The sequence below is a fragment of the Actinoallomurus sp. NPDC050550 genome (assembly GCF_040655075.1).
In the GTDB taxonomy this organism is placed as follows: Bacteria; Actinomycetota; Actinomycetes; order Streptosporangiales; family Streptosporangiaceae; genus Actinoallomurus.
On sequence record NZ_JBFAJC010000005.1, the window covers coordinates 227,249 to 283,806 of the forward strand.

The 56,558-nt window shown below is 71.4% G+C and carries 55 protein-coding genes (2 of these 55 running past the window's edge); 11 read left to right on the forward strand and 44 right to left on the reverse strand.

Going from position 1 to position 56,558, the window contains the following annotated elements:
* From AB0I04_RS09420 to AB0I04_RS09475, 12 genes are all read right to left on the reverse strand, one after another.
* A protein-coding gene (locus tag AB0I04_RS09420) for an ABC transporter ATP-binding protein (protein ID WP_360881445.1) crosses the window boundary here: on the reverse strand, positions 1-540 show its 5' portion. Its footprint begins 270 nt before the window's first position; 540 of the gene's 810 nt are visible here — the first part of the coding sequence; it begins with the start codon at positions 538-540; its stop codon lies beyond the left edge, outside the window.
* Entirely contained in the window at positions 540-1,580 is a 1,041-nt protein-coding gene (locus AB0I04_RS09425) for a branched-chain amino acid ABC transporter permease (protein WP_360881447.1), read from the reverse strand. Before AB0I04_RS09425 ends, AB0I04_RS09420 begins: the two co-directional genes overlap by 1 nt.
* Positions 1,577-2,470: a branched-chain amino acid ABC transporter permease gene (locus AB0I04_RS09430; RefSeq protein ID WP_345430649.1), complete on the reverse strand. Its 894-nt coding sequence runs from the start codon at positions 2,468-2,470 to the stop codon at positions 1,577-1,579. The genes AB0I04_RS09425 and AB0I04_RS09430 overlap by 4 nt, the downstream gene beginning before the upstream one ends.
* Positions 2,471-2,480: 10 nt before the next feature.
* Positions 2,481-3,632, reverse strand: a complete 1,152-nt coding sequence (locus AB0I04_RS09435; protein ID WP_360881450.1) for a branched-chain amino acid ABC transporter substrate-binding protein — start codon at positions 3,630-3,632, stop codon at positions 2,481-2,483.
* Positions 3,633-3,725: 93 nt separating this feature from the next.
* Positions 3,726-4,730 (reverse strand): 4-hydroxyproline epimerase, encoded by a 1,005-nt coding sequence (locus AB0I04_RS09440; RefSeq protein ID WP_360881452.1) that lies wholly within the window; start codon positions 4,728-4,730, stop codon positions 3,726-3,728.
* Positions 4,723-5,619 carry a dihydrodipicolinate synthase family protein gene (locus tag AB0I04_RS09445; RefSeq protein WP_360881454.1) on the reverse strand — a complete coding sequence of 299 codons (897 nt, stop codon included), beginning with the start codon at positions 5,617-5,619 and terminating at the stop codon, positions 4,723-4,725. Before AB0I04_RS09445 ends, AB0I04_RS09440 begins: the two co-directional genes overlap by 8 nt.
* A gap of 130 nt (positions 5,620-5,749) precedes the next feature.
* Positions 5,750-7,243 (reverse strand): FAD-dependent oxidoreductase, encoded by a 1,494-nt coding sequence (locus AB0I04_RS09450; protein WP_360881456.1) that lies wholly within the window; start codon positions 7,241-7,243, stop codon positions 5,750-5,752.
* Positions 7,236-7,487, reverse strand: coding sequence for a (2Fe-2S)-binding protein (locus AB0I04_RS09455; RefSeq protein WP_360881458.1), 252 nt, complete (start codon positions 7,485-7,487; stop codon positions 7,236-7,238). The genes AB0I04_RS09450 and AB0I04_RS09455 overlap by 8 nt, the downstream gene beginning before the upstream one ends.
* Positions 7,488-7,659: 172 nt before the next feature.
* Positions 7,660-8,859, reverse strand: coding sequence for an FAD-binding oxidoreductase (locus AB0I04_RS09460; RefSeq protein ID WP_360881460.1), 1,200 nt, complete (start codon positions 8,857-8,859; stop codon positions 7,660-7,662).
* 24 nt (positions 8,860-8,883) lie between these two features.
* Positions 8,884-9,213, reverse strand: coding sequence for an L-rhamnose mutarotase (locus AB0I04_RS09465; RefSeq protein ID WP_360881462.1), 330 nt, complete (start codon positions 9,211-9,213; stop codon positions 8,884-8,886).
* Between the two features lie 123 nt (positions 9,214-9,336).
* A complete protein-coding gene (locus AB0I04_RS09470) occupies positions 9,337-10,038 on the reverse strand; it encodes a hypothetical protein (protein WP_360881464.1) in 702 nt (233 codons plus the stop codon).
* Positions 10,039-10,154: 116 nt separating this feature from the next.
* Entirely contained in the window at positions 10,155-11,018 is an 864-nt protein-coding gene (locus AB0I04_RS09475) for a hypothetical protein (RefSeq protein WP_360881466.1), read from the reverse strand.
* A gap of 381 nt (positions 11,019-11,399) precedes the next feature.
* On the opposite strand from AB0I04_RS09475, the gene AB0I04_RS09480 reads away from it, so the two are divergent.
* On the forward strand, positions 11,400-12,653 hold the full coding sequence (locus AB0I04_RS09480) for a hypothetical protein (RefSeq protein WP_360881468.1): 1,254 nt from the start codon (positions 11,400-11,402) through the stop codon (positions 12,651-12,653).
* 8 nt (positions 12,654-12,661) lie between these two features.
* Here the strand turns inward: AB0I04_RS09480 and AB0I04_RS09485 are convergent, their stop codons facing one another.
* From AB0I04_RS09485 to AB0I04_RS09495, 3 genes are all read right to left on the reverse strand, one after another.
* The gene (locus AB0I04_RS09485) at positions 12,662-13,360 is read right to left on the reverse strand and encodes a dienelactone hydrolase family protein (RefSeq protein WP_360881470.1); all 699 of its coding nucleotides are present in this window, start codon (positions 13,358-13,360) and stop codon (positions 12,662-12,664) included.
* Between the two features lie 76 nt (positions 13,361-13,436).
* Positions 13,437-14,009, reverse strand: coding sequence for a winged helix-turn-helix domain-containing protein (locus tag AB0I04_RS09490; RefSeq protein WP_360881472.1), 573 nt, complete (start codon positions 14,007-14,009; stop codon positions 13,437-13,439).
* Between the two features lie 35 nt (positions 14,010-14,044).
* Positions 14,045-14,137, reverse strand: coding sequence for a putative leader peptide (locus tag AB0I04_RS09495; RefSeq protein WP_360881474.1), 93 nt, complete (start codon positions 14,135-14,137; stop codon positions 14,045-14,047).
* Positions 14,138-14,866: 729 nt separating this feature from the next.
* Here AB0I04_RS09495 and AB0I04_RS09500 point away from each other — a divergent pair.
* The gene (locus AB0I04_RS09500) at positions 14,867-15,256 is read left to right on the forward strand and encodes an STAS domain-containing protein (RefSeq protein WP_360881476.1); all 390 of its coding nucleotides are present in this window, start codon (positions 14,867-14,869) and stop codon (positions 15,254-15,256) included.
* 27 nt (positions 15,257-15,283) lie between these two features.
* On the opposite strand, the gene AB0I04_RS09505 is transcribed toward AB0I04_RS09500, so the two are convergent.
* Positions 15,284-16,015: a fibronectin type III domain-containing protein gene (locus AB0I04_RS09505; protein ID WP_360881478.1), complete on the reverse strand. Its 732-nt coding sequence runs from the start codon at positions 16,013-16,015 to the stop codon at positions 15,284-15,286.
* 9 nt (positions 16,016-16,024) lie between these two features.
* Positions 16,025-16,636 carry a hypothetical protein gene (locus tag AB0I04_RS09510; protein ID WP_360881480.1) on the reverse strand — a complete coding sequence of 204 codons (612 nt, stop codon included), beginning with the start codon at positions 16,634-16,636 and terminating at the stop codon, positions 16,025-16,027.
* 454 nt (positions 16,637-17,090) lie between these two features.
* Here AB0I04_RS09510 and crcB (AB0I04_RS09515) point away from each other — a divergent pair, with 454 nt between their 5' ends.
* From crcB (AB0I04_RS09515) to crcB (AB0I04_RS09525), 3 genes are read left to right on the forward strand one after another with little or no spacing between them, the layout of a single operon-like run.
* The gene (crcB, locus tag AB0I04_RS09515; RefSeq protein ID WP_360881482.1) at positions 17,091-17,645 is read left to right on the forward strand and encodes a fluoride efflux transporter CrcB; all 555 of its coding nucleotides are present in this window, start codon (positions 17,091-17,093) and stop codon (positions 17,643-17,645) included.
* Positions 17,642-17,995, forward strand: coding sequence for a DUF190 domain-containing protein (locus AB0I04_RS09520; protein ID WP_360881484.1), 354 nt, complete (start codon positions 17,642-17,644; stop codon positions 17,993-17,995). The genes crcB (AB0I04_RS09515) and AB0I04_RS09520 overlap by 4 nt, the downstream gene beginning before the upstream one ends.
* The gene (crcB, locus tag AB0I04_RS09525) at positions 17,992-18,354 is read left to right on the forward strand and encodes a fluoride efflux transporter CrcB (RefSeq protein ID WP_360881486.1); all 363 of its coding nucleotides are present in this window, start codon (positions 17,992-17,994) and stop codon (positions 18,352-18,354) included. Before AB0I04_RS09520 ends, crcB (AB0I04_RS09525) begins: the two co-directional genes overlap by 4 nt.
* An 87-nt stretch (positions 18,355-18,441) precedes the next feature.
* Here crcB (AB0I04_RS09525) and AB0I04_RS09530 read toward each other — a convergent pair whose 3' ends face one another.
* The 14 genes from AB0I04_RS09530 to AB0I04_RS09595 all read right to left on the reverse strand — a co-directional run bounded on the left by AB0I04_RS09530 (position 18,442) and on the right by AB0I04_RS09595 (position 36,539).
* The gene (locus tag AB0I04_RS09530) at positions 18,442-20,838 is read right to left on the reverse strand and encodes a glycoside hydrolase N-terminal domain-containing protein (RefSeq protein WP_360881488.1); all 2,397 of its coding nucleotides are present in this window, start codon (positions 20,836-20,838) and stop codon (positions 18,442-18,444) included.
* A gap of 87 nt (positions 20,839-20,925) precedes the next feature.
* Complete coding sequence (locus AB0I04_RS09535; RefSeq protein WP_360881490.1) at positions 20,926-22,023, reverse strand: aldose 1-epimerase family protein; 1,098 nt, start codon at positions 22,021-22,023, stop codon at positions 20,926-20,928.
* Between the two features lie 189 nt (positions 22,024-22,212).
* Positions 22,213-22,950, reverse strand: a complete 738-nt coding sequence (locus tag AB0I04_RS09540; RefSeq protein WP_360881492.1) for an SDR family oxidoreductase — start codon at positions 22,948-22,950, stop codon at positions 22,213-22,215.
* Positions 22,947-24,095 carry a hypothetical protein gene (locus tag AB0I04_RS09545; protein ID WP_360881494.1) on the reverse strand — a complete coding sequence of 383 codons (1,149 nt, stop codon included), beginning with the start codon at positions 24,093-24,095 and terminating at the stop codon, positions 22,947-22,949. The genes AB0I04_RS09540 and AB0I04_RS09545 overlap by 4 nt, the downstream gene beginning before the upstream one ends.
* Complete coding sequence (locus AB0I04_RS09550) at positions 24,092-25,399, reverse strand: CoA transferase (RefSeq protein WP_360881496.1); 1,308 nt, start codon at positions 25,397-25,399, stop codon at positions 24,092-24,094. The genes AB0I04_RS09545 and AB0I04_RS09550 overlap by 4 nt, the downstream gene beginning before the upstream one ends.
* A gap of 1 nt (position 25,400) precedes the next feature.
* Entirely contained in the window at positions 25,401-26,177 is a 777-nt protein-coding gene (locus AB0I04_RS09555; RefSeq protein WP_360881498.1) for an enoyl-CoA hydratase-related protein, read from the reverse strand.
* 8 nt (positions 26,178-26,185) lie between these two features.
* Entirely contained in the window at positions 26,186-27,478 is a 1,293-nt protein-coding gene (locus AB0I04_RS09560; protein WP_360881500.1) for a hypothetical protein, read from the reverse strand.
* A gap of 63 nt (positions 27,479-27,541) precedes the next feature.
* Positions 27,542-28,762: an SGNH/GDSL hydrolase family protein gene (locus AB0I04_RS09565; RefSeq protein WP_360881502.1), complete on the reverse strand. Its 1,221-nt coding sequence runs from the start codon at positions 28,760-28,762 to the stop codon at positions 27,542-27,544.
* A 3-nt stretch (positions 28,763-28,765) separates the two neighbouring features.
* Positions 28,766-30,640 carry a hypothetical protein gene (locus AB0I04_RS09570; RefSeq protein ID WP_360881504.1) on the reverse strand — a complete coding sequence of 625 codons (1,875 nt, stop codon included), beginning with the start codon at positions 30,638-30,640 and terminating at the stop codon, positions 28,766-28,768.
* Between the two features lie 62 nt (positions 30,641-30,702).
* Positions 30,703-31,494, reverse strand: a complete 792-nt coding sequence (locus AB0I04_RS09575) for a hypothetical protein (RefSeq protein ID WP_360881506.1) — start codon at positions 31,492-31,494, stop codon at positions 30,703-30,705.
* 11 nt (positions 31,495-31,505) lie between these two features.
* Complete coding sequence (locus tag AB0I04_RS09580) at positions 31,506-33,455, reverse strand: hypothetical protein (protein WP_360881508.1); 1,950 nt, start codon at positions 33,453-33,455, stop codon at positions 31,506-31,508.
* Positions 33,456-33,457: 2 nt separating this feature from the next.
* On the reverse strand, positions 33,458-34,375 hold the full coding sequence (locus AB0I04_RS09585; RefSeq protein ID WP_360881510.1) for a carbohydrate ABC transporter permease: 918 nt from the start codon (positions 34,373-34,375) through the stop codon (positions 33,458-33,460).
* Complete coding sequence (locus AB0I04_RS09590; protein WP_360881512.1) at positions 34,372-35,262, reverse strand: sugar ABC transporter permease; 891 nt, start codon at positions 35,260-35,262, stop codon at positions 34,372-34,374. The genes AB0I04_RS09585 and AB0I04_RS09590 overlap by 4 nt, the downstream gene beginning before the upstream one ends.
* A gap of 8 nt (positions 35,263-35,270) precedes the next feature.
* Entirely contained in the window at positions 35,271-36,539 is a 1,269-nt protein-coding gene (locus AB0I04_RS09595; RefSeq protein WP_360881514.1) for an extracellular solute-binding protein, read from the reverse strand.
* 187 nt (positions 36,540-36,726) lie between these two features.
* On the opposite strand from AB0I04_RS09595, the gene AB0I04_RS09600 reads away from it, so the two are divergent.
* Positions 36,727-37,818, forward strand: coding sequence for an FCD domain-containing protein (locus tag AB0I04_RS09600; RefSeq protein ID WP_360881516.1), 1,092 nt, complete (start codon positions 36,727-36,729; stop codon positions 37,816-37,818).
* 6 nt (positions 37,819-37,824) lie between these two features.
* Here AB0I04_RS09600 and AB0I04_RS09605 read toward each other — a convergent pair whose 3' ends face one another.
* The 10 genes from AB0I04_RS09605 to AB0I04_RS09650 form a co-directional block, all read right to left on the reverse strand.
* A complete protein-coding gene (locus tag AB0I04_RS09605) occupies positions 37,825-38,307 on the reverse strand; it encodes a S26 family signal peptidase (protein ID WP_360881518.1) in 483 nt (160 codons plus the stop codon).
* Positions 38,304-40,136: an ABC transporter ATP-binding protein gene (locus AB0I04_RS09610; RefSeq protein WP_360881520.1), complete on the reverse strand. Its 1,833-nt coding sequence runs from the start codon at positions 40,134-40,136 to the stop codon at positions 38,304-38,306. Before AB0I04_RS09610 ends, AB0I04_RS09605 begins: the two co-directional genes overlap by 4 nt.
* A 3-nt stretch (positions 40,137-40,139) precedes the next feature.
* Positions 40,140-40,661 carry a hypothetical protein gene (locus tag AB0I04_RS09615; protein ID WP_360881522.1) on the reverse strand — a complete coding sequence of 174 codons (522 nt, stop codon included), beginning with the start codon at positions 40,659-40,661 and terminating at the stop codon, positions 40,140-40,142.
* Positions 40,661-41,167 (reverse strand): MauE/DoxX family redox-associated membrane protein, encoded by a 507-nt coding sequence (locus AB0I04_RS09620; RefSeq protein WP_360881524.1) that lies wholly within the window; start codon positions 41,165-41,167, stop codon positions 40,661-40,663. The genes AB0I04_RS09615 and AB0I04_RS09620 overlap by 1 nt, the downstream gene beginning before the upstream one ends.
* A 73-nt stretch (positions 41,168-41,240) precedes the next feature.
* The gene (locus tag AB0I04_RS09625; protein ID WP_360881526.1) at positions 41,241-41,408 is read right to left on the reverse strand and encodes a hypothetical protein; all 168 of its coding nucleotides are present in this window, start codon (positions 41,406-41,408) and stop codon (positions 41,241-41,243) included.
* Between the two features lie 249 nt (positions 41,409-41,657).
* On the reverse strand, positions 41,658-42,281 hold the full coding sequence (locus tag AB0I04_RS09630; protein ID WP_360881527.1) for a carboxymuconolactone decarboxylase family protein: 624 nt from the start codon (positions 42,279-42,281) through the stop codon (positions 41,658-41,660).
* 56 nt (positions 42,282-42,337) lie between these two features.
* Positions 42,338-42,631, reverse strand: a complete 294-nt coding sequence (locus AB0I04_RS09635; protein ID WP_360881529.1) for a hypothetical protein — start codon at positions 42,629-42,631, stop codon at positions 42,338-42,340.
* Positions 42,632-42,872: 241 nt separating this feature from the next.
* Positions 42,873-43,742 carry an SDR family NAD(P)-dependent oxidoreductase gene (locus AB0I04_RS09640; RefSeq protein ID WP_360881531.1) on the reverse strand — a complete coding sequence of 290 codons (870 nt, stop codon included), beginning with the start codon at positions 43,740-43,742 and terminating at the stop codon, positions 42,873-42,875.
* 123 nt (positions 43,743-43,865) lie between these two features.
* The gene (locus AB0I04_RS09645; RefSeq protein WP_360881533.1) at positions 43,866-44,858 is read right to left on the reverse strand and encodes a potassium channel protein; all 993 of its coding nucleotides are present in this window, start codon (positions 44,856-44,858) and stop codon (positions 43,866-43,868) included.
* Between the two features lie 182 nt (positions 44,859-45,040).
* Complete coding sequence (locus tag AB0I04_RS09650) at positions 45,041-46,267, reverse strand: MFS transporter (RefSeq protein WP_360881535.1); 1,227 nt, start codon at positions 46,265-46,267, stop codon at positions 45,041-45,043.
* 244 nt (positions 46,268-46,511) lie between these two features.
* Between AB0I04_RS09650 and AB0I04_RS09655 the strand changes: the two genes are divergently transcribed.
* Complete coding sequence (locus AB0I04_RS09655; protein WP_360881537.1) at positions 46,512-47,381, forward strand: polysaccharide deacetylase family protein; 870 nt, start codon at positions 46,512-46,514, stop codon at positions 47,379-47,381.
* 32 nt (positions 47,382-47,413) lie between these two features.
* Here AB0I04_RS09655 and AB0I04_RS09660 read toward each other — a convergent pair whose 3' ends face one another.
* Both AB0I04_RS09660 and AB0I04_RS09665 read right to left on the reverse strand, forming a co-directional pair.
* Positions 47,414-48,193 (reverse strand): 3-hydroxybutyrate dehydrogenase, encoded by a 780-nt coding sequence (locus AB0I04_RS09660; RefSeq protein WP_360881539.1) that lies wholly within the window; start codon positions 48,191-48,193, stop codon positions 47,414-47,416.
* A 189-nt stretch (positions 48,194-48,382) separates the two neighbouring features.
* A complete protein-coding gene (locus tag AB0I04_RS09665; protein ID WP_360881541.1) occupies positions 48,383-50,362 on the reverse strand; it encodes a sialidase family protein in 1,980 nt (659 codons plus the stop codon).
* 156 nt (positions 50,363-50,518) lie between these two features.
* Here AB0I04_RS09665 and AB0I04_RS09670 point away from each other — a divergent pair, with 156 nt between their 5' ends.
* Positions 50,519-51,739, forward strand: coding sequence for a sialidase family protein (locus tag AB0I04_RS09670; protein WP_360881543.1), 1,221 nt, complete (start codon positions 50,519-50,521; stop codon positions 51,737-51,739).
* Between the two features lie 140 nt (positions 51,740-51,879).
* Here AB0I04_RS09670 and AB0I04_RS09675 read toward each other — a convergent pair whose 3' ends face one another.
* Entirely contained in the window at positions 51,880-52,659 is a 780-nt protein-coding gene (locus tag AB0I04_RS09675; RefSeq protein ID WP_360881762.1) for an FCD domain-containing protein, read from the reverse strand.
* A 143-nt stretch (positions 52,660-52,802) separates the two neighbouring features.
* Here AB0I04_RS09675 and AB0I04_RS09680 point away from each other — a divergent pair, with 143 nt between their 5' ends.
* The 3 genes from AB0I04_RS09680 to AB0I04_RS09690 all read left to right on the forward strand — a co-directional run.
* Positions 52,803-54,413 (forward strand): ABC transporter substrate-binding protein, encoded by a 1,611-nt coding sequence (locus AB0I04_RS09680; RefSeq protein WP_360881545.1) that lies wholly within the window; start codon positions 52,803-52,805, stop codon positions 54,411-54,413.
* 84 nt (positions 54,414-54,497) lie between these two features.
* Positions 54,498-55,457, forward strand: coding sequence for an ABC transporter permease (locus AB0I04_RS09685; RefSeq protein ID WP_360881547.1), 960 nt, complete (start codon positions 54,498-54,500; stop codon positions 55,455-55,457).
* Positions 55,457-56,558, forward strand: the 5' portion of a protein-coding gene (locus AB0I04_RS09690; protein WP_360881549.1) for a dipeptide/oligopeptide/nickel ABC transporter permease/ATP-binding protein. 893 nt of this gene lie beyond the right edge of the window; 1,102 of the gene's 1,995 nt are visible here — the first part of the coding sequence; it begins with the start codon at positions 55,457-55,459; the stop codon falls past the right edge of the window. Before AB0I04_RS09685 ends, AB0I04_RS09690 begins: the two co-directional genes overlap by 1 nt.

The window sequence follows — 56,558 nt, forward strand, 5'->3', positions numbered from 1 at the left end:
CAGGCCGGCGGCGGGCTCGTCGAGCAGCAGCAGCTTCGGGCGCCGGGCCAGCGCGCGGGCGATCTCGACCCGGCGCTGCTCACCGTACGGCAGGTTCCGGACGAGGCCGGCCCGGTCGCCGCGCAGCGAAACGAAGTCGAGCCACTTGTTCGCCTCCTCGGTGCCCTCCCGCTCGCTCCGGCGGTACCGGGGCGTGTGCAGCAGCGCGTCCACGACCCGCTGCCGCAGCCACAGGTGTGTGCCGGCGCGTACGTTGTCCAGCACGGACATCTCGCCGAACACCCGCAGGTTCTGGAACGTCCGCGAGACGCCCTTTCCGGCGATCAGCGACGGCCGCCGCCCGGTGACGTCCGCGCCGTCGATCCGGATGCGGCCCGCCGTGGGCTTGTAGAACCCGGTGACGCAGTTGAACGCCGACGTCTTGCCCGCGCCGTTCGGGCCGATCACCGAGACGATCTCGCCCGCGCCGACCTGGAAACTGAGCCCGTCCACGGCGAGCACGCCGCCGAAGGACAGCCGCAGGTCCTCGACTTCCAGCATCACCGCTCCCTCGATCGATGGGGCCACAGGCCCTGCGGCCGGGCGATCATAACGATGATCAGCAGGACGCCGAAGGCGAAGAACCGGTAGTCGGCCAGGCCGCGCAGCACCTCCGGCAGGATGCTGATCACGACCGCGCCGAGTACCACGCCGGGCGTCGAGCCCATGCCGCCGAGCACGACCGCCATCAGCACGAGCGCCGACTGCAGGAACGTGAAGCTCGCCGGGGAGATCGCCGACAGCTGCGCGGCGAACAGGACGCCGGCCAGGCCGCCCCAGACCGCGCCCGCGATGTAGGCGGCGAGCTTCACCTTGTAGGTGTTGATGCCCATCGCCTCGGCGGCGTCCTCGTCCTCGCGGACGAACCGCCAGGCCCGGCCGATGCGGGACCGGCCGAGCCGAGCGGCGAGCAGCACCGCCACGGCGACGATGACCAGCACGGCATAGTAGAAGACCACCGGGTCGGACGTCGCGTCGCCGAACAGGCCGGGGATGCCGTAGATGCCGGACGGGCCGCCGGTGATGCTCAGGTTGTTGGCGGTGATCCGGATGATCTCCCCGAAGCCGAGCGTCACGATCGCCAGGTAGTCGCTGCGCAGCCGCAGCGTAGGCCCGCCGATGATGACGCCCGCGAGCACCGTCACGACGATCACCGCCGGGACGGTCGCCAGCAGCGGCAGCTTCAGCTCGGTGGACAGCACACCGCTGGTGTAGGCGCCGACCGCGAAGAACGCGGCGTACCCGAGGTCCAGCAGGCCGCAGTAGCCGACGACGATGTTCAGCCCGACCGCGAGCATGACGAACACGACCGCGCTGGTCATCACGTCCATCGCGTACGGCGTGGCGATGATGAACGGCGCGAGCAGCCCGAGCGCCAGGCCCGCCCAGCCGAGGTGGCGGCTCTCCAGGAACCGCGTGACGAACGTCGGACCCCGGCCCTTCACCGGCTTGACCGGCGGGTCCTGCACGGTGGCGCCGTTACCCGCGCCCACACCGGCTCCGTTGCCCGCGCTCACACCCGTTCCCTCGCCCGCGCTCATACGCGCTCCGTCACGCGTTCGCCGAGCAGGCCGGTGGGCCGCACGGTCAGGAACAGGATCAGGAAGCCGAACGCGAAGACGTCGCGCCACTGCCCGCCGACGAAGTGGGTGCCGAACGACTCCAGCAGGCCGAGCAGGAGGCCGCCGAGCATCGTGCCCGGGATGTTGCCGATGCCGCCGATGACGGCCGCGGTGAACGCCTTGAGCCCGATGATGAAGCCCATCAGGAAGTCGATCTTGCCGTAGTAGCCGCCGGCCATGACGCCCGCCGCCCCGGCGAGCGCCGAGCCGATGAAGAACGTCCGCGAGATGACCTTGTCGACGTCGATGCCCATGAGCAGGCACGCCTTCGGGTCGAGGGCGATCGCCCGCATGGCGCGGCCCTGGCGGGTCCGGGTGATCAGGACGTTCAGCGCGACCATGAGGACGACGGAGACCGCCATCAGTGCGATCTGCTGCCAGGTGACACGCGCGCCCAGGACGTTCAGCGAGGTGCCGTCCAGCCGGACCGGATAGACCTTGGGGTTCGGGCCGGCGACGATGCGGGTGCCGTACTCCAGCGCGAACGACGCGCCGACCGCGGTGATCAGCAGGGACAGCCGGGGCGCGCCGCGCAGCGGGCGGTAGGCGATCCGCTCGATGACGACACCGGACAGGCCGGTCGCCACCATCGTGAGGATCAGCACGACGAACAGGGCGACGAGCGAGGAGGACTTCACCAGCCCGCCCATCGCCCCGAGCATCGCGAACCCGCCGAACGCGCCGAGCATGTACAGGTCGCCGTGGGCGAAGTTGAGCAGCTTGATGATGCCGTACACCATGCTGTAGCCCAGCGCGACCAGAGCGTAGAACGAGCCGACGAACAGGCCGTTCCAGATCAGCTGTGACATTGACGCGGGCCTACTTCAGCGCGTCCTGGAGAACGAACTTACCGTTCTTGACGACGAGGATCACGAAGCCGCCGCTGGACAGGGTGTGCCGCGGGGTGAACTTCAGCGGGCCGGAGAACAGCTGCAGCCCGTCGATGCCCTCCAGCGCCGTCACCAGCTTGTCGCCGTCGATGCTGCCGGCCTTCTTGATGGCCTCGGCCGCGACGCGCACCGCGTCGTAGGACTGGGTGGAGTACGGTCCGGGCTCGGCGCCGAACTTCTGCTTGTAGCTGCTGATCCAGTTCTCCGCGCCCTGGATGGTGTCCGGGGTCTGGGTCATCGTGGCGTACGCGCCCTCGGCGGCCGTCCCGCCGGCGATCTTGACGAGCTTGGCGTCCACCGCGCCGTCGCCGACCATGAACTTGCCCTTGTACCCGGCCTGCCGCAGCTGGCGGAGGATCAGGCCGCCCTCCTGGTAGTAGCCGGTCCAGTAGATGAAGTCCGGGTTCGAGTGCAGCACGTTGGTGATGTTCGCGGAGTAGTCGGACTCACCGGGCGTGACCGCCTCCAGCGTCGCCTTGTCCGGGCCGCCGGGCTTGTCGAGCTCGGCGGCGGTGCGCACCGCGATGTCCTTGGAGTACGAGGTGTTGTCGTGCATGAGCGCGACCTTCTTGGCGCCGCTCTTGGTCAGCCACGCCATCGCGGCGGCGGCCTGCTGGTCGCCGGTGCCGTTGACGAAGAACACGTGCTTCAGCTTCTGGTCGACCAGCTCGGTGGAGTTCGCCGCCGGGATGATCATGGGGATCTTGCGGCGGTCGAAGACCGGCAGCGTGGGCAGGGTCGCGCCCGAACAGTAGCCGCCGACCGAGACCGCGACGTTCGCGGCGACCAGCTTGTTCGCGGCGGCGACCGCGGTCTTCGGGTCGCACGCGTCGTCCTCGGCGCGCAGCTGCAGCTTGCGGCCGATCACGCCACCCTTCGCGTTGATCTCGTCGATCGCCATCTGGGCGCCGTTCTTCATGTACGGGCCGATGTCGGCGCTGCTGCCGGACAGGGGGATGTCCATCCCGAGCAGGATGGGGCCCTTGTCCTTCTTACTGTCACCGCCGAGCACACCCTGGCCGCAGGCCGAAACGGCGAGAGCGGTCGCCGCCAGCGCGACGCCGAGAGTTGCTTTTCTCATGGGGATCTCCGAATAGCGACGGGGTAGGGAGAGATGGCGGCGCGGCCGGATGGCCGCGCCGCGTCGGGGACGGTCGGTGTCAGGAGCGGGGGGTCACAGGAGGAACCCCTCGGGGAATGGGTCGTCGGGGTCGAGGAAGTACTGCGCGGTGCCGGTCACCCAGGCCCGGCCGGTGATCGTCGGCACGATCGCGGCCCGCGAGCCGGCGACGGTCGTCTCCTCGGCGATCCGGCCGATGAACCGGCTGCCGATGAACGACTCGTTGACGAAGTCCTGGCCGGGTGCCAGCTCGCCGCGCGCGTGCAGCTGAGCGAGCCGGGCCGAGGTGCCCGTGCCGCACGGCGAGCGATCGAACCAGCCGGGGTGGATCGCCATCGCGTGCCGGGAGTGCTTCGCGTCCGAGCCCGGCGCGACGAACTGCACGTGGTGGCAGCCGGCGATGTCGGGGTTCTCCGGGTGCACCGGCCGACGCTGCTCGTTGATCGCGTCCATCATCGCCAGTCCGGCGGTGAGGATGTCGTTCTTGCGGGCCCGCTCGAACGGCAGCCCGACCCGCTCGATCGGCAGGATCGCGTAGAAGTTGCCGCCGTAGGCCATGTCGTACGTGACGGGACCGATCCCCGGCACCTCGACGGTCTGGTCCAGGGCGTCGGCGAACGACGGGACGTTCTGGATCGTCACGCTCTTCGCCGCGCCGTCGCGCACCGCGACCTCGGCGACGACGAGCCCGGCGGGCGTGTCGAGCCGGATCGTCGTGACCGGCTCGGTGACCGGCACCATCCCGGTCTCCACCAGCACGGTGGCGACGCCGATCGTGCCGTGCCCGCACATCGGCAGGCAGCCGGAGACCTCGATGAACAGCACGCCGTAGTCGGCGTCCGGCCGCGTCGGCGGCTGCAGGATCGCGCCGCTCATCGACGCGTGCCCGCGCGGCTCGTACATCAGCAGCGTGCGGATGTGGTCGAGGTGCTCCATGAAGTGCGCGCGCCGCTCGAACATCGTCGCACCCGGGATGACGCCGACCCCGCCCGTGATGACGCGGGTCGGCATCCCCTCGGTGTGCGAGTCCACGGCGTGGAACACGTGCTTGCTACGCATTGGTCTCCAGGTGCGCGGCGGCCTCCGTGGCGGCCCGCACGATCGCGGCATGCTCCTCGGTCAGCGGCAGGCGGGGCGGGCGGCACGGCCCGCCGTACCCGCCCATGACGTCCATGGACAGCTTGATGGCCTGCACGAACTCGGTCCGGGAGTCCCAGCGCAGCAGCGGGTGCAGCGCGCGGTAGAGCGGCAGCGCCCGGTCCAGGTCGCCGGCGACCGCCGCCCGGTACAGCGCGACGCTCGCCTTCGGCAGGGCGTTCGGGTACCCGGCGATCCAGCCCTTGGCGCCGGCGATGGCCAGCTCCAGCAGCACGTCGTCCGCGCCGATCAGCAGGTCGAGCTCGGGCGCGAGCTCGGCGAGCCGGTAGGCGCGGCGCACGTCGCCGCTGAACTCCTTGACCGCGACGATGTGCCCGGCCTCGTGCAGCCCGGCCAGCATCTCCGGGGTCAGGTCCACCTTGGTGTCGTACGGGTTGTTGTACGCGACGATCGGCAGGCCGGCCTTGGCCACGTCGGCGTAGTGCTCCTCGACGATCCGGTCGTCGGCGCGGTAGGCGTTCGGCGGGAGCAGCAGGGCCGCGCCCGCGCCCGCCTCGGCGGCCTGCTCGGCCCAGCGCCGCGACTCGGCCGAGCCGTACGCCGCGACGCCCGGGACGACCCGGTCCCCGCCGACCGCCTCCACGGCGGTCCGTACGACCCGCTCCCGCTCGTCGTCGGTAAGGTTCTGGTACTCACCGAGCGAGCCGTTGGGGCACACGCCGTCGCAACCGGCGTCGACGAGCGCGCGGACGTGCTCGGCGTACCGGTCGAAGTCGACCGACAGGTCCTCTCGCAGCGGCAGCGCGGTGGCGACCAGGATGCCATGCCAGGGCTTACGGTGGGCGATCATGCGGTTCTCCCTGATGAGATGTGACATTTCACGTTGTGCTGAGCGTGGCCGTCAAGATGTCCCCGGACTCGTGATACGTCCGTTATGCCGGGTTAATCGGATGGTTCCCGCGCGGCGCCGGGCGGCACCCTCAGGACTGGCGGTCCGTGACGTCGCCGGGCCGTACGGGCGGATCCTCCGCAGCGTCGCGGGGAGACACGGACTCCTCCCCCGCGAGATCGCGCGGGCGTACCGGCGGATCCTCCGCAGCGCCGTGCGGAGACGCGGACCGATCGTCGGCGAGGTCGCGGAGGCGTACGGGCTGGGCGATCGGCCGTCGCGCCGCGGCGAGCAGATCGTCCGGGCCCGGCGACCGGCCGCAGGCCGTGGCGGCGAGCCAGGAGGTCGCGTAGCCGCAGACCCGGCCCTGGCACCACCCCATGCCCGCGCGGCTGAGCAGCTTGGCCGACCGCGGATCGGTGGCCCCCAGCCCGGCCGCTTCGGCGAGCCGCCCGCAGGTCACCTCCTCGCAGCGGCAGACGAGCGTGTCGTCGTCCAGGCGGCCCATCCATCCCGGGCGGACCGGGTACGCCTCGTGCATGGCCTCGGCGAACGCCCGCAGCCGCCGCCGTTTCGCCAGCAGGCGGCTCACGTGGGCCGGGTCCGGCGCGACCCCGCCCGCCGCCTCGGCGACCCCGAGCCCGGCCAGTTCTCCCTCGACGAGCGACAGCTGCGCGCCGCCGACCCCGGTGGTCTCCCCTGCCGCGTACACGCCGGGCACGCTCGTGCGCTGGGCGACGTCGACCTCGACCACCGGGCTGCCGTCGGCGTCCATGCGGGTGGCGCAGCCGAGCTGCAGTGGGATCTCCAGCTGCGGGGTGAAGCCGTAGCCGACCGCGACCGTGTCGCAGGCGATGACCCGCTCGTCCACCGGAGCCCAGTCCCGGTCGAGCCGGGCGACGGTGACCGCCTCGACCCGACCGTCCCCGTGCGCCGCGACCACGGCGTGCCCGGTGCGGTACGGGATCCGGTGCCGCGCCAGCGCGGCCGCGTAGCCCGCGCCCTCCCATGCCTTGCCCGGATTCCGGGCGAGGTGACGGGCGAAGCCGTACGGCCGGTTGCTCTCGAAGACGCCCACGACCGTGGCGCCCGCCCCGGCCAGGCCGGTCGCGACGGGGAACAGGAACGGCCCGGTGCCCGCCACGACGATCCGCTCGCCCGCCGTGACGCGGTCGCCCTTGAGCAGGGCCTGCGCACCGCCCGCGGTGAGGACGCCCGGCAGGTCCCAGCCGGGGAACGGCAGCGAACGGTCGTACGCTCCGGTGGCGACGATCACCGATCGCGCGTCGATCCGTACCGGCCGCTCGTCGCGGTCCCCCGCGAGGGCGTGCACGGTGAAGCCGTCCTCGACGTGCCAGACCCGGTGGCTCGGCAGGTAGGTCAGCCGGTCGAGCGCGTCGCGCAACCGGACGAACGCGTCCCAGCCGTGGTGGAGGCCGCCCGTCTCGGCCGCGTGGTGCCGGTAGTACTGCCCGCCGGGGCGCCGCCCGGCGTCGACGAGCGCGACGTCCAGCCCGGCCGTCGCCGCCGTCACCGCCGCGGCCAGGCCCGCCGGGCCAGCCCCGATCACCACGACGTCACGCATCGGGACCACCGCCCTCGACGACGTCGCCGGACCGCGCCTCGACCATGCAGGCTCGAAGGGACCGACGGCCGTTGACGGTGATCAGGCAGTCGAAGCACACGCCGATCCCGCAGAACAGCCCGCGCGGCCGCTCGTCGAACCGCGTCGTCCGCCAGGACCGGATCCCGGCGGCGGTCAGGGCTGCGCCGATGCTCTGGCCCGGCTCGAACGGCACGGACCGTCCCTCGAAGAGGATCTCACTCATGAGGCCTCCTTCCTCGCCCAACCAACCTGTTCTTCCCGACCAACCGCCCCCGACCGACCTCCCGGGCTAGCCCGACCAACCTGTTCTTCCCGACCAACCGGCCCCGGCCGGCCTCCCGGCGTCGGAGGAGTGGCCAGGCACGCTGTGCTTTCGATTCGCTCGCTCCGCTCACTCATGCGTGCTCCGGAAAACGGTCGGGGCGGAACGGTCCCAGGTCGAGGTCGGGCCGCGCGCCGGTCAGGGACTGGGCGATCAGGTGACCGGTCGCCGCGGCCAGGCCGATTCCGGCGCCCTCGTGGCCACAGGCATGTATGAGGCCCTCGGCGCGCGGGTCCGGTCCGATGACCGGCAGGTGGTCGGGGCAGTACGGCCGGAACCCGCAGTAGGCGCGGATGGCCGCGACGTCTCCGAGCACCGGGAACAGCCGGATCGCCTGGCGGGCGAGCCGCCGCAGGGCCGGCAGCGACAGCGTCCGGTCGAACCCCACGCGTTCGCGGCTGGCGCCGATCAGGATCGTGCCGGACGGGGTGCCCTCGACGACCGCGGACGACTCGAGTCCCTCGTCGTCGCTGGCGACGTTCGCGACGTACTCGGCCGCGTACACCTTGTGCCGGATCAGCGGCGGCAGCGGCTCGGTGACGAGGATGAACCCCCGGCGCGGCAGGATCGGCACGTGCGCCCCGGCGAGGGCGGCCACCTCCCCGCCCCACGTCCCGGCCGCGTTCACGACCGCCCCGGCGGCGAGATCCCCGCGGTCCGTGCGCACCCCGGTGACCCGGTCGCCGTCTCGCAGCATCCCGGTCACGGTGACGCCCGTACGGACCTCGGCCTTCGACGCGCGCAGCAGGTGCGCGGCGGCCAGCATCGGCTGGACCTGCGTGTCCTGCGGATAGAACATGCCGCCGGCCAGGTCCGGGGCCAGCTGCGGCTCGTAGCCGGGAAGGTCGGCGGCCGGCACGGAGTCCACGTCGACACCCGCAGCCCGCTGGCGCACCGCCAGCTCCGCCAACCCGGCGACGCCCTTCTCGGTCTCCGCGACCACGAGCCCGCCTTTGGCCTCGTACTCGAAGGCCGCGCCGAGCCCGTCCCGGGCGGCCAGCTCCGCCCACAGCGCCGAGGAGAGCAGCGCGAGATCGAGCTCCGGGCCCGGCTCCTTGTCGGAGACGAGGAGGTTGCCCTCGCCCGCGCCGGTGGTGCCGCCGGCCACCGCGCCGCGCTCGACGACGGTCACGCTCAGCCCGGCCCGCGCGGCGTAGTACGCACAGGCGGCGCCGACGACGCCGCCGCCTACGATCACCACGTCAGTGCTGCTCACGGGCAGTAAAATGTCACATTGTTCGTGAACGCACAAGAGTCCGCGGACACGACTCACGGGAGAAGGCCGGACACCTCTCCCCTACGGTCCGTCATCGTGGAAGACCTCCTCCAACGGCGCCCACCACTCTCCTTCGGCCGCAGACTCGACCGGCTCCTGGCACGGATCGGTCAGCTGCCACCACCGCCGCGTGGTCTCGTCCTCGGCGAGCCGCGCGAGGTCCGCGGCCAGGTCTTCGCCGTCGTACTCGTAGTAACTGAACAGCAGTCCATCCCGGAGGAAGATCGAGTAGTTGCCGATATGGGCACGGTGCAGTGCGGCCAGCACGTCCGGCCACACGGCCGCGTGCAGCGCCCGGTACTCCTCTTCCTTCTCCGGCCGCAGCCGGATGACGGTGGCCACTCGCCTCATCGGCGCTCCTCGCTCTCGTGGGGTGACATCTGTCGTCCAGACGGTCGTACTGCGGCGCGCCCGTTCGGCCGGCCGGCGGTTCTCGTCGCGCGGATCCACCTGGGCGACCGGCTCAGAAGTCCGTCAGGCCGCGTGGTGCACGAGGCGACCGAGCGGCACCAGCAGCACCATGAGGATGACGACGTCGAACACCATCGCCGACATGTGGGCGCGGATCCAGTACCGCCGGCTACCGGCACCACGCAGCAGCCGGAATGAGGACCGGTGCACGGAGTAGCTCTTGATCGAGCAGAGCGCCAGTCCGAGGATCGCCCCGACGGTCGCGTAGGTCCCGACCGCGTCGGTGACCTTCATGCCGGTCGGGAGCGGATCCCGGGCGACGGACAGGAACCCCAGCAACGTCGCCCACAGTGCGGTGACCCCGGTCCGGGCCAGCGCCACTTCCAGCAGTTCGCCGGCGGTCGCGTCGTCGCGGAAGCGCTCCCCGAGGCTCATGGCGCGCAGCTCCGCGACGACCAGGGCCCGCGCGAAGACCCAGACCGCGACGCCGCCGAACAGGGTCGTCGCGTCGGCCAGCCACCACGGCGGGTCGGATTCGACCCAGACCCGCTCGGCATCGGGCCAGGCCAAGAGGAACAGGCTGAGCGCCGCGACGAGGACGATGTACGGCGCTCGGCGCGCATCGCCGTCGGCGGCCGGGGCACCGGCGTCCGGGGTCGGGCGGCCGGGCTTCGGCCTGTCCGCGGCCTTCGGAGCGGTGGCGGTCGAGGTGGCGCCGCCCGGTCCTGCACGGCGGCGCCGTCGCGACCGTCCCCCCACGGACATCCCCTCCCGAACTCCTCCAAGCCGGGGACCAACCTATCGGGATCATGCCCGTCACGAACGGGATCGAGCCGCGACGGGGTCCTCCGCCGCGCGGAGGACCCCACCGCGAAGTCACGCTAGGCGCGGGAGGCCCTGTAGTTCCGGAACAGCAGGTGGGTGTCGATGATGTCGGAGGACGCGCTCTTGATCGACCGGTAGATCCCCCACTTGGGCCGGACGTAGTCGCCCTGGTCGGGGATGTTGACGTTGGACAGGCTGCCGTCGGCCACGACGGGCGCGCCGGAGCCGGTACCGTTGCGGGCCACGAACCGGGCCTTACCCTTCGAGCCGATCGTGAACGTCCACTCGATGGTGATCCACTTGTCGCGCAGCGGGGACAGGTCGGTCGCGGCGATGTCCGGCGCTCCCGACGTGCTGTACGCGCGGGCCCGGAACTTCTCGGTGCTGCCGCTTCGGCTCAGGTCCAGCGTGATCCAGGGCCCGCCGTTCGTGGCCGGCGTCTTGAGCTGGAAGATGTGCGTGAACTTGCTGGTGCCGTGCAGTGTGGACGGCATGTACATCTCGTACGAGATGGTCCAGGTCTCGCCGTTCTTCATCTTGAGGGCCTTGCCGTTGGACACCATGCCCTTGGACTCGGTCCGCTGCCGGTCGTTGTCGCCGGTGCTGTCCAGATCGTCCTTGTAGATGTCGAACCGGTAGTGGTCTCCCTCGACGTAGACGTACTTGCGGCCCGGGTGCTTGCCGGCGCGGTCGGCCTCGATGCCCTCGAACGCGTTCAGACCGTCAGTGGCCGGGTTCGGCGACCAGAGCACCTGCGCGGCGGCCGCCTTGGCGCCGAGCGCCTGGCTGTCGGCCGTCAGGCCACCGGCCGAGGCCGAGGCGCATCCGGTGAGCGCGATCGGCGCGGCCATGGCGGCGACGGCGAGCGAGCCGAGCACGCGCCGGCGTTGGTTCCGGAGAGATGCTGAGCGATCGGTCACGGAGACTCCTTCGCTGGTGCGCGAGGCGGGTGAGGTACGCCGCCACGCGACGGGGCGGGGGACCCCGAGCCGCGCGGTGAACGGCCGACTCAGGGCGTGTGCGCCCATGCAATCATCGGAGGAGTCTTCTATCAACAAGGTTTCCTAAAAAAGGACGATCACTCGCGCGAACTCTCCCACGAACGATGGATGCGCACGCTAGATCGCAGTAGATGCTCCGTTCCGTGACGCTTGCGACCGGGCACGAGGACCGTATCGTCGCCTAGGAGAATGCGTTGTCGAAAAACGATACATCGGATGTTTACGGCCACTACCTTTACAATGTAGATCAATATCACTTAGGGCATTCAGTCGATCACTCTTCGCTGTTATTCTGATCCGGTGACCTCCGAACCCCCCTCGGGCCGACACGCACCCGGCGACTTCGACCTCACCCATGACATCGCCGGCGAGCCGTCGTCGGCCCTGGTCGAGCAATGGCGGCGAAGCGGCGGGACCGCCGCTGACGCGCGGCGCCTCCTGAGCGGGTACGCGATCGAGGGCTACAGCGTCGTGTCGGACTCGGCGGGGCTGACCCGGCTCAGCGAGCGGCTGACGCTCCTCGAGGTGCTCGCGCTCATCGACCGCCCCAAGCGGATCCTGCACGCGTACGGCAGGGCCGTCGGCGGCCGGGCGGTCGGGGTGTGGGCCGCCGACAACGGCCAGATGTTCCATCCGGCCGAGACCGGTGCCGCGACGGTGCTGTCCGCCCTGCTGACCGTCCAGGACGAGATCCGGCGCCACTGCCAGGTCCGGATCGGCATCGGCGCCCATCACGGGACCTTCAGCGCGCTGTCCGGCGGCCTGTACGGCGCGGCGGCCGACGCGATCGAGGACCTCGCGGAGAACCACGTCGACGGCGGCGAGATCGCCGTGACGGAGGCGGTCGCCGATCGGCTCCCGGCCGGGCACCCCTTCGTCCTGCGGCGTAAGGACGCGCCGGCCCATCCGCTCGGCGCTGTCCATCAGGTGCTCGACGGACCGCGCCTGGACGACGTGCGGCCGGCGGATCGCGAGCGATACCCCATCCCCTACTCCCCCGACCTGCACGCCGACCTGCTCCGGCTGGAGAAGCGCCCCGGAGACGCCGCGCTCCTGGCGGAGCTCACCGCCCGCCACCTCCGCGAGGGGACGATCGTCCTGGCCGAGCGCGGCGGCGTCCCGGCGGAGACGCCCGACGTCGCGCTGCTGCGCGGGCTGTCCCGGTCCGCGCTGATGAAGGAGACGGGCCTGCGGCTGCTGCCCCCGCGCGGCGCCATCGAGATCAAGGTCGCCGGCCCGCTGGCGATCTATCTCTTCGACGAGCCGCAGCCGGCGGTGTGCTTCGCGCTGCGGCTACGCGCCACCCTGGCCGACCACGACATCGTCTCCCGGATCGGCGTGGACACCGGGCCGGTACTGACCGGAGAGACTCCCGGCGGCGGCCGGGACATCGCCGGCGCGCCGATCAACGTCGCGTCGAAGATGGCCCAGGACCTCGGCCGGCCCGGCCACGTCTACCTCAGCGACGCCCTGCGCGAGCACACCGGCCTGGCGTCCTTCGTCCCAATCGAGAAGGTCGTCTCGGGAGTGCGCATCCGCTTCTTCGAGGGATGAGCCACGGCTCAGCGCAGGTGGCGGGCGAGGAAGTCCTCGGCGCGACGCCAGGCGCGGGCGGCCGGCTCGGCGTCGTAGAACATCGGCGCCTTACGGTTGTGGAAGGCGTGCCCCGCCTGCTCCTCGACGTGGATCTCGACGTCGGGCCGGTCCGCGACGGCGGACTCGATCCGGGCGACCTCCGCGCGTGGGATGTACGGGTCGCTGCCGCCGAAGTGCAGCTGCAGCGGCCGCTCGATGGAGTCCAGGAGGGCGAGCTGTTCCGGCACGGCGGAGCCGTAGAAGGACACGACGGCCGCCGCGGTGCCGCGCGCGGCGAGGGCGAAGGCGATCGAGCCACCGAGGCAGAACCCGACGATCCCCACCGGGCCGTCCACGTCGGGAAGGCCGGCGAGGTGGTCGAGGGCGGCGGCCGCGTCGGCCGCGCCCTGTTCGGCGTCGAAGCGCTGGGCCAGCTCGAGCGACTCCTTGAGGCCCGTCTCGTCGTGCCGGGCACGCCAGCCGGGCCGCATCCGCCAGAACAGATCCGGTGCGGCGGCGACGTATCCCAGCCGGGCGAGATCCTCGGCGACCGCCTCGATGTAGTCACTGACCCCGAAGATCTCCTGAATGATCAGGACTCCGGGCCCGGTGCCGCCTTCGGGCAGCCAGACGTTCAGGTCGAACGCACCGCCGGGAACCGTCACCTGATCGACACGTGAAGTCACGGCGCCCAGCGTAGATCACGCCGAGCCGTTCCGGTCCCGGCGGGCGGCGGCCCGAGCCGGACGGCGCAGCGGTGGCTCAGCGCGACGCCGAGCCGTCGGCGGCCCGACGCTCCTCGGGCGGCCGGTAGCAGTAGCCGACCCGCCGTACGGTCACCAGGCGCCTGCCGTGCCGGCCGAGCTTGCGGCGCAGCCGATGGACGTGGACGTCGACCGTTCGCGGGACGACCACGCCCGCGCCTTCCCAGACGGCGTTCATCAGATGAAAACGGGTGAACACCTTTCCCGGTCGCGCCGTCAGGTAGTCCAGCAGCTCGAACTCCTGGAACGTCAGCGGCACCTCCGTCCCGTCCACCCAGACTCGCCTGGCGTCGCGCTCGACCACCACGTCGTCGGGCTCCTCTTCGGGACGCTCCCGGCTCACCGTCGGCCACCCGGGCGCCTTGAAGGCCACCGTCGGCGTCCCGGCGTCCGCCGCCGGCAGGAGATGCGCCGTGATCACCATCACCTGGCCCGTCTCGGGGATCGGGATCACCTCGAGCAGGCCGCCCGGCGGCACCTCGCCGCCGATCGCCGGGAGCACGTCGCCGAGCCCGCACTGATCGTCGTCCTGGAGGCCGGGGTCGAGCTTCGCAACCTGAAGTCGTGACATCGACTGACTTCCTTCGTTCCCATGGGTACGGATCTTCAGGGCCGTGGTGTCGGGGACGCACACAGGGCGCTGGCCTGCCGGCGCAGATCGACGTGCCGGCGCACCGTCAGGGGAACGTTGCGACTCACGATCTCCAGACTGAGGAGATATACCTACTTTGTCAACAGGAAAAATATAGAATTTTGCCGAAAGAGGCGACCGGGATGAAGCGGCGAACCGCCAAGTTCAGATAGGTCCAACCACCCATGGTAGTCAACTGTTTACATTATGTTCTTGGTGTGAATCTGACGGAGCAACCGCGAGCGCAGGCGATCAGTCCCCGCGCCGTTTCATCAGGGCGCGCTTCCAGTCCCGGCCGCGCAGGTCGGGCGCACGATCTGGGTAAACATCGACGCCGACGCGCCCTAGGACACCCGATCCGGCGACGGACGGCACCGCCCCCTGCTCACCAGAGCGATGAACAGGGGCATCGGACCGTCCAGGCCGCACCGGATGCCCCAGGGCGAGAGGAATCCCGCCCCCGCATTCCCGGACCACGATCAGGAGTCGTGCCGCCCGGCTGCGGAGCGAACGCAGGGAACCAGGACGCTCAACACCGTTCGGAGCCTCCGGCTGAGCGACCATAACCCACGCTCAGTCTGCAGGACCGGTAACCCACGTCAGTCGACCTAGCCGCGGGGCGCATCGCCGATCCGCCCACCTGCCGTGCCGCCCGGGCCGGTGGCCCAGGAAACCAGGAGGAAAAGAGCGTGAGTGGGCTTGCCGTACGATCGGCCAAGGATGAGTGGCGGCTCTACAAGGATGAGTGGCTGCTTTAGGGGAAGACCAGCCTCATTCGGCGTGGAGGTGGAGACGAGATGGCGGCGGATCGACCGGAGGAACCGACGCTGGATGTGGCGGTCGAAACACGGGGCGAGTGGTCACTGATCCACGTGGCCGGGGAGCTCGACTACACGACCGTCGGGAAGCTCCGCGAACGACTGGACGTCATGCTCTCGGCGGGGCGGTCCCGGATCGCCCTCGACCTGTCCGCCCTGGACTTCTGCGACTCGGTGGGGCTCGGCTGTTTCGTCGGCGCGTGGAAGCGCGCCCGTAAGTCCGGCGGCGACCTGCTCCTCCTGCGCCCCGCCGGACACGTCCAGCGGATGCTCCGGATCACGGGGCTCGACAGGTTCCTCGCCAGCCTCGACCGCCTTCCCGGCGCCGGGAAAGCCGGCGGCGACGCGGGCCTGACGGCGGCCCTGTAGGCGGGTCGCACCAGGCCCGTCGGCGCCTCACCGGTCCGCGGGATCCGCGCCCGTCTTCTGGGCGGCGAGGTTGGACGACGGCCCGTAGGCGAACGCCCGGACCCGGTACGACGCGACCCGCTCCTCCGGCAGGGTGATCAGCCCGAAGGAGTCGATGTCCGGGTCGATGACCGCGACCACCTGGAAGTCGGGGCGTCCGCTCGGCCGGGACTCGAGCAGGTATCCGTCCTCGTCGCCAGCGTGGTCGGTCCACGTGAACCTGATGCCGTTCGGCGCCATGACGGTGCCGCGCAGATCCGTGGGGGTCGCGGCGGCGCTCCCGTCTCGTACGGTGTGCTGGTCGGCCGGGCCGCCGATGCGCCGGGGAGTCGCCCAGTCGTCATCGCGCTTCCCATCCGCGCCCTTCCGCCGCCCTCCGGGGACGGTGACGTCGATCGGGCGCGAGGCCGGCCCGCGGTAGGCACGGACCCGGTAGTAGAACGACGTCTCCGGCATGAGGTCCGGATGCGTGAACGTCGTCTCGCCCGGCGGGGCGAACCGCAGGACCGTGTACGGGCCGCGGGGGGCCGTCGCGAACTCCACGACATGACCGGCGACGCCTCGCTGCGTGTCCCGCCACGTCAGCGTGACCTCCGTCGGCTTCACCAGAGTGGCGGTGAGCCGGATGGGCGGATCCGTCGCGGCAGGCCGGGTGGCCGGCCGGGACCCGCAGCCCGCCAGGCCGAGCACGAGAAGGAGCACCACGATGGAGACCCTCATCGAGGGGGCCTATTTCTGCCAGAAGCTGATGTCGCTCCACTCGACCTTGATCGGCCCCTTGCCGCTGGCGGTGCGGTAGGCGCCGAACTTGTCGTAGAAGCTCCCGCTCTCACTCGACGTCGTGTACTTGAGCGACCCGTTGATGTAGACCCGGAGCTGCTTTCCGACGACGTGGACGGTGTTGACCCGAACGCGCGTGCCGACCGTCGCGCCGGTCGCGATGGTGTCGCCGCCGTGCACGGAGTAGAGCCGGCCCCCGTTCTCGACGGCGAGCAGGAAGAACGGTCCGGTCGTCTTGAACGTCTGCTTCAGGCTGACCCGGCTGCCGCCCATGCTGACGATGCGGAAGTAGCCCTCGAACTGCCGGGTGCCACTGGAGTAGGTGTCGTACCGGCGCTCGGCTCGCTGCTCGCCGCTGGAGTTGGAGCAGCTCAGGGTGAACGTCAGGCCGTCGACCTGGCCGCAGCCCTTCTCCTGGACCTTGTAGCCGGGTGAGTACGACGTCCAGGGGCCGGACTCGACGGGGTCCGCCGCGGCGGCGCCGGGAAGGGCGAGGATGCCGAGTACCGGTGTGGCGGCGAGCGCCCCTGCCGCGAGCCGCGTCCGGGTGGGAGATCGCATGAGTTCCTCACATCCCTCTTTGATAAAGCTTCCTTACAATTAATTCATAGGACCACCATCCACCGCTCACGTCAATATGTGCAAGCCAACTGGTCATCGATAGATCGCTCCATTATGGGAAATGCCAGGTGACGACCGCCGACGGCCAACAACTCCGGGTGCAGTGGCGTCGGAATACATCCGATCAGTGCGGCGACGGCGCGCGACCGGGCGGGCCGTCTCTGCGGGGCACGCCCGATGGGGCACAATAGGGGGATTGAGGTGATGGGGCTCACCCACAACCGCGGCACCCGCCGCTGACGGTCCCTGACGTGATGTCAGGGAGGTGCCGTGCCGCGAAGGGTCGTCGTCGTGACGTCCATGGTCCGCCGGTCCGGCCGCCGCCCGCCCCGAGCGGGCGCCTCCCGCATCCCGGTTCCGCACGATGATGAGCACCCACCCCGGAAGGAAGGCCGTGACCTCACGATTCCCCGACGGCTCGGTCGGCGGCCGCGCCGATCTGCCGATCGATCCCGACCTCGACCTCGATGACGAGGGCACCGAGGCCCAGGGCGACGTCTTCGCGCTCAGGACGCCACCCCGCCGCCGGCGCGATTGGAGCGTCCTGGCGACGATCTCGCTCGGCGGCTCGCTCGGCAGCCTCGCCCGTTACCTGGTCTCCACGGCCGTCCCCGTCACACCCGGCCACTTCCCCTGGGCCACCTTCCTGATCAACGTGGCCGGGTGCTGGGCGCTCGGCCTGCTGATGGTGTTCGTCCTGGACGTATGGCCGCCGAACCGGTACGTCCGTCCCTTCTTCGGCGTCGGAGTCCTCGGCGGCTTCACCACGTTCTCCACTTTCGCCGTCGAGACCAGGAACCTCGCCGGGCACGGCGCGTGGGCCCTCGCCGGCGGATACGTGCTGGCCAGCCTGGTCGGTGGCCTGGCCGCCGTCTGGTGCGGGATGATCGTCGCCCGCCGCGTCGCCGGTCTGCCCGTACGCCGGAACCTGGAAGGGAAGCGAGCATGAGACTGCACGGCAGGGCCTGCCGCGTCACGATCTTCATCGGCGAGACCGACCAGTACCACCACAAGCCGCTCTACACCGAGATCGTCCATCGCGCCCACGCGCGCGGACTGGCCGGAGCCAGCGTGTTCCGCGGCATCGAGGGATACGGCGCCTCCTCCCACATCCACACCAGCCGGATCCTGTCCCTCAGCGAGGACCTGCCCTTGGCCATCGTGATCGTCGATGCCGAAGAAAAGATCGTCGACTTCCTCCTCGAGCTCGACGACCTCATCGACGAGGGCCTCGTCATACTCGACCAGGTCGAGGTCTACCGGTACGTCGGCCGCGGAACCGCCCCGGAGGACTCATGATCGTCCTCCTCGTCCTGCTCGGCGGCGCCGTCGGCGCGCCCAGCCGCTACCTGCTCGACCGTTACGTCCAGCGCCGTCGCGAGAGCGTCTTCCCCTGGGGAACCCTCGCCGTCAACCTCATCGGCTGTCTCATCCTCGGGCTGCTGACCGGCGCCGCCCATGACCTGTCGAGGCCGGTCGTCTCCCTGCTCGGGACCGGCTTCTGCGGCGCGCTGACCACCTTCAGCACGTTCGGCTTCGAGACCGTACGGCTCCTGGAGAACGGGTCGTTCCGCGAGGCCGGCCTCAACGTCCTGGCGAGCGTCGGACTCGGGCTGCTGGCGGCCACGGCCGGCTACGCGATCGGCGCCTCCGTCTGAACCACGGTGACGCCGATCACGCGTCGCGCGGCGGGCGCGCCGCCGCCCCGGCCCTGGGTCGAGACCGGGGCCGGGGCGAGCGCGAGCTCAGGACGGCCGGATCCGGTACGTCCCGCCGGGCCGGGTGTCGAAGACCACGACGTTCGGCTCGGGACGGCTGACCCGCGCGCCCGTCACCGATACCGGCGCCTGGGTCCGGAGCCGGACCTCCTCGCCGAGGTCGGAGCGGATCTCCGCCTCGGACAGGGCGCCTCCCCGCCACTCGACGTCGACCTCGTATCCGCCCCGCGCGCGCAGGCCCCGTACGTGACCGGCCGGCCAGGCGTCCGGCAGGGCGGGCAGGAGGTGGACCTCCCCGGCGTGGCTGTGCAGCAGCATCTCGGTGATCCCGGAGACGCCGCCGAAGTTGCCGTCGATCTGGAACGGCGGATGCAGGTCGAACATGTTGGGCGCCGTCCGCGCGGGCGTGAGCAGGCTGGACAGATGCTGGTACGCCTGCGCGGCGTCCTCCAGCCGGGCCCAGATGTTGATCTTCCAGGCGAGCGACCAGCCCTGGCCGGCGTTCCCCCGCAGTTGGAGGCTCCGCTTGGCCGCGTTGACCAGGTCGGGCGTCTGCCGCGGCACGATCTGCGCGCTGGGGAACACCCCGTACAGGTGTGAGACGTGCCGGCTCACGACCAGCGCCGCCTCCCGCCAGTCCTCCAGCCACTCCTGGAGCTGGCCGAGGTAGCCGATCTGCATGGGCGCGAGCCGGGCGCGCGCGGCCTTCACCTTCGCGCGGAAGTCCCGGTCCTGCCCGAGGATCTCCGACGCCTCCGCGCACGCGTCGAACAGGTCGCGCAGGATCTGCATGTCCATCGTCGGCCCGGCGCAGATGCTGACGCTCTCGCCCTCGTCCTGGTGGTGGGTGACCTCGGGCGACTGGGACGGGTTGGTGATCAGCCAGCCGTGGTCCGGGTCCTCGACCAGCGTGTCGAGGAAGAACTGGGCCGCGCCCTTCATCACCGGGTAGTCGCGGCGGAGCAGGCGCTTGTCACCGGTGAACCGGTACCGGTCCCACAGCACGACGGACAGCCAGGCGCCGCCGCTCGGCCACATGCCGTACTGCGCGTAGTCCACGGGCGCGGTGCCGCGCCAGCCGTCGGTGTTGTGGTGCAGCACCCAGCCGTCCGCGCCGTACTGCGTCTTGGCGGTGCGCTGCCCCGACTCCGCCAGCTCGTGGACCATCGCGGCGGCCGGCTCCCAGCAGTCCGCCAGGTTGGTGGGCCCGGCGGGCCAGTAGTTCATCTCGAAGTTGATGTTGACGGTGTACTTGGACTCCCACGCCGGGGTCATGCTGTCGTTCCACAGCCCCTGCAGGTTCGCCGGCTGCCCCGGCGAACGCGAGCAGGAGATCAGCAGGTAGCGCCCGTATTGGAAATACAGGGCCGCGAGCTGGGGATCGGCGCCGCTCTGGAACAGCGGGATCCGTTCGTCGGTCGGCAGCGCCACCTTGTCCGAGGTGCCCAGGTCGATCTCGACGCGACCGAACAGCCGGCGGTAGTCGTGGACGTGGACGCGGCGGAGCAGCTCGTACGGTTGCGCCGCCGCGGGTTCGAGCGGCCGCCGCGCCCGGGCCGCTGGGTCCGCGCTCACGTCCTGGTAGTTCCGGTAGCTGCTGCCGATCGAGATGAACAGGGTGACAGCGTCCGCCTCCTCGACGATCAGCCTCCCCTGGTCGGTACGCACCCGGCCGCCGTGCGCGACCGCCCGCGCCAGCGCCTGGAACCGGACCGCCCCGGCCCGGCCCTGCCACTCGCCGCTCACGCCGTCGAGGGCGATCGTCCGGTCGTCGGCCGCGGTCGTCGTCGCCTGCTGCGGGCTGTCGAACGCGGCCTCGAAGGAGATCGAGCCCGCCCGGTCCGCGGTCAGCCGCACCGCGATGACCTGGCCGGGGGTGCTCGCGAAGACCTCACGGGTGTACCGCACGCCGTCCCGGACGTAGGTCACGCTCGTGATCGCCGTCTCCAGGTCCAGCTCGCGGCGGTAGTCGGTGGGGTCGCCTCCCTTGGGGAAGGTGAGCGTGAGGTTCCCGACCGGCTGGTACGCGGCCTGCTCCGACGGCCGGCCAAGGAAGGTCTTGTCCACCAGCCGCTGAGCCTGGTTCCACTTGCCCGCCAACACCAGGCGGCGGATCTCGGGCAGGTTCGCCAGGGCGTCGGGGCTGTCGTAGTCGTGCGGGCTTCCAGCCCAGATGCTGTCCTCGTTCAGCTGGAGCTTCTCGGAGTCGACCCCGCCGAACACCATGGCGCCGATGCGACCGTTCCCGATCGGCAGGGCCTCCAGCCATTCCTTCGCGGGCCCGCGGTACCAGAGCCGGAGCGGGTTGGTCTCCTGGCCGCCGGTGTCGGCATGGGCGGCGGCCCCGGTGACGACGGCCGTCGACGCGACCGCCGCGCCGACTCCGGCCGCCTTGAGGACACTACGTCGGGAGAGCTCGGACATGTCATGACCTTTCATTCGGTCCCTGCTACTGGCGGAGTCCCCGATGGTTCGCGGCGGGCGGGTGCCCGCCTCCGGCGCCGCGATGCCTCAGGTGAGGCGGGTTTCGAGGCCGGCGATGGCGTCGGCGCCCTGATGGACCCGGAAGACGGTGTGGTAGGTCCGGGACTCGCCCGGCCCGAGCCAGATCATGCTTCCGTCGTCGCGGGCGGCGGCATCGCCCGCCACGTGGTGCGTCGACGGTTCGAGGCCCACCGCGTAGTCACCGGCGCGCAGGTTGAGCCACTGGAAGAAGCATGGGAACTCGTCGGCCCGCCACTCGACGCTCACCGCGAGCCCGAGGCGGTCGTTGACCAGCGCGGCCCCCGTCAGCCCGTCGGTGTCGGCGGCCAGCTCGTGCTCGTACACCTGCTCGACGAATCCCGGCAGCGGCGCCGGGAGCGTCCAGGCGTCCACGCCCTGCTCGGCGACGCTGTCGGTCCGCCACACCGTCTCGCGCACGGGCGCGAGAAAGCGGCTCCCCTCGTCGAGCAGGGGCCAGCCCAGGTTGATGTGGTACAGGAACATGTGCGGGACCGAGTCGAAGCCGGGATTGTGCACCGTGTCGGTGAGCCGGATCTCGTCGCCGCCCAGGTCCGCCTCGATCCGGCGGGTCAGCCGCAGGTTCTCGGCGAACACGGCCGCCTGCCGCACCTCCCCTTCGGCCCACAGCACACAGTCGTCGCCGTCCCACCGCTCGCCGTACCCGGTCAGCCGCGCCGGGATGTTGGCCACCCGGCCGTGCAGCCCGTGCCGCACCGCCGGGCGTGGCGGGTACCGGTACGACACGGCGTCCACCTCTCCGCCGAAGAGGGAGTGGTCGAGTCCCGCGGTCACGGTCAGCCCGGAGAACGACCGCAGCCACGACAGGCCGTCCTCGTCCGCGTGCTCGTGCAGCCCGGGGTTGCGGAACCCGGTCCGCGACCGCCACCCGAAGGCCCGGCCGCCGTGCTCGGCCGCGCCGATGTCCATGCAGCGGTCCACGAGGACGTCGAAGGCCAGCCCGCTGCCGGTCCGGAACTCCAGCGCCCGGATCCCGCGCTCGACGCCGTCGCCGAGGGTGACGAGCCGCACGCCACCGGCCGCCGCCGGATCGCCCATCCGCGCCGCGAGGTCACGTCGTCCCAGTTCCTGCCCGCGCACTCTCATCGCTCACCTGTCCAGATTCGATCGGCAAAGGTTTTCCGTCGTCGCCCGCGTCAGCGTCCGGAGATCGGGGGGCGGCCGGCGCCGGCGCCCTCGGGCCACCCGGGTGTACCGGTGACCGGCGCCGGCGGTCCGGGGCCACTCCGGAGAGTTCGGTGGCCCGCGCCGGTCGCCCGGGTCCCCGCTGTGAGGTCAGGTCATGACCCAGCCGCCGTTGACCTCGATCGTCTGCCCCGTCACGAAGGACGCGTCGGGTCCCACCAGGAAGGCGACGACCGAGGCGAGTTCCTCCGGAGTGCCGCGCCGCTTGAGCGCCTGACGCTCGAGGACGAAACGCGTGTAGCCCTCCGGGTCCGGATGGATCGTCTCCGCGGCGGTGGGGAACGCTCCCGGGGACACGCAGTTGACCCGGATCTCGCGCGGCCCGAGTTCCCGTGCCAGCGCCCTCGTCAGCGCGGTCACCGCGCCCTTGGTCGTGACGTACGCGGCCAGGTCGGGCCACCCGCCGTGCATCGTGATGGACGCGACGTTGATGATCGCCCCGCCGCCGTGTTCCGTCATGAGCCGGGCCGCCGTCTGGGCGGCGATCCAGTACGCCCGCTGGTTGACCGCCTGAACGTCGTCGTACTCGGCGAGCGGCACCTCGAGGAACGGCCGGCTCGGGTAGACGGCCGCGTTGTTGACGAGGATCCGCACCGGGCCGAGCCGCTCGGCGGCCGTCGCCACGGCCGCCTCGATCGCCGCCGCGTCGCGCAGGTCGGCGACGAGCGGCAGGACCGTGCCGCCCGCCCGCTCGATGAGGCTCGTGGTCTCGGCGAGCGCTGACGCGTCGACGTCGAGGGCCGCGACCGGGGCGCCGTCGAGAGCCAGGCGGCGGGCCGTGGCGCGGCCGAGCGCTCCGCCGGCCCCGGTGACAAGAGCAGTGGTCATGCGCACATCCAGGCGTCGTAGTGTTTGTCGAGGTCGCGGAGCAGTTCACCGTGCGGTGCCCGGCCGGCAAGCCCGTCGCGGATCAGCCGGGAGGCGGTGTCCTGGAACGTGAGGTAGCCGGCGGACCGCGGGCGCACCCACGCGGCTTCGAGCGTGGCGCGGGTCGCCCGGTAGAAGCCGCCGCTCAGCGCGGCGACCTCCGGGTCCGTCCAGGCGGAGCGCGCCGCGGGCTGCCCTCCGGCAGCGGGGCAGAGGTTGCGTTGTACCGCCGGTGAGAGCAGCCGGCGCACGTGGTCGCGGATCGCGCCGCGCACCTCCGGGTCCTCGGCGCGGGACCGGGACACCGCGAGCCCGGTGCCGCCGAGCACGCTCCCGGGCCGCCCGCCCGGCGCCCACGCCGGAGCGTCGGCGAACCGCACGCCACGGGCGCCGGCGTAGGTGACGTATCCGTACACGAGCGGGCAGTACGCCGGGCCGTCGTCGGCGGCGATCGCCTCGAGCACGCCGATCGGGTTGAGCCGCCAGACCTCCTCGACGCTCTGGGCCAGCAGCCCGGCCATCACGTCGAGCGCGGCCTCCCCCGCGTCGCGCGGCACCAGGACGTCACCGGACCGGCAGGGGTCCGCGCCGTACGCGACGCACAGCGCGCAGAAGGTGAGGAAGGCGTGCGGCCCGCCGAGGCACAGCGTCACGGGCGCCGACCGGGCCAGTTCGCGTACCTCGTCCCAGGTCGTGGGCGGTGTGCCGGTCAGGCCGCGACGGAACGCCGACACCTGGCCCGCGGCGTCGACCGGCAGGGCCCACGGCCGGCCGTCGAGCACGTAGCTGTCGAAGGAAGGACCGACGGCCTCCTCCCGCCACGCGGCGAGCTCCGCCGCGTCGAACAGGTCGTCCATCGGCAGCAGGCAGCCGTCGGCCACGGCCGTTCCGAGCCCGGGGTGGTCGACGACGAGGATGTCGTAGTCGCCGGTGAGGGTCACGAGGGGCCGTGACTCGAAGCCTTCGAGGGGCTGCCGGTCCCAGCGCAGCGGGGCCCGTACGCGCCCGTACCGGTGCGGCCCGGCGTCGTCGAGCCGGGCCAGGACGTCCAGCGGCGCGTACCCGCGCGGATGGTCCCAGGTGAGACCGCGCAGCTCCCGCGTCACGACGCTCGATCCTCACGAGCGGTCCCGTCCGGGGCGGTGTCCCCACAGGCGGCCACGTCCGGAGCAACGCCCCCACCGGCGACCGGGTCCAGGGCGGTGTGCTCACCTGCGGCCGTGTCCGGGGCGGTCACGATGTGCTCCGCGAGGAGCCGCGCCACCTGCTCGCCGGTGTGGCCGGCCTCGGCGAGCACCTCGCGGGTGTGCTCGCCGACGACCGGCGCGCCGCGACGCACCCGGGGCGGGGTCGCGCTGAACCGGTACGGGAACCCGGGCGTCGTCACGGTGCCCTCGGTCGGATGCTCGTAGGTGACGAACGACCCGTTGTGCCGTACCTGCGGATCGGCCAGGACGTCGGCGTAGGAGTAGACCGGGCCCGCCCAGATGCCGTGCCGGCCGAGCAGGTCGAGCCATTCGCCGGTGGTGCGGCCGGCCAGCCGTTCCCGGACGAGCGCGGTGATCTCGTCGCGGCGGCGGTGCCCGTCCACGTCGGTGTCCATCTCCGCCAGCGCGGGCAGGTCGAGCGCCGCGCCGAGCGCGTCCAGGGGCGGCATGGCCAGTGCCACGTGCCCGTCGCGGGTGGCGAACACCCCGTAGGGCGCGCGGATGTAGGTGTGCCCGTGCGGTTCGGTGCCGCGGCGTTGCGGCACTCCCCCGACGGTGTACACCGACAGCTCCTGCATCTGCACGGCGATGGCCGCGTCGAGCATGTTCACCGTCACGAGCTGGCCCTCGCCGGTGCGCTCCCGGTGGAGCAGGGCGGCGAGGGCCCCCTCGAACGCGCTGTACGCGGTGATCGCGTCGATCGCGTACGTACCGGCGGGCGCGGGCGGGTCGCCGTCCCGGCCGACGCTGAACATCGCCCCGCTCATCGCCTGGAGCAGCAGGTCCTGTCCCGGCCGCCCGGCGTAGGGGCCGGACTCGCCGTACCCGGAGATCGAGACGTACACGATGCCCGGGTTGATCGCGCGGATGGTGTCGTAGTCCATGCCGAGGCGTTCGGCGACGCCGGGCCGGTAGTTCTGCAGGAACACCGCCGACCGGCGCGCCAGGGCGTGGACGGCGGCACGGCCCTGAGCGGTCTTCAGGTCGACGGCGAGGCTGCGCTTGTTGCGGTTCAGGGACAGGAACGACGCGTTCAGCTCCGTCCCGGTCGCGCCGCCGGCGGGGGCGCTCCGCTGCCACTCGCCGCCGATCGGTTCGACCTTGACGACGTCCGCTCCGAGGTCGCCGAGCCGCATCGCCGCCAATGGCCCGGCCATCGCGATCGACAGGTCGATCACCCGGTATCCGTCGAGGATCCCCATGTCAGCGCCCCTGGAATCGTGGGTCGCGGCGCTCGGCGAACGCGGCACGTCCCTCGGCCGCGTCCTCGGTGGCGAAGCAGATCGTCTGCAGGTCCCGCTCGTAGCGGATCGCCTGGTCCAGCGGCATCGTGTACGCCGCGCGCAGGTTGGCCTTGGCGGTCTGCGCGGCGATCGGCGCGCGGGCCGCGATGCGCTCGGCCAGCTCTCGGGCCTCGGCCCGCAGGTCCTCCGGCTCCACGACCGTGCTGACCAGGCCCCAGGCGAGCGCCCGCTCCGCGTCGATCGGGTCGCCGGTGAGCAGCATCAGCGCCGCGTTGCCCGGCCCGACGCTGTGCGCGAGCAGCGCGGACTGGCCGGTACCGCCGATCCAGCCGAGCTTGATCTCCGGTGCGGCGAACGTCGCGGCGCGCGCGGCCAGCCGGATGTCGCAGGCCAGCGCGAGTTCGAGGCCGCCGCCGTAGGCGTACCCGTTGACCGCCGCGATGAGGGGTTTGCGCAGCTCCCGCAGTGCGTCGCCGTAGTCGCCACGGTTCCGGAAGTCCCAGGGTGTCGCGTACGCGTCGAGCTCGCCGATGTCGCTGCCGACGCAGAAGGCCCGGTCGCCGGCGCCGGTCAGCACGACGGCGCGGATCCGCGCATCGTCGTCCAGCCGGGCGGCGTGGTCGCGCAGCGCGCCGGCCATCGCTGGCGTGACGGCGTTGAGCTTGGCCGGCCGGTTCAGCGTGATGACGGCGACGTGGCCGTCGACGTCGCACCGGACGTCGGTGGTCTGATTCATGGATTTCCTTAGGTCAGCCGGCGCTTCAGGTGGTCGAGGGCGGAGTCCTGCAATTCACGGTCGAAGCGGTGCGGGCCCGGGTGGAACTCCCCGACGTACGCGTCCGGTGCGCCGGCCCGGCGGTAGTGCGCGGCGAGCCTCTCGTGGGCGGCGCGCATGCCGTCGAGAGGGAAGAGCGCGTCGTCGCGCAGGTACTGGACCAGGAGGGGTGAGGGTGCGCGGGCGGCGGCGAGGTCGGGCCAGTCGCCGACCTGCGGCAGGTCCGGCGGGAAGAACATCCAGGTGTGCCCGGCGACGTGCCGGTCGAGGAGCGCGCGGTGCGTGCTCATCATGCCCGCGATGACGGCGGCGCCGACGTGCGGACTCGTCGCCTGGAGCAGGGCCGCCCGGCATCCGCCGCCGGAGAAGCCGACGCAGCCGATCGGCCCGTCGCGTACGTCCGGTCGCGAGCGGAGGTAGGCGGCGGCGACCCGGTCCTCATAGGCCGCGATGCCGGCCAGGCTCGTCCCCAGCAGCGCGCAGTACTTGGCCACGACGTGCTCGTGCCGGGCGGCCAGGCGGTTGTACCAGCGGAGGTCGACGGGATCGCCGCCCTCGTGTTCCAGGGCGACCCATCGGTCCTCCGGAGACGGCCCGGCGGTCCCCGACATGGTCGCCGCCGGGAAGCGGCGGCTTCCCCACAGGAACACGTCGGGGACCAGCACCGTGAAGCCGCCCCACGCGATCGCGTCGGCGAAGGGGCGGCCGCCGTAGAACGCCCGCCGCAGCTCGCCGACGCCGGGCGGGACCCCATCGGGGCCGTCGGCGATCTTCTCCTTGCCGTGGTACTTGAAGGCGTCGTGGCCGTGCAGCGCGAGGACGCCCGGCAGCGGACCGCGTGCCCCGGCCGGGCGCAGCAGCCAGGCGCGCGTCCGTGGTCCGTACCCGGTTGACCAGGAGACCTCCTCGCCGTCGAGCCCGTCCCTGGACCAGCGCCGCTCCACGCGCGGCTCGCCCGGCGTCCCGTCGTGGTCGAAGCCGACGATCCGGCGAGCCGTGGCCGAGTCGAGTCGGCCCACCCCGGCCGGCGCCAGGCCCACCCCGGCCGACGCCAGGCCCGCGCCAGCCGGAGCCACGCCCGTCCCGACCGACGCCGCGCCCGTCCCGGCCAGTGCCGCACCCGTTCCGGCCGGTGCCAGGCCAGCGCCAGCCGAAGCCACGCCCGTCCCGGCCGGCGCCACGCCCGTTCCAGCCGGGGCCAGGCCAGCGGCGAAGTCCGCCAGGTCGCTGAACGGCCCCAGGTCCCGGTGGTTCCGCGTCACCGTTCCCCTCCGCTTCCTCGGAGGCGGCGTGCCCGGGAGGGTCGCTCCCGGGCACGCGCGCGCCTATCTCCGGCAGTGCAGCAGCGCCAGGCCGATCGTGTCGGCCATGGCCCGGTAACCGGCGTCACTCAGGTGGAGGTGGTCGCCGGAGTCGTACGCGGGCAGCAGCCGCGTCGGGTCGGCCGGGTCACGGGTGGCGCGGTCGAAGTCGACGACGCCGTCGAAGACGCCGCTCGTCCGGATGAAGGCGTTGACCTCCTGCCGGACGGCCTCGTTCGCCGTGCTCTGGTAGACCGAGCCGCCGAACGGGGTCAGCGTCCCGCCGATGAGGCAGCGGCCAGCGGCGTGCGCCGCCGCGACCATGTCCCGGTACGCCGCGGTCAGCTGCGCCGCGGTGGCGCCGCCCGCGCCGATGTCGTTCACCCCTTCGAGCAGGATCACCGTCCGGACGCCGGGCTTGGTCAGGACGTCGCTCACCAGCCGCGTCCGGGCGCTGCGGCCGACGCCGTCCTTGAGGACCCGGTTGGCCGAGATCCCCTCGTCGGTCACGCCGAGCCGCCACGCGGGCGGCAGGGCCCGCAGCCGGTCGGCGAGGTAGTCGGGCCACCGGTGGTTCGCGTTCGTGGTGGAGCCGACCCCCGAGGTGATCGAGTCGCCGAGGGCGGCGACCGTGGAGACGGTCCTCGGCGCGGTCACGACGACGGCGTCCAGCCAGAACCAGACGGCCGACTGGGTCGGGAACGCCGTCCCCGCCTCCTCGGCCGCGTGGTCGCCCGCCGTCGACTTGTAGGTGAACTGCATCGTGCGGTTGTGCGCGGTGAGTTTGCCGCTCGCACCGCGCAGGTAGAGGCTCACCGCGAGGTTCCGCCGGGCCGGCACGCGCCCGGGCAGCGGGTCGCTGAGCACTACGCCGCCGGGCGGCACCGTCACCGAGGCGCTGCCGCCGAAGCTCAGCCGCCGGTTGGACCCGGGCACCAGGTCCGGTCCGGACCGCTGGACGCCGACGTACGCGGCGCCGAACGTCACCGGCCGGTCGCCCAGGGCGTTGGACAGCCGGATCCGCAGGCCGGTGCCGCCGACGCTGGTGTGCACGATGTTCCGTACGGTCATCTCGGTGAGGGTTCCGCCGGTGGTGTCGTCGGCCGCCGCCCACGTCGACACCTCATGAGAGGCTCCGCCGCCGGCGTACGCCGGTGTGACGCCGATCAGGGGCGTGAGCAACAGCGCGCTCGCGATCGCCCGCCGCAGCCATCGTCGTGTGGATCTCCCGTTCCGCGTGGCCATGGGTCAGTGGCCCTGGGCGGTGGCGGGGATCGGGTAGGGGAAGTCGGCGGTCACGCCGATCTTGTCGTACTCCATCTTCGAGGAGTCGAAGTTCGCGTCCCAGCTGTTGTTCTCGAAGGTGTTGCAGTTCGTGTTGCCGTGGAACGGCTGCCGGTACTGGATGTTCGTGGCCTGGATGTCGGAGAACTTGTAGCCGCAGCCGCCCGCGTCCATGTGGACCCCGCTGGGCACGACGTCCGGCATCGAGGGGTCGGCGTTGACGTCGTCGATGAGGATCTGCGACATCGACGCCTCGATGGTGTGCGGCTCGAAGTTCTGCACGCCGTACGAGTCGATCGCGCCCATGTCGCCGCTGTCCTTGCCGGCGTGCGCGATCCGCAGGTAGCTCAGCGCGTTGCCGCCCGCGTAGTTGTCCGCGTTGGCGACGGTGGTGATCGCCTTGACGCTGACCGCGTACCGCGCGCTGTGCTGGATGACGGTGTGGCTGAGCTCGTTGTGCCCGCTGTCGAGGATCTCGTAGCCCGAGGCGTCACCGGGAACGAGCTCGCCGATCCAGGTGATGTAGTTGTTCGTCAGGACGTTGTGGTTCGCGACGTCGCCCTCCCCGGGGTAGGGCCCTTCGATCTTGACGCCGTCGCCGCCGAGGTTCTCGAAGAGGCTGTCGGAGACCGTGTCGTGGTCGTTGGCGAACAGCAGGAACACACCGGTCCAGCCGGTGTCGGCGATGTGCATGCGGCGCAGGCCGACGCGGGTCGTGTTCGTCAGCGTGATCGTGCCGTACCGGTTGCGCGGCATCTCGATCTGGCGGTCGTAGTCCGGGTACTTGTGCACGTAGCCGGAGTCGCCGACGCCGTTCCAGCCGTAGCGGTACCAGTCGGTGAAGTCGGTGTACTGGACGGTGAACCCGTCGAGCGACAGGTCGTGCACCCGCGCGGACGGCGAGCTGCCCGCGATCGAGAAGACCGTCTTGACCGTCGGCGCCATGACCGTGCTGTTCTCGATCGAGCCGTTCTTCGGCCAGTAGTAGAGCATCCCGTCGCTGTGGTCGAGGTAGTACTCGCCCGGCTCGTCGAGGAAGTCGAGGGAGTTCTGGATGAAGTAGCGCGAGCCGACCTGGGAGTACAGCGAGAACCTCGTCGGGTAGCGGAGGCTGACGAACTTCTTCTTCCAGTTGACGTTGAGGACCGGGTCGGTGTCGGTGAACCAGCTCCAGTGGCCGCCGGACCAGACGACGACCTGGGCGTCGTGCAGGTCCCAGTTCTGGTTCCAGTCGCCGTCCTTGTAGGCCATCCACTGCTGGGAGTTGGTCAGGGCGTCGTCGGAGCTCTCCACGGACTGCAGGTAGGGGCCGAGCGTCTCGGTGGAGGTCCGGTTCGGGTACCGCGCCGTCGTGGCCCGCTGACCGTTGTCGTACAGGGTGTAGAAGGGGTGGTTCTTGTCGGTCTGCACCCGGTAGATGTCGCCCTTGTAGTGCTGCCAACCGGTGATCTGCCGGGCCCCGAGGAAACGGGCCTTCCCGGGACCGTCATAGCTGCGGTAGACGACCGAGTGCCCGTTGCTTCCGGAGTCGGCCTCGGTGAACTGGATCGTGCTGTCGACCGTGTAGTCGCCCGCCCGCACCTGAACGTCGAGGTCGCAGCGCATGTCCCGGTTCAGGTGCCGTTGCCGGATGACGTCCCGGGCGTGCTCGATGGTCTTCCACGGGTGGTCGATGGTGCCGTTCGCCCGGTCGTCGCCCTGTGGGGAGACGAACAGCTGCTTCGGCGTGCACGCCCGGTCGCGGGCGTCGGCGGCGGCCGCGGGCACGGTCAGGCACGCGAGTGCCGTGACCGCGCCGACGGCGCCGCGCAGGAGTCGCTGGCGGGACCTACGGAACATGAACCCTCCTCGGGTCGTACTGGCGGGACCCCCGATGGATCTGTCGCGGTGGTCGGCGGCGCTCAGGCCCCCCGTCCGTCGGCGCGCCAGCGCTCGTACTCGGCGCGGGTCTCCGGCGTGAGCGGGTAGTAGTCGGACAGCGCGCCGCCCTCCTCGATGCGCGACCGGCTGAACCGCTCCCACTCCTCGTGGTCCGCGGCGGCGTCGATGAGAGAGGGGGCCTGCCGGCGCGGCACGACCACGGCGCCGTCGTCGTCGGCCACCACCAGGTCGCCGGGGAGTACGAGCACGCCCCCGCAGGCGATCGGCACGTCGTACGCCCAGGGGAACAGCTCGGACTGGGAGGCGTAGTGCGGGGTGACGCCGGTCGTCCAGATGGGGACCCCGAGCCGGCGGACGCGGGGCGCGTCGCGGACGCAGCCGTCGACGACGATGCCGGCGCCGCCCTTCTGCTTGAAGTAGCGGACCAGCATGTCCCCGAAGCAGCCGGTGTAGGTGCTGCCGTAGGCCTGCACGACCAGGACGTCCCCGGGCTGGACGGTCTCCAGCACGGCCCACAGCGCGGTGTGCCGCTCGATGTACTCCTGGCCGAGGCCGGAGGCGATGTCCTCGCGCTGGGGCATGAACTGCAGCGTCAGCGCCCGCCCCGCGACCTTCTGTCCGGGCGAGAGCGGCCGCGGCCCGGACACGAACGTGCGCCGTATGCCCTGCCCGTGGAGCTTGGCGCAGGCGGTGGCCGCGCTGACCGCGGAGAGCCGCCGGACGAGGTCGGGATCGGGTGGTTCCGGCGCCTCACCGCGTACGGGCAGCTGCCACACCGGGTCCTCGTCGGTCGTCCGGGCGCTGTCTTCCACTGATGGGCTCCTCACGGTCGCCGTCCCGCCGGGATGGTCCCGGCGTGCTGGTGGGCGGGCCGGGCGGCCCGCAGGGTCAGATGCAGATCGATCCGGATGCGGCGCCCTGGCGGCAGCACGACCTCCAGGCGCGGCCCGCCGACCTCGAGCTCACGGGTGACCGCGGTCGCGTCCGGCGCGACGTACGACGTCAGGTCGCCGGGATAGCCGGTGTCGGCGGCGGTGACGACGGCCCGGGTGATCCGGTGCTCGCCGAACGCGCCGGCCTGCACGACCACCCGCCGGGTTCCCGTCAGGCCCGTGTGCACGAGTTCCACGCCGGTACGGTCGGGCCCGACGTCGTCGACGAGGGCCGCGACGTCGGGCGGCAGGCCGGGCCGGCCGCGTTCGGCGTCGAAGTAGGCGAGGCGTGTCGGCAGCAGGCCGCCGTTGTACAGCACCTGTGGCGTGCCCGTCGTGAGCTGGAGCAGCGCCTCGGTCAGCACCGGGTTGAGCCGCTGCCAGTGGTGGATGTGGAACTCATCCGGGGCGGCGCGGTCCGCGTCGATGAGCGCCATGCGGCGCTCCACCTGGCCGAGCGCGGCGGCGAGCATCGCCTCCGGGAACCCGGGGTTGTCGCCGCGCAGGTACGCCAGCCACGGCGCCTCGTGACCGGCCTCCTCCTTGTTCCGGAAGCCCCGGACGACGCGCCAGTCGTAACCGGACGCCTTCCACAGCCGGTCGAGGCGGTCCTGGTCCTCCTCCACCATGCCCGCGTGCCACAGCCACACCGGCAGGCCGAGCTGCGGCGGCTGGAAGTCGAACCAGCCGCCGTCGTCGTGCCGGTTCGGCACCAGCAGGGTGGACCGGTCGGCGTCTTCGCCGAGTTCGGCGAGCCATCGGTCGCTGATGCTCATTGCAGTCCCGCTCACCGTCCCGCGTGTCCCGTGGTCCAGCACCAGATCCAGCGGGCCCCGGCCGAGGTCGAGGTGGTCGGTGCCGCCGGTGAGCAGGACCGTGTTGACGGCGGCGACCACGGCGGCCGCCCCGACGCTGTAGACGCCGTGCGGCCACTGCCAGCCGTAGTTGCCGCCGTACCATCGGCCGCCGTGCAGCTCCCCCACCCGGCCGGACGGCCCGACGTTGTCCGGCAGGATCCCGCCGAGCGCGGCGGCACGGCGTTCCCAGGCCCCGACGTAGCGCAGCGCCCAGTCGCGGAACCGGTCCTCGTGCCCGTACAGCCAGGCGTTGGTCGCCAGGCCGGTCGCGGCGAGGTTGACGGCGGCGTCGCCGCGGCCGATCCGCTCGTTCATCGCGGCGCCCATCCGGGCGGCGTTCGCGGGGTCGGCCAGGTCGTCCCAGGAGGAGATGCCTCGCAGGTCCCGCAGCGGCAGCCCGTAGGGACGCATGGAGGTGAGGTCCGCACCGTAGGACGCCCACTCCTCGTTGACGCCGTAGCGCGGGCCGCCGGCGCCGTTGTGCGGCGCCCGGATGATGTCGACGGCCGGGTCGTAGTTGCCGGCCGGGGAGCCGGGCAGGTACAGCTCGGCGAACCGGTGCGCGCGTTCGGCGAACCGCTCGTCGCGCGGGTCGGCGGCGCAGATGCCGTAGAACAGCAGCAGGGACTCGCCCTGGTGGAACCAGTCGTAGCCGCGCTCGAACTCGTCGACGAGGTAGCCGAACTCGGTGAGCTGGGCGGTCACCCCCTCCCAGTGGTGCTTGCAGGCGTCGAGGAGGTCGTCGGCGCCGCCCAGCTGGTACAGGGTCGGCCAGTTGAAGAACGCCTCGTAGAAGTCGTCGGCGCCGTCGCGGCTCTCCAGCGCCCCGGTGTAGCGCAGCCGGCCGTCGCCCTCGCAGTAGCGGGCGGCGAACGCGCGCCACGCCTCGTCGAGCGCGTCGAACAGCCGGCGCTCCAGGATCGCCCAGGCCGGGGGCGCGCCGACCGGCACGCTCGCGACGACGCGGGGAATCTCCTCCGTCATGGTCAGCCCTTCGTCGCACCGGCCGTCAGGCCGCTGATGATGTGCCGCTGCATGATCACGAAGAAGACGAGGAGCGGCGCGATCGCGAGCAGCAGCGTCGGGAAGACGACGGTGTAGTCGGTGGAGTACTGGCTGACGGCGGCGTAGACCCCGGTCGTGACCGTGTACAGTCCGCTGCCCGGACCGAGGATGATCTGCGGGTTCACGAAGTCGTTCCACACCGAGAAGGTGTTGAGGATGACCATCGTGGCGACCACGGGCCGCATCAGCGGAAAGATGATCTTCCAGAAGACGCGTAGCCGTCCGGCGCCGTCCACGGCGGCGGCCTGGTCGAGCGTGACCGGGATGGTGCCGATGTACCCGGCGTACAGGAAGATCGAGAACGGCAGCGTGAGGGACGTCTCGAACAGGACGAACCCGCGGATCGTGCCCATCAGCCCGAGCGTCTTCAGGACGTACACCACCGGGATAACCAGCACCTGGCTCGGGATGAACGTGCCGGCCAGGAAGACCAGCAGCAACGCGCGGTAGCGGCGGCGCGGGCTGCGGGCGATGACGTACGACACCGGGCCGGCCAGCACCACCGACAGCACGTTGACCGCGACCACGAAGAGGATCGTCACGGCGTACCCGCGCGCGATGTCGAACTCCGGGTTGTGCAGCGCGTGTCCGAGGTAGCGGGTGGTCAGCGAGCCCAGGGGCAGGCCGAACGGATGCTCGAGGATCTGCTGCTGCGGCTTGAACGCGTTGACGACCAGCACGTACAGCGGCGTGAGCATGAAGATCGCGACGGCGCCGAGGAACAGCGGGCGCCACACCCGGCGCGGACGGCGGGCACGCGACCGTACGGTGCCGGGCGGCTCCGGCGGAGCGGTCGCGGTACCCGCCGGGGCGTCGATGGTGGTCAGGCCCTCGCTCACGAGTACACCGCCATCTCTCCCCGCCGCCGGAGGCGGGTGACGATCAGGGCGAGCGCGGCGGTGACGACCATGAGGACCACGGACTGCGCCGAGCCGAACCCGAGCCGGTTGTCATGGAAGGAGTTCCACAGGATGAGGTAGGCGACCGTCTGGGTCTGGCCGGCCGGCCCGCCCGCGGTCAGCGAGACCACCAGGTCGTACGTCTTGAGCAGCGTCACCAGGGACAGGACGACGTTGACGGTCACGACCGGCCCGAGCGCCGGCAGCGTCACGTGCCGGAACACCTGCCATCGCGACGCGCCGTCGATCCGGGCCGCCTCCACGAGTGACGCGGGGACGGCCTGCAGCCCGGCGAGGTAGAGGACGACGTTCACCCCGAAGCCCGCCCAGATCAGGACGGCGATCATGGTGACCACCGCCCACGTCGGATCGGACAGGAACGGCAGGACGTCTCCCCCGTGCGCGGTGACCAGGCTGTTCACCGCGCCGGTGGTGCCGAGGATGGCGCTCCACAGGAAGCCGACGACGAGCGCGCTGAGCACGTGCGGGTAGAACAGCACGACCCGCAGGAAGCGGTTCGCCCGGGAGGAGCCGTTCACCAGGACCGCGAAGCCGAGTCCGAGCAGATTCATCCCGGCCGTGCCGACGATCGCGGCGAGCAGGGTGACGGTGGCGGCGTGCCGCATGACGGGGTCGCCGAACAGGTGCGCGTAGTTGGCCGTCCCGACGACGTGCGGCCGGGCGCTGTAGCCGTCCCAGTCGGTCAGGCTCAGGTACACCGCCAGCCCGACCGGGACGACCAGCATGACCGCGAACAGGACGGTGGCCGGCGCGACCATGAGCAGGGTCGCGAAGCCCTCTCCCCTGCGGCTCGGTTTCGTGCGCATCGCGTGGGTCATGAGCGCGACGCGACCCACTGGTCGACGGCGGCGGCCACCTTCTCGGGTGAGCGTCCGACGTACAGCCCTTGAACCTGCGTGTTCCAGGCGTCATTGAAACCGTTCGGCAGGGTGTCGTCGCCGTATCCCTCGCCCTGGGGGACGGTGGCGGGCGCGGCGTCGAGGATCTGCTGCACCTGGCGTTCCAGCGGGGTGAACTTCCGGTCGAAGCCGGGACGGAAGTTCCCGTCCTGCTGGAGTTGGCTGGTCACCGCGCTCTTGTCGGTCACCAGCCACTGGACCAGCTTCAGCGCCAGGGCGCGGTGCTTCGCCGACTTGAGGATCATGTACGGCGCGGCCATCGTGGCACCCTGCGGCCCCGGGCTCCGCTGCCCGGTCTGCACCGGCGCGGCGAACACGCCCACCTCGAAGTCCTTCTTGGCCGTCGCCTCGGCGGCGGTGAACCAGCTGCCCATGATGTACATGGCCGCCTTGCCGGCGAAGAACCTCGTCTGGGAGTCCGGGTACTTCAGGCCCATCGCGTTCTTGTCGACGTAGCCCTGCGCGATCCAGCTCTTGTAGAGCCTGAGGTACGGCAGCAGCGACTCGCCGGCCTTGAGGTGCCCGGCCTTGATGTCCTGGTACCACTGCGGGTGGCTCTGCGCCAGCGAGGGGTCGGCGAGCTGGAGCAGCTGCAGGCCGGTGACGAAGTCGCCCGCGGTCTGCAGCGGAAGGTAACCGGCGGCCTTCAGCCTCCCCATGTCCTGGGTGAGCTCGTCGAGCGTCTTGGGAGGCTGCTGGATGCCGGCCTTGGCGAAGGCGGTCTTGTTGTAGAAGATCAGCGACTGCGCCTGCTCGCCCACGCCGACCGTGTAGATCCGGCCGCCGACCGCGGCCTGCTGGGCGAGCGGGGTGCCCTTGACCCACGGCTGATCGGTGAGGTCGAGCAGCTGCGAGGCGCGGGTCGGGTCCGCCATCAGCTGCTCGACGACGTCGGGGGCGTTGCCGGCCGCGAGCTGCTGCGGCAGCGTGTCCGCGACCGACTTGCCGGTCGGCGCCTCGATCTTGACGTGCACGCCGGGGTGCGCCCGCTCGAAGGGTTTGACGAGCTCGGTCCAGTAGCTCTGGGTGAGGTTCGGGGTGATGTTGACGAGCATGCGGACGGTGCCCTTGTCCCCGCCGCCGGAGGTGTTCCCGCCGGAGAACCCGCCGCCTCCGCCGCAGGCGGCCAGGGCGAGGGACAGCAGGGCTCCGACGGCCGCCCGGCTCACGTGTCGTGGACGCATCACGTCTCCTCCGTTGAGGCCCCCGGAATTGAACGTTTTAACGGGTCACTCATCGAGTAACGATTCGTTAATAGATCGCCGTGGCACGAGGTGTCAAGCATTACGCCCACATGACAAGGCGTGGACGCCCGTGTTACCGTCGGCTATCGAGTCGTAAGTCTGTGTGCATGGACGGTATTCTGAATCGATGACGACCCACCCCAAGACCTCCCTGGTGCTGAGCGACAGCGACCGCTCGACCCTCCTGGCGTGGGGTTCCCAGTCCGACGGCGCCCTCGCCCAGCGCAGCCGGATCGTGCTCGCCTGCGCCGAGGGACTGTCCAACAAGGACGTCGCCGCCCGGCTCGGCGTCAGCCCCGCGACCGTCGGCAAGTGGCGCGACCGGTTCACCGAGCGCGGCCTCGACGGGCTGGCCGACGCGCCCCGCCCCGGCCGTCCCCGCAGCGTCGACCGGCGGGAGGCCGAACGCCTCATCGCCGCCGCGCTCGGCACGGCCGAGCGCGGCGGCCCGGTGCCCTCCACGCACTCCCTGGCCCGCAGCCTCGGCCTCTCGCAGTCGACGGTGTCCCGGATCTGGCGGGAACTTCAGGACGCCCCGCCGGACTCCCCGCCCTCTGCCCCGGAGGTCCCGCTCGGCACGGACGACGACCTGCTGCCGCGCGAACTGCTGTCCGACCGGGTCTACGAGCGGCTCCGCCGCTCGATCGTCGACGGGGAGCTGACGGCGGGCGAGCGCCTCATCGAGTCGGAGATCGCCCGGCGGCTGGGCACCAGCCAGGCGCCGGCCCGGGAGGCGATAAAACGGCTGGTCCACGAGGGCCTGGTCCGCTACCTGCCGCACCGCGGCAGCTACGTCGCCGAGATCTCCGAAGAACAGGCCCGCGAGGTCCGCGACGTCCGCGTCCTCCTCGAGGAGCACGCCGCCCGCGGCGCGGCCGTGCGGATACAGCCACCGATGCTCGACCGCCTCGGCGAGGACGTCGAGGCGATGCGCCGGGCCGCCGGGCGCGGTGACATCGGCGGCTTCCGCGACGCCGACATGGCCTTCCACCGCCACGTGTGCGCCGCCTGCGGCAACGGATTCCTGCTGCGGGTCTGGCGCATGATCGAGCCGAACCTATGGGGCCTGCACGTGCTCGGGGACCCCCGTTACTCCGGCGACTGGGCGGCCATGGCCGACCACCACGCGACCCTGGTGGCCGCGCTCTCCCACGGCGACCCGGACGAGGCTGGACGGCTCTTCGCCGCCCACGCCCGCGGCGAGTCCACGCGGACCTGACGCGGCTTACGAAGACGCCGTGGCCGAGGGGCTCATGTCATCGGTCCGTGCTCCGGAGAGACGCCGGATCACGACGCCGACGAGCAGGTCGCGGTCCAGGAAGCCGTAGTGACGGGAGTCCCAGCTGGTCCCGCGGTTGTCCCCCAGGACCACCAGGTGGCCCGGCGGCACGATCGTGCCCGCTATCGCTTGTATGTCGGGGTCCTCCCAGTCGGAGGGCAGCCGATCGCCCGGCACGGCCACGACCCGCTTGATGAGGTACTCCCCATCCCCGGCCGTCCGCCCGCCCGGCAACTCGGGGTAGGCGAAGACGACCAGCCGGCCGGCCCGCACCCGCTTCGTCCTCCGGACCAGCACTCGCTCGCCCGACCGGAGCTCCGGCTCCATGCTGTCGCCGTCCACGGTCGTGATCAGGAGGCCGTAGCGCACCGCGAGGAGCGCTGCCCCGCCGGCGAGGAGCGGCACGACGATCACGAGGATGACGGTCACTCGGCCTCCCGGTATCCGGCGGCCTGCAGCTGGAACAGCCCGGCGTAGTCGCCTCCCGCGGCGAGGAGCGCTTCGTGCGTCCCCTGTTCGGCGATCCGTCCGTCCGCCAGGACCACGATGCGGTCGGCGTCGCGCACCGCGCTCAGCCGATGGGAGATCAGCAGGCTCGTCCGGCCCGCGCGGTACTCCCGCATCAGGGTATGGACCTCATGCTCCGCCTCGGGGTCCAGGCCCGAACTGGGCTCGTCGAGGATCATCAGGTCCCGGTCGTCGCGCAAGAACGCCCGGGCGAGCGCGAGACGCTGCCATTGGCCCCCGGACAGGACGACGCCGGTCACCGGGTCGTCCTTGTCGGCCCCGATCATGAACATGCGGGTGAGCGGCGTGCCGTACCCCCGGGGCAGCTCGGCGAGCCGGCCGTGGATGCCCGCGCGCTTGGCCGCGTCCTCCAGCCGGCCCGCGTCGTCCAGGGCGGTCAGGTCGCCCAAGGCGATGTTGTCACCGGCCGTCATGTCGTACTTCATGTGGTCCTGGAAGACGGCGCTGATGCGCTCGCGCAGCAGCTCCGGCGGGATGGCGCGCAGATCCACTCCGTCCCAGAGGATCTGCCCCTTCGTCGGGTCGTACATCCGGCACAGCAGCTTGACCAGGGTGCTCTTCCCCGCTCCGTTCAGGCCGACGAGCGCGACGGCGTGCCCGTAGGGGATGGTCAGGTCGAGGCCGCGCAGTACCCAGGGATGGTCGTCGCTGTACCGGAACCACACGTCCCGTAGTTCGATGCCCTGCCGCAGCCGGGGTGCGCTCCCCTGCTCCGCGCGCGGCAGGTCGGGCTCGGCCCGGACGACGGCGACGTAGTGGCCGAAGGCCAGGAGCCGCCCGTGACCGCTCGCGATCGCGGAGGTCAGCGACGCCAGGGCGGCCTGAACTCCGATGACGCCCGCGAGGAACATCGAGACGTCTCCGACGCTGAGCTGGCCTCGGCGTGCCGTCATGATCGCCCACCACAGCCCGGCTCCGGCCACGGCCGCGCTCAGCGCGGTCAGCCCGCCCTGGGCGCGCAGCTCCCGGCGGTCCATCCGATCGTGCGCCGCGTCGGCGCCGCGCCGCTCGTCGATCATCCGGCCGCGCAGGAACGCGCCGATGCCGAACAGCCGGATCTCCGTGGCCGCCGCGACTCCGGTGAGCAGTTGGCTGTAGAAGTACTCGCGGCGGTAGTACTGCTCGACGGCCCACTCCATCGCCGACCGGCGTCGCGACAGGATCAGCTCGGCGACGAGCGCGGGAACGGCTGAGAGGAGCACCAGGGCCGTCATTGCCGGGCTGAGGACGAGCAGGGATCCGATGAACCCGACGAGCGACAGCCCGCCTCCCAGGACGCTGCCGAGGCCGTCGACGAGCTCCGCGACGCGACCGGTCCCGTCCTGGGCCAGCCGGAGCCGGTCGAGGAAGGCCGGATCCTCGAAGTTGCGCAGGCCCACCTGTCTCTCGGCCGCCGCGAACAGCCGCTCGGTCGCGGCCCGGCCGGCGGACCGGCCGATCCGTGCCCTCAGATAGCGGACCGTCACCGGCAGCGTCGCGGCGACCAGTCCGGTGACGATCATCCCGAGCGCCGGCCCCGCGACCGCGCCGTGCCGGACCGTCAACCGGTCGATCACCAGTTTCGTCAGCCAGGCGGTCGCGATCGGCGCCGCGGCCGACGCGACGGTCAGGATGAGGAACCCCGCCAGGTCTCCCGTCGCCGCACGCCACAGGAGCGCGAACGCCTCGGCGGCCGAGGCGCGCAGCTCCCGCAGGCCGAACCGGTGATCCCCCTCCGGGGCACCGGTCACCGCTCAGGCCCTGCCCGCGAGGTGCCGTACGGGGAGCTCCTCCATCCGCGCGCCCGTGGCCGCGATCCGGTGGTCGTCGCCGACCAGGTACAGCGCCGGGGTCCAGGTGTTCTGGAACGCCCGCGCCACCGGCCCGCCGTCCAGCTCCGCGGTGACGACCCTGGCCACCGGGGTGAGCGCGTCGACCGTCTCCTGGTCGTCGCCGCCCACGACCGCGAGGACGTTGTCCCGGCCCAGCTCCCGTGCATGTTCGACGAAGCTCGGCAGGAGCGTGTGGCACGCCTCGCAGCCCGCGGAGAAGAAGCCGACCACTCCGGTGAGGGTGTCGTGGGACAACGGCTCACCGGCGGTCGTCACCGCGGTGAAGTCCCCGGGCGCGGACCCGGGTCCGAGATCGAACGGCAGTCCCGGGTTGTGGCCCTGGGCGGCGTCGGCTCTCAGCCGGCGCAGGATGCCGATCGTGAGCATCAGGTTGAGCAGGCAGAGGAGGCCGAGCAGCACGACAGCGGCGGTGAGATAGGCCATCAGGAACTCCTGGCGAACAGGTCGACGATGTCGTCGAACACGACGATCAGGGCCGCCCCGACGAGGCCGCCCGCGACGGCGACCGCGAGGCCGGGCGTCATCGGAAGACCGCTGGGGGCCGCCCCGCCGAGCGCGGCGGCGACCAGAAGGGTGGCGTTGCGGACGAGGTGACGGGGGGCGATCGGCGTGCTGGAGGCGCCGAAGCACCGGCAGGGAGCCCGGCGCCCGTGCCGCAGGGCGACGGCGATCGCGACGGTGAAGGCCATGAGGAGGATTCCGGCGAGTCCGAAGCCGTACGCGGTGGCCGGCGGGACCAACAGGAGGACCGGGATCGCCGCCTCGGCGGCGACGACGGCCCGGGCGAGCGGCCGGACCAGCCGGGCCGGGACCGGAGCCAGGCCGGGAAGCGATCGTTCGAACCCGCCGAAGTCCCGCAGCTTGGACACTGCCGAGGCCACGAAGACCAGGGCGAGCAGGCTGGCGCAGGCCGCCCTCACATACTCCATGAACCCATGTCTCTTCTCGCGGACCGCGCGGGCGGCGGCATCGCACCGCCGCCCGCGTGATCGGAACGGGTCGTCAGCAGCTGCTGCGGACCTTGGACCACTCGCAGCCGGTCTGCGGGCAGCAGAAGCGGTACCAGTAGCCGGGGTGGCCCGCGGCGTTGCAGAAGTAGGTGCCGCTGCACGCGGAGGCGGTGGCCTTCGGCGCCGCCTTCTCGATGATCCGGTCGATGAGACGCATCATGGGGTTCTCCCTTGGGACGCGATGGTCGAAATACGGGGACAAACGTCGATCGCACCCTGCATGGAGCGCGCGTTCCACGCAGGTGTGCCTCACGACCTTTCGTGGCAGCCCGCATTCTCCGGAAAAATGCGGATTGTGGCCGCAATCGCCGGTCTGGCGACGCTCGGGCACAGCCACATGATCATCTAACGAAGATCAAAGATCAACACCTCGCGCGGGAGGATTCTCGGGCCGAGAGACGGTCCCCCGTCAGCGGCGCCGTCGTGGGTCGGGCGGGATGCGCAGGGCCGTGATGACCGTCGCCAGCATGTCGTAGTGGGCGGCGAGCATGATCAGCTCGATGCTCTCCCGCTCGTCGAGGTGCGCGCGCAGCCCGTCCCACGCCGCGTCGCCGAGGTCGCCCTCCGCCTGCAGGGCGTCCACGGCGGTCAGGATGGCGCGCTCCCGGGGCGACCAGCCGTCGGCCTCGGGCCCCTCGTCAGTGAGCCGAGCGAGGTCGCCGCGGGTGACCCCGGCCCGAACGCCGAGCCGTACGTGATGGTCGAACTCGTAACGGCAGCCGCGCAAGTGCGCCACGCGGAGGATGACCAGCTCGGTCTCCCGGCGGGGCAGCACGCCGCCCGGCATCAGCCGCCCCGCGAACCGCAGCCAGCCGCGGAACAGGCGGCGGTGCCGTCCGAGGACCCGGAACAGGACGGGCGGCTCCGTACCGACGCGCCACCCCGCCAGGTAGGCGAAGATCCAGGCCGGCGTGCCGAGGTCACGGCGTGCGCCGGGCGCGACGCGCGGGACCATGCCGGTGGCGGCGCCTCCGGGCGCCGGGTGCTCGACGCCGGAGTCGTTCTCGGCGGTCGTCCGATCACGTCGTCGCATGCGATCAGCAATACACGAACGCATGTGTCCGCGATAGCTCCCGCCGTACAAAATGATCAGCCCGCCGCCGCACCGAAGTGCTCGACGATCCCCCGCGCGTAGTAGGGCTCCCAGTCCTCATCCGGGCTCTCGGCGGCGTACCGCTTGTCCAGGCTCACCAGCACGTAGACCAGCTCGCTGCGGACCGGCTCGGCTGCCAAGAGCTCGGGCAGCTCCGAGAGCCGGATCAGCCAGTCGGCGTACCAGGAGGCCCAGTCGTCGTCCACGCCGTCCGCGATCCGATAGACGCGGTGGTGGACCTCCCCGGCCTCGTGCAGCAGCTCGCGCACAGCCTCCGTGGTCGTGTCCATCGTCCCGCCCCGAACCGATCGCGGCGCGTCCGGCGGCCATCGTCCCGACGCGCATTCATGAGACCGGCCCTTCCGGTGGCGTCGGGGCAACCTCGGGTACAGGCCGGTGACCTGGACCTTCCCCACTCCCCGGGCGCCGGTAAACCTCACCCGACGCTGGAGACGATCAGTTCACCCGGTCCGTCGGCCGCGGCGTATGGGCCTCACCACCCGATGGGCGTCGGTGAACCCGACCTCCCGATCAGCCCGGCCGGTCCGTCGGCTGCGGCGTCGTGAACGCCGCGTCCTCCTCGCCGGCGATCCGCAGCGCCCGCTCCACCCGCGACCGTACGGCGACGTCGAACACCCGCTGGGCAGCCATGCGCCCGTGCAGGACCGGTCCGACCCAGCGCGGGGCGTGGACGCGGCGGGCGCGCGTGGCGATGCCGTGCTCCAGCGCGTCGATCCCGGCGCTGAGCGGAGTCACCCCGGTGAATCCGCCCCGGCGACCCTGCAGCGCGGCGGTGGCACGCGTGCCGAACCCGCGGTGGGTCATGTCGGTGTCCAGTTCGGCGAAGTACGCGACGCCGACCCGCGCACCGGTGTGCCGCAACTCGATGCGCAGCGTGTCGCCGAGGGCCTCCACCGCGGACTTCGACGCGCTGTAGGCCCCGAGCAGCGGGGCGCGGACGGCGGCGGCCAGCGAGGCGACCGCCAAGACGTAGCCGTTCGGATGGGAGATGTACGGGCCGGCCGCGCGCAGCGTGTGATAAGTGCCGAAGACGTTGACCCGCATGGTCGTCTCCAGGACGCCGGGGTCGCCGTCGAGGATCGGCCACTGGCAGGCGACGCCCGCGTTGGCCACCACCACGTCCAGGCCGCCGAGTTCCTCGACGAGCCCGTCCACGGCCCGCTGGACGCCGTCCCGGTCGGTCACGTCGCAGGGTCGCCACGGCGCGTCCCCGCACGCGCCGGCGACGGTCGCGAGACCGTCCGGCTCCAGCCCCGCGAGGGCCACGCGGGCTCCGCGGGCGTGCAGGCGGCGGGCGAGCGCCGCCCCGATGCCACGCGCCGCCCCGGTGATCAGCACCCGCCGACCGTGGAGGAGCATCCGGTCGTTCGGTCTTCGCATAGACCAGCAATACACGACGTTGATCGCGATATCCCGATCGCGTCGGCATCGGGATGGCCGAATGCGGCCTTCGTGCTGACGTGGTTCGTGACGGGGACGGCACCGTGGTGCCGGCGGGCGGCGTCAGGAGGCGCCTTCGACCTTGTTCCGCAGCGCGTCGAGCTGGGCCGGCGCGCCGAACGCGATGAGGGTGGCGGGTGGTTCGAGCGGCGTCTCCGGAGGCGGATCGGCGAGGAAACGGCCCGTGTCGGTGCGGATCGCCAGCAGCAGCACGCCGGTGCTCTCGCGCAGCGCCGCCTCCCGTACGGTGCGGCCGGCCAGCGGCGACTCCGGGCGGATCTCGACCTGCTCGATCTGGAACTCCAGCGTCTCGTCGTGCATGACGACGTCGAGGAACTCCGTGACCTCCGGCTGGAGCGCGAAGGCCGCCATCCGCCGTCCTCCGATCAGCTGCGGATTGACCGCCCGGTCCGCCCCAGCGCGCAGGAGCTTGGACTTGGACGACTCGTTGCGGGCGCGGGCGATGATGACCAGGTCGGGCCGCAACGCCCGGCTGGACAGGGTGACGTAGACGTTGTCGGCGTCGGTCTCCAGGGCGGCGATGAGCGCGGACGCGCGGGCGATGCCCGCCTCGTGGAGCACCTGGTCCTCGGTGACGTCGCCGACGATGTGCGCGTGCTCGATGCCCGTGAGCCGGTCGGGGTTCCGGTCGATGACGACGATCTGGTGACCCATCGAGGCGAGGTACTGCGCACTGGCCTGCCCGACGCGTCCCCAGCCGCAGATGATGACGTGGCCGGACATCCGGCCGATCGCGCGGTCCATGCGGCGCCTTTCCAGGTGAGCCCGTACGTGTCCTTCGAGGAGCGCCTCCAGCACCGTGCCGAAGGTGTACAGCGCCGTGCCGACGCCGACCAGGATCACGAAGATCGTGAAGATCTCCCCGGCGGTCGTCAGGTGCCGGATCTCGCGGTATCCGACGGTCGAGACGGTGGTGACCGTCTGGTACACCGCGTCCAGCGGGCTGAATCCCAGGAGCATGTAACCGAGGGACCCGCCGACGATGACCAGCACCAGGCACGCGACCGCGATCTGAAGCCGGCGCACTGTCTCCACACGCCAATTGTCACCTCACCGTGCCGTCCCGACACGGTGAGGCACGGAGCGCCGGACCGCGACGCGACGGCGCAGGGCGGGCTGCGCGGCGGCCACGGCCGGCGCCCGGCGGGCCGTACGGCGTCCTGCGCGCTGCGCCCGGCCCCCGCGAGCTCGCCGAGACCGTCGGCGCCTGGCGGCGGCTATGCCGCGTCGGGCACCGGTTCGCCGCCGGCCACGGGCACGGGCCCGGCGGCCGGGACCGCGGGCCGCCTGCCGCGCCGCCAGATCGGGGCCGCGAGCAGGACCACGAGGAGTCCACCGGCGCCGGGGAGGATGAACGCCCACCGGCTGCCCCAGTCGTCGATGATGGTGCCGGTGACCGGGCCGGCGATGGCCAGGCCCAGCGTCATCGCGGTGCCGTGCAGGCCCGTCGCCTCGCCACGGGCCTCGGCGGGCACCCACCGGCTGAGGGTGTCGATCGTGGTGGAGATGCCGGGAGCGCACAGCATCCCGGCCGGGAGCAGCACGAGGCACACCACCCGCCAGTCGCCGAACAGGCCGATCGGCACGGTGAGAGCGGCCATGGTCCCGACCATCACCAGGGGTGAGAAACCGCGGGGCAGCGCGCCGTAGACGAACCCGCCGGTCAGCGAGGCGATGCCCCATACGGCGAGGGCGAGGCCGGTCCACCGGGTCGCGGCGTCGGCCTTGAGCACCGCGACCACGCCGAGTTCCGTGGCGGCCAGCACGAACGTCAGCGCGCACGTCACGGCGAGGAGCGCGAGCATCGCAGGGGTCAGCCACTGCCGGCGGCTCACCACGGCTCCGCCGGCCTCGGGCTCCCCCGCGACGCGAACGGGCGGGTCCAGTATCAGCAGCGCGACGCCGGACCCCACCATCCCTAGCCCGACGAACGTCATGGTCCAGGCGCTGCCGAGCGCGGTGGTCACGGCGACGGCGAGTGCCGGGCCGGTCATGTAGCAGATCTCGACCAGCATCGAATCGAGCGCGTAGGCGCTGCGGCGCTGCTCGGCCGGGACCGTGGCCGCGAGGCACTGCCGGACGACGCTGAACACCGGCAGCGCCAGCACGCCGTCGGCGAACGCGCCCGCGACCAGCGGCCAGTACGGCAGGAACGACGCGGCGATCCAGAACACCAGTTGGGCGACCGTGGTGACCGCCAGGACCGGCCGGAGGCCGCGCCGGTCGACGAAGCGCCCGGCGATGGGAGAGCCGACGGCCACTCCGGCGGTCGCGGCCGCGCCGACCAGGCCCGCCTCCAGGAAGCCGAGCCGCAGCCCGCCGACCACGTGCAGGGTCAGCGTCAGCCCGGTGGCGACCACGGGGATCCGGGCCACCAGTCCGACGAGCAGCAGCGTCCGGACGCCGGGGATGGACAGCACCCGCCGGTAAGGCTCGACAGTCATAATGATCACTTACCTCCACGACGCAGTATGGCAGCGAGCCGCAGGCCCGGAAAGTGAATTTCGCCGCCCGGACGGAGCACCCGGCGCGGGCTCATCACGACTTCCTGACAACGCTCGTCAATCGGGAGTTCGGACGGCTCGGCTTCGCGGTATAAGCACCACGACGGGGCTGGCCGCCCACGGTCCCCGCTGTTCGGCGCCGGGGTCCGGGCCGTTCCCAGGGCTGCTAAAACGGGGGCAAAAGGTGACGAGTGACGAAAATGATAAAAATAGCAAAGGTCAGGAAAATGATCGGGCGGGTATTCGTCATCGGCGGTGGTTCCTGCCGGCCGCCCTCGGATTGGCCGTCGTGGTGGGCGGTGCGGTCGGCGCCGGGGTCCTCCGGCTCACCGGCTCACACCCGGCCGAACACCGCTCGGCCGTCCAGCGCCGAGCGGTGCGGCCACGGCAGCCAGCCCAACCCAAGGTCGACTGCCATGTGCACAAGTGCATCGCGCTGACCTTCGACGACGGGCCGCTCGCCGAAACCACCCCGAAGCTCCTCGACATCCTGAAGGCCCACGGAGCGCACGCGACGTTCTTCGTGCTCGGCATGCAGGTGGCGGGCAATGAGGAGGTGCTGAAACGGGAGGTCACCGAGGGCCACCAGGTCGGCAACCATACGTTCGACCACAAGAAACTCGTGGGGATGCCGAAGGCGAAGGTCGAGGACGAGCTGATCCGCACGCAGGAGGCCATCCTCCAGGCGACGGGCACGACGCCGACGGTGTTCCGCCCGACGTACGGATCCACCGACAAGCAGTTGAACGACATCACCAAGGAGATGGGCCTCGCGCAGATCCTGTGGACCGTCGACACGGTGGACTGGAAGGACCGCAACACCGCGCTCGTCCAGAAACGCGTCCTGGCCGGCGCGAAACCGGGCCACATCGTGATCATGCATGACATCCGGCCGACCAGCGTGAACGCCGTCCCCGACATCCTGACGACCCTCACCAAACAGGGCTACGCCTTCGTGACGATCTCCGAACTGTACGGCGGCAAGCTGACGCCGGGCGAACGCTACCCGGCGTTCCTCGGCTCACCCATCGCGGGCCCGGCCCCGCCGACGTAATCCACGTCCCGCCGTGGGAAGGGCGTCGCTTGTCAGTGCGCGGTCCAGCCGCCGTCCATGGTGAGCGACGCCCCGGTGATCATCGACGCGTGCGGTGAGCAGAGGTAGGCGACCATCTCGGCGACCTCCTCCGGCTCGATGAGCCGCCGGATCGCGGCCCTGGCGAGCATGACCTCGTCGATGACCCGGTCGGGCTCCATCCCGTGCGCGGCCGCCTGGTCGGCGATCTGGTGCTCCACGAGCGGAGTGCGGACGTACGCCGGGCTGACGCAGTTGGCGGTGACCTCGTGCTCGGCCGCCTCCAGCGCGATGACCTTGGTCATCCCCTCCAGAGCGTGCTTGGCGGCCACGTAGGCCACCTTGTACGGCGAGGCCACCCGGCCGTGGACGGAGGAGATGCCGATGACCCGGCCCCATCCTCGGTCGTACATTCCGGGGAGCGCCCGCCGGGCCAGCCGGAACGGCGCCTCGACCATGATGCGCTGCATCCGCGCGAAGACGTCCGGGGGGAACTCCGTGACCGGCGCGACGTGCTGCAGGCCGGCGTTGTTGACCAGGATGTCCACGTCGCAGTCGACGGCCTCGACCGCCGCGGCGTCGGACAGATCGGCGGCGACCGCCCGGCCGCCGATCTCCCGCGCGGCGGTCTGGGCCTCCTCCTCACGCAGGTCGACGATGACGACCTCGGCGCCGGCGGCCGCGAGCCTACGGGCGCAGGCCAGCCCGATCCCGCCGGCCGCGCCGGTCACGAGGGCCCGGCGGCCGGACAGGTCGAGACCGGCGGACGGCTGAGGGACGCTCGGTGGAATCACGCGTTCTCCTCCTCGTCATCGGGACATTCGGCGCGCACACGACCCTACCGATGCGGGATCGGCCCACCGTGCCCCGCGAGGCTCGGTCAAGCGGTGCGGTGAACGACGCCGTACCGCGCTCGCCGAGGCGATCCCGAGCCACCGGTGGGGTGCCCGCCGCTCCGGCGGGCACCCCGTTCTACCGAGCGGTCAGGAGACCGTCTCGAGCGGCAGCCACAACGCGAGCCGACCGCCGATCCGCTGATCGGAGGTCGCGAGCGTGTGGATCTCCGCGGGAGACAGGGCCCGCTTGTACACGCGCACGTCGTCCAGCGTGCCGTGGAACCGGCTGGCGCCGTCGACGCGCTCTCCGACGTGGATGCCGTCCACGCCGAACTCCTTGCCCTCGGTGACCGAGCCCGGCGGCACCGCGGCGGAGGCGACCTGCACCCCGTCGATCCACAGGGAGAGCTTCCCGTCGGCGCGCTGCAGCGCCACGTGGTGCCACTGGCCGTCGTTGTAGGCGTTCGCCGACTGGACGGAGATGTTGAACCGATCGACCGCGATCAACGCGTTGATCCGGTGGGACGCCGGCTCGGCCCGCAGCCACACCTGTGGCGTCGTCCCACTGCCCCACCGGTACGCCCACAGCAGCGCGTGCGTCCCGGCGGTGTCGGAGTAGCGGAACCAGGTGGCCATCGTGAAGTCGCCGCCGCCGACGTCGATCGCCGGGCTGTACGGCACCTCGACGCGATCGTCGACCCCGTCCAAGCCGAGGCCGTTGCCGAACCGTCCGGGCACGGTCTGGGCGCCGCCGCGCACGTAGGCGTCGTTGCCGCGGTGGGAGGCGTCCGGGGTCTTCGGCCCCGGCGCGGGCGGCGCGGGGATGCCCGGGGGCGTGCCGTTCGGCGTGGCGAGGTAGGCCTCGTTGAAGTGCGCCCAGCGGATCGTCTCGTACGGGCTGGCGGTGCCCGCCTCGTACAGCAGGCCGGCCTCGTCGTCGCCGAGCTTCACCATGTCCGAGTAGGCCGACGGACCCCACCAGAAGACCTTGCCCTGCTGCCAGCGCTGCCACGTGCGGGCCTCGTCGAAGGACGAGCGCACCGCCATCGCCTCGCGCGCCTCGGGGTGCGCCGGCGAGGACAGCAGGATGCGGTTGGTCCGGTCGCCCTGGTCGCGGGCGTGCATGCGCAGCGTCGAGGCCTGGACGTCCGGCAGCGTGAGGTTCTTCACGATGCGGAACGGCCGCTCGAAGGTCTCCCCGCCATCCTTGCTGATGGCGTACGCCCGGTGGCCGGGGTCGGTGCCGCGCTCACGGGCCAGCGCGTAGATCCGCCCGTCGGTGAGCTCGACGACGGTCACCTCCTGGGCGATGATCGTGCCGTCGTCGTAGGCGCTCGTCGCCCCGATGTGCCAGGTCACGCCGCTGTCGTCGCTGTAGAGCAGGTGCGTGCCGTAGGTGTGGGGACCGACCCCGTCGTAGATCTCGTAGTTGGCGCCGAGAACGAGGCGGCCGGCGTGCTTGCCCCGGGTGAGCTGGATGCCGTGCATCGGCCCGGTCGCGTACCAGAAGTTCCACTCCGGGCGTTTGCCCTCGGTCATCTCCCGGGGCGCGGTCCAGGTGGCGCCGTTGTCATCGCTCCACTGCACGTACGGGTCGCGCTCACAACCATTCGGGCAGGGGTCCGGGCCGTTGTGCGTGCTGACCACGACGACCCGGCCGGTGCGCTGGTCGACGATCGGCACCGGGTTCCCGTGCGTCGAGCCGTTGCCCTTCGAGACGACCTGCAGCGGACCCCAGGTGCGGCCGCCGTCGGCGGAGCGCCGCAGGACGATGTCGATGTTCCCGTCGTCGCCGCAGTCGGCGACGCGGCCCTCGGCGAAGGCCAGCACCATGCCGTTGGCCGCCCGGACGACCGCCGGGATCCGGAAGCAGGCGTAGCCGAACTGCTTCTGCTGGAACAGGACCTGCTCGTCGTCGAAGGGCTGTGCGGCGGTCGCGCCGGATGCCGCGGTCGCGGAGGCGGCGGCCGATGCCGCACCGGCGGGCCGGGTGGGCGCGGCGGCTCCGGCGGGCCGCGCGACGGCGAGGGAGGCCGGTGAGCCCAGCAGCAGACCGGCCGCCATCAGGGCGACGCGGCGCCAGGCGGACGGCCGGCGGCGGGGTGGTTTCTCGGAGGCGTACCTCATAGGGCTTGCCTTTCAGGAGAAGGTCGGGGCGGCGGACATCCTATGTCCTACGTTCTATGTCCACCAGGGTCTGCGGCTATTGACGCAGCTGGGAGGCGGGGTTACCGTCCCCGGACTAGATGTAGGACATCCCATGTCCACCGAAAGGGTTGAACCATGCCAGCAGTCGATCGCGGCCGGGTCAGCGCCGCGTGCGCCGTGACCGCCCTCGTGGCGGCCCTCACCGCCGGAACGTCGCCGTCCTGGGCCACTCCGGCCGGCGCCCGGGCACGGTGCGAGACGTCCGTGCCGTACACGGCGGGCACCGAGGGATACAGCGCGTTCCGCATCCCGGCGATCGTCGAGACGAGGTCGGGCGACCTGCTGGCGTTCGCCGAGGGCCGGTTCGCCGGGCTCGGCGACGCGGGCAACATCGACACCGTCGTCAAGCGGTCGACCGACGGCGGCTGCACGTGGGGGCCGCTGAAGGTCGTCCAGGACAGCGGCCCGAACACCTCTGGAAACCCCGCCCCCGTCGTGACGGCGAACGGCCGCATCGTGCTGCTGACGACGTACAACGCGGGCACGGCCACCGAGACGGCGATCCTGCGCGGCCAGGTGACGCCCGAGCAGAGCCGGCGCGTCTTCGTGCAGTACAGCGACGACGAGGGCGCCACCTGGTCGGCGCCGCGCGAGATCACCGCTGACGCCAAGGACCCGAACTGGCGCTGGTACGCCACGGGGCCGGGCCACGCGATCCGGCTGACCCACGGCCGTCACGCCGGCCGCCTGGTGGTGCCGGCGAACCACTCGATCGCCCCGCCGGCGGGCTCGTCCGACCTGGGCTCCGAGGCCAAGTACTACGGCGGCCATGATCTCTACAGCGACGACGGCGGCCGTACCTGGCACATCGGCTATGTCGACGACAACCCCGACGGCTACGTCAACGTCAACGAGTCCACGGCCGCCGAGCTGCCCGACGGCCGGGTCTACTTCAACACCCGCGACCAGAACGGAACGAGCCCCGGCACCCGCGCGGACGCCTACAGTCGCGACGGCGGCCGGACCCTTCAGGCGCCGTTCGCCCCGCAGCAGGGCCTGGTCGGGCCGGTCGTCGAGGGCAGCGTCCTGCAGGTGCGCGGACGGCAGGGCCCGCTCGTGTTCTCCGGCCCGGCGAACCCGACGAGCCGGGCCGGCATGACGTTGCGGGTCAGCGCCGACAACGGGCGGACCTGGCGGTCCGCCTTGACGTTCTCGACGCTCCCAGCGGGCTACTCGGACCTCGTCCAGCCGGACGCCCGCACCATCGGTGTGCTGTACGAGACGGGGAACGCCGGACCGTACGAGAACATCACCTTCCGCCGCGTATCACTGCGCGACCTGGGGCATCAGTCCTGAGCCGGCCGGACGGCGGGCTCCTGAGACCCGCCGTGCGCCCTCAGCCGTGATCCAGCCGGACCACGGGCTCTGGGGACCCGCTCTGAGTCCTCAGTCGTGATCCAACCGGACCGCGGCCTCCCGGGACCCGCTCTGAGTCCTCAGCCGTGATCCAACCGGGCGAGCCGCGCGCGCACTCCGGCGAAGTGCGCGCGCATCGCCGCCTCGACGGCGGCGCGGTCCCCGGCGATGACCGCCGTGTAGATGTCGCGATGGGTGCGGGCGACGTCGGCCGGGGTCTCGTCCGGCGTGCCCAGGTCGTCGCGGAGCTGGTGGTAGACCTCCCAGAACGCGCCGAGGAGCCGGCCGACGAGCGGGTTGCCGAGGGGCTGGTAGAGCAGGTCGTGGAAGAGCCGGTCGGTCTCCGGAGAGACGACGCCGACCTGCGCCTCGGCCTCCATCCGCTCGATGACGTCGCGGACGGGGGTGAGGACCTCGGCCGGGTCCGTGCCGCCGCACTCGTCGATCAGCCGCTGCGCCAGGCCGTTCTCCAGGACCTCGCGGATCTCCATCAGGTTGCGCAGGGCGTCGCGCGGCCCGATGCGGGTGTGAAAGGTGAGCTCGTCGACCAGGCCGCCGAGCGACAGCCGTCCCACGAACATCCCGAAGCCGTGCCGGATGTCGACGATGCCGACGGCTTGGAGGGCCTTGAGCGCCTCACGGACCGAGTTGCGGCTGATGCCCAGCTCCTCGATCAGCTCCGACTCGGTCGGCATCGGGTCTCCCGGCACGAGGCCACGGCGAACGATGATCTCCTTGACCGCCTCCTGTACTTCCAGTGCCCGCGTCGGTCGGCCGCCGCGCGGGGCGGGAATCCGTCGTGCGGGCGAGGGACGCCGGGCGGGCGGATCCCCGGCGGTCTGCGGATCATCGCGAAACATCAAGGACATCTCCTGGTCATTCGGGCTTGACCGGGCGCGGGTTGGACCCTAGCCTCCACCCTACTGGACGTGGGATGTAGGACGTCCAATCTGCCCGTGACGGAGACGAGCGTTACCCCCCGATACGACATGTAGGAGGCACCGTGAGCGCCCCGGTTCCCTTCAGCCGCCGTGACTTTCTGCGCTACAGCGGGACGGTGAGCGCCGCAGCGGCCGTCTCCGCCGCCCTGTCGGCCTGCAGCGGGCCCGCCTCGACGAGCTCGACCGGCTCCAGCGGGTCCAAGGACCTCGTCACCGCCGTCATCGGCTACGGCAACGACCAGACCTGGGACCCGACCATGACGGCGTCGGCGTTCGCGATGGCCGGTATCAACCACATCTACGAGGGCCTCGTCGACACCGACCCGATCACCCGCGCGCCGTACCCGGCGCTGGCCACCGCGCTGCCCGCCGACCCCAAGGCGACGACGTGGAAGTTCACGCTGCGCCAAGGCGCGAAGTGGCACGACGGACAGCCGGTCACCGTCGACGACGTGCTGTTCACCTTCGACCGCATCCTCGACCCGAAGGCGCAGACGCTCGTCTTCAACTTCTTCGCCACCTGGCTGAAGGAGGTGCGCAAGGTCGACGACACCAGCGTCGAGCTGGTCTTCAAGTTCCCCTTCCCGGACGCGCTCCCCCGCCTCACGATCGCCAAGATCATGCCGAAGCACGTCTACGGCCAGCCGGGCGGCTGGGACGCCGCCAAGAACGGCAAGTCCATCGGCTCCGGCCCGTACAAGATGGTCCAGCACAACCCGAAGTCGAACACGACGTTCGAGGCGTTCGCGGACTACAACGGCTCGCGCAAGCCGGCGATCAAGAAGATGAACTGGCTGTCCATCGTCGACGCCTCGGCCCGCGTCGCCAAGATCTCCGGTGGCTCCGCCGAGGCGCAGATCTCCGACAACGTGCCGTACGCCAACATCGACCAGCTGAAGAAGAGCGGGCTGACCGTCGAGGGCGGCAAGGGCATGAACCACATGTTCATCATGTTCAACACGGGCAAGAAGCCGTTCGACGACGTGCGGGTCCGCCAGGCGCTCCTCTACGCGATCGACACCCAGAAGATGATCGAGGTCGCGCTGAAGGGCCACGGCGCCCCGGCCACGAGCTTCCTCAACGAGCAGAACCCCTCGTACGCTCGTGCCAAGACCGTCTACTCCTACGACCCGGAGAAGGCCAAGTCGCTGCTCAAGGCGGCCGGCGTCACGAACCTCTCGATCAACCTGATGGCGGTCAACGTCAGCTGGATCGCCGACTGCCTGCCGACGATCGCCAACTCCTGGAACGCCATCGGCGTCAAGACCACCCTCGCGCCGCAGGACACCAGCGCGCTGTTCACCAAGATGGACCAGTCGCAGGACTACCAGGTGGTCGCGGCGGCCTCGAACCCCAACCAGTTCGGCCTCGACGCCGACCTCATCCTCCGCTACAACTACACGCCCGGCGGCAACTGGATGAAGTACACCAAGTGGGACAGCAGCCCGGACGCGAAGAAGCTCTTCGCGCAGATGGACGCGGCCACCCGCGAGCCGGACCAGCAGAAGAAGCTCCAGCTCACCCACGATTACATCGACCTCATCGCCGAGCAGGCCGTGCTCTACCCGGTCGTGCACACCGAGCTGATGACCGCCTGGAACGCCAAGAAGCTCACCGGCGTTCGGGCGCAGGCCTACCCCGGCATCAACCTGCTGCAGGCCAAGCGCACCTGACCGCGGACGGCGGCGGGACAGGTCCCCAGGCCCGCCGCCGTTTCCGCTTCACCCCTCGATCCGACTCTTCCCAGGAGGCACCCGGTGGCAGTCATCGCCAGAATGCTGGTGCGCCGCGTCCTCATCCTGATCCCGCTGTTGCTGGGCGTCGTCCTGTTCGTCTTCATCGTCATGCGGTTCTCCGACAGCAAGCCGGAGTACGCCTACTTCGAAGGCTCGAACCCGACACCCGCGCAGGTCCACCAGTTCAAGGTGGACAACGGCCTGCTGGATCCGCTGCCCGTCCGGTACGTGCGGTTCGTCGGCCAGCTGGTGCGGGGCGACATGGGCACGAGCGTGCTGACGAAGGCGCCCGTACGCGACTCGGTGGCGACGGCGCTGCCGCTCACATTGCAGCTGACCCTGCTCGGCGTGGTGATCGCCATCGTGCTGTCGCTGATCTTCGGGATCACCGGGGCGATCTTCCGGGACCGCTGGCCCGACCAGCTCATCCGGGTCGTGTCGTTGATCGGCCTCGCGGCCCCGGCGTTCTGGATCGCGCTGCTGATGATCCAGTACCTGGCGGTCGAGCGCGGCTGGTTCCCGACCAGCGGTTACGTCAACCCGGCCGACTCCTTCACCGGCTGGCTGAAGTCGATGACGCTCCCCGCGCTGTCGCTGTCGCTGCCGCAGGCCGCCTACCTGACGCGGATCATCCGCACGTCGATGGTCGAGGAACTCGACAAGGACTACGTGCGGACCGCCATCGGCAGCGGCCTGCCCCCGATCGTCGTCGTCGGCCGCAACGTCCTGCGCAACGCGCTGGTCAACCCGCTGACCGTCCTGGGCCTGCGGGTCGGCTACCTGCTCGGCGGCGCGGTGGTCATCGAGACCATCTACTCGCTGCCCGGCATGGGCCAGCTCATGATCACCGCGGTGCGCAACGGCGATCCGGCCGTGGTCCAGGGCGTCGTCCTCACGATCGCGACCGGGTTCGTGGTGGTGAACCTCGTCGTCGACGTCCTCTACCTGCTCGTCAACCCCCGACTCAGGAGCGCGACCTGATGCGCAACGGCCTGGCGAAACGTCTGTCCCAGGGAGGCGTCGGCTTCCGGCGGCTGGGCGTGCTCTCGTGGATCGCCCTCGGCGTCGTCGTGGTGATCGTCCTCGCCGCCGTCTTCGCCCCGGTGCTGGCGCCGCACTCCCCGTACGTCCAGGAGACGGCGGGCGGCGGCCCGAGCGGGTCGCACTGGATGGGTCTGGACAGTTCCAACCGCGACATCTTCTCCCGGCTGCTGTACGGCGCGCGCTGGTCCCTCATCATCGGCCTGGGCGCCACCGGGATCGCGCTGGTGGCCGGTGCGCTGCTCGGTTCCATCGCCGCGACCTCGCGGCGGGCGGTCGACGAGACGATCATGCGCGTCCTCGACGTGATCATGGCGTTCCCGGGCATCGCGCTCGCCGCCGTGCTCGTCGCGGTGTTCGGCGGCAGCATCCCCGTGCTGGTGTTCGCCCTGGCCTTCCTCAACGCGCCGGCGGTGGCCCGCGTGGTCCGCGGCAACGTCCTGTCGCAGTACGGCGAGGACTACGTCGCGGCCGAGCGCGTCATCGGCGCCCGCACCCCGCACATCCTGCTCCGGCACGTCGCCATCAACTGCGCCGCGCCGATCCTGGTCTTCTGCACCGTGATGGTCGCCGACGTCATCGTCTTCGAGGCGTCGCTGTCGTTCATCGGCGCGGGCGTACGGCCGCCGGACCCGTCGTGGGGCAGCGTCATCGCCGACGGCAAGAACATGGTCCTGCTCGGCGGCTGGTGGGCCACCGTCTTTCCCGGTCTGGTCATCCTCCTGACGGTGCTCGCGCTGAACATCCTCGCCGAGGGCATCTCCGACGCCTGGGCCACTCCGGCGGCGCGCCGCCGCGACGCCGGCGGCAAGAAGGACGACGTCGACGCGCTCGAGCAGGCCACCCCCGGGTCCGGCGAGGTCACCCCGCTGTCCGGCCTCGCCGAGGCGGCGGCGCGCCTGGCCGAACGGGCCCGCCCCCTGCCCAAGGGCGAGCCGATCCTCGCGGTGGAGAACCTCGCGATCGGCTTCGACGACCAGCACGACGGCGTCGACATCGTCGACGGGATCTCCTTCGACGTACGGCCCGGGGAGGTGCTCG

Bases quoted from the DNA above. Each gene is read 5' to 3' on its own strand.
- AB0I04_RS09630 (WP_360881527.1), bottom strand. From the start codon at position 42,281: ATGCGACGACGTGATCGGACGACCGCCGAGAACGACTCCGGCGTCGAG.
- AB0I04_RS09490 (WP_360881472.1), bottom strand. From the start codon at position 14,009: ATGTCACGACTTCAGGTTGCGAAGCTCGACCCCGGCCTCCAGGACGAC.
- AB0I04_RS09510 (WP_360881480.1), bottom strand. From the start codon at position 16,636: ATGCGATCTCCCACCCGGACGCGGCTCGCGGCAGGGGCGCTCGCCGCC.
- AB0I04_RS09540 (WP_360881492.1), bottom strand. From the start codon at position 22,950: ATGACCACTGCTCTTGTCACCGGGGCCGGCGGAGCGCTCGGCCGCGCC.
- AB0I04_RS09435 (WP_360881450.1), bottom strand. From the start codon at position 3,632: ATGAGAAAAGCAACTCTCGGCGTCGCGCTGGCGGCGACCGCTCTCGCC.
- AB0I04_RS09550 (WP_360881496.1), bottom strand. From the start codon at position 25,399: ATGGGGATCCTCGACGGATACCGGGTGATCGACCTGTCGATCGCGATG.
- AB0I04_RS09590 (WP_360881512.1), bottom strand. From the start codon at position 35,262: ATGCGCACGAAACCGAGCCGCAGGGGAGAGGGCTTCGCGACCCTGCTC.
- AB0I04_RS09650 (WP_360881535.1), bottom strand. From the start codon at position 46,267: ATGACTGTCGAGCCTTACCGGCGGGTGCTGTCCATCCCCGGCGTCCGG.
- AB0I04_RS09465 (WP_360881462.1), bottom strand. From the start codon at position 9,213: ATGAGGCGAGTGGCCACCGTCATCCGGCTGCGGCCGGAGAAGGAAGAG.
- AB0I04_RS09455 (WP_360881458.1), bottom strand. From the start codon at position 7,487: ATGAGTGAGATCCTCTTCGAGGGACGGTCCGTGCCGTTCGAGCCGGGC.
- AB0I04_RS09530 (WP_360881488.1), bottom strand. From the start codon at position 20,838: ATGTCCGAGCTCTCCCGACGTAGTGTCCTCAAGGCGGCCGGAGTCGGC.
- AB0I04_RS09595 (WP_360881514.1), bottom strand. From the start codon at position 36,539: ATGCGTCCACGACACGTGAGCCGGGCGGCCGTCGGAGCCCTGCTGTCC.
- crcB (WP_360881486.1), top strand. From the start codon at position 17,992: ATGATCGTCCTCCTCGTCCTGCTCGGCGGCGCCGTCGGCGCGCCCAGC.
- AB0I04_RS09615 (WP_360881522.1), bottom strand. From the start codon at position 40,661: ATGGCCTATCTCACCGCCGCTGTCGTGCTGCTCGGCCTCCTCTGCCTG.
- AB0I04_RS09520 (WP_360881484.1), top strand. From the start codon at position 17,642: ATGAGACTGCACGGCAGGGCCTGCCGCGTCACGATCTTCATCGGCGAG.
- AB0I04_RS09600 (WP_360881516.1), top strand. From the start codon at position 36,727: ATGACGACCCACCCCAAGACCTCCCTGGTGCTGAGCGACAGCGACCGC.
- AB0I04_RS09620 (WP_360881524.1), bottom strand. From the start codon at position 41,167: ATGGAGTATGTGAGGGCGGCCTGCGCCAGCCTGCTCGCCCTGGTCTTC.
- AB0I04_RS09500 (WP_360881476.1), top strand. From the start codon at position 14,867: ATGGCGGCGGATCGACCGGAGGAACCGACGCTGGATGTGGCGGTCGAA.
- AB0I04_RS09505 (WP_360881478.1), bottom strand. From the start codon at position 16,015: ATGAGGGTCTCCATCGTGGTGCTCCTTCTCGTGCTCGGCCTGGCGGGC.
- AB0I04_RS09555 (WP_360881498.1), bottom strand. From the start codon at position 26,177: ATGAATCAGACCACCGACGTCCGGTGCGACGTCGACGGCCACGTCGCC.
- AB0I04_RS09565 (WP_360881502.1), bottom strand. From the start codon at position 28,762: ATGGCCACGCGGAACGGGAGATCCACACGACGATGGCTGCGGCGGGCG.
- AB0I04_RS09450 (WP_360881456.1), bottom strand. From the start codon at position 7,243: ATGCGTGACGTCGTGGTGATCGGGGCTGGCCCGGCGGGCCTGGCCGCG.
- AB0I04_RS09470 (WP_360881464.1), bottom strand. From the start codon at position 10,038: ATGTCCGTGGGGGGACGGTCGCGACGGCGCCGCCGTGCAGGACCGGGC.
- AB0I04_RS09580 (WP_360881508.1), bottom strand. From the start codon at position 33,455: ATGACGGAGGAGATTCCCCGCGTCGTCGCGAGCGTGCCGGTCGGCGCG.
- AB0I04_RS09570 (WP_360881504.1), bottom strand. From the start codon at position 30,640: ATGTTCCGTAGGTCCCGCCAGCGACTCCTGCGCGGCGCCGTCGGCGCG.
- AB0I04_RS09625 (WP_360881526.1), bottom strand. From the start codon at position 41,408: ATGATGCGTCTCATCGACCGGATCATCGAGAAGGCGGCGCCGAAGGCC.
- AB0I04_RS09665 (WP_360881541.1), bottom strand. From the start codon at position 50,362: ATGAGGTACGCCTCCGAGAAACCACCCCGCCGCCGGCCGTCCGCCTGG.
- AB0I04_RS09675 (WP_360881762.1), bottom strand. From the start codon at position 52,659: ATGTTTCGCGATGATCCGCAGACCGCCGGGGATCCGCCCGCCCGGCGT.
- AB0I04_RS09640 (WP_360881531.1), bottom strand. From the start codon at position 43,742: ATGCGAAGACCGAACGACCGGATGCTCCTCCACGGTCGGCGGGTGCTG.
- AB0I04_RS09535 (WP_360881490.1), bottom strand. From the start codon at position 22,023: ATGAGAGTGCGCGGGCAGGAACTGGGACGACGTGACCTCGCGGCGCGG.
- AB0I04_RS09635 (WP_360881529.1), bottom strand. From the start codon at position 42,631: ATGGACACGACCACGGAGGCTGTGCGCGAGCTGCTGCACGAGGCCGGG.
- AB0I04_RS09440 (WP_360881452.1), bottom strand. From the start codon at position 4,730: ATGCGTAGCAAGCACGTGTTCCACGCCGTGGACTCGCACACCGAGGGG.
- AB0I04_RS09430 (WP_345430649.1), bottom strand. From the start codon at position 2,470: ATGTCACAGCTGATCTGGAACGGCCTGTTCGTCGGCTCGTTCTACGCT.
- AB0I04_RS09445 (WP_360881454.1), bottom strand. From the start codon at position 5,619: ATGATCGCCCACCGTAAGCCCTGGCATGGCATCCTGGTCGCCACCGCG.
- AB0I04_RS09425 (WP_360881447.1), bottom strand. From the start codon at position 1,580: ATGAGCGCGGGCGAGGGAACGGGTGTGAGCGCGGGCAACGGAGCCGGT.
- AB0I04_RS09670 (WP_360881543.1), top strand. From the start codon at position 50,519: ATGCCAGCAGTCGATCGCGGCCGGGTCAGCGCCGCGTGCGCCGTGACC.